The organism is Candidatus Polarisedimenticolia bacterium (assembly GCA_036004685.1).
Lineage (GTDB): Bacteria > Acidobacteriota > Polarisedimenticolia > Gp22-AA2 > AA152 > DASYRE01.
This window is the reverse complement of sequence record DASYRE010000016.1, coordinates 57,156-111,823: the sequence shown is the minus strand read 5'-3', so window position 1 is coordinate 111,823 and position 54,668 is coordinate 57,156. Positions and strand designations below refer to the sequence as shown.

Genomic DNA, 54,668 nt, shown 5'->3' with positions numbered 1-54,668 from the left:
AGGGTTGATCGGAATCAAGCTCGGGATGACCCAGGTGTTCTCCAAGGAGGGGGGGGTGATCCCGGTGACCGTCTTGAAGGCCGGGCCCTGCATAGTGGTCCAGAAGAAGAACCGCCAGACGGACGGCTACGAGTCGGTGCAGCTGGGCTTCGTCGAGCCGACCTCCGAGCGCAAGGTCAGCAAGGCGCTGCTGGGCCACTTCAAGAAAGCGGGCCTCCCGCCGACCCGCCGGATCCGGGAATTCAAGATTCTCTCGGAGGGGGAGAAGATCAACGTGGGGGATCAGGTGAGCGCCGCGATCTTCCAGGTCGACGAGAACGTTGACGTGAGCGGCATCAGCAAGGGCAAGGGGTTCGCCGGGGTGATCAAGCGCCACCACTTCCGCGGCGGCGCCGCCACCCACGGCTCGATGTTCCATCGCGCGCCGGGATCGGTCGGCGCCTCGGCGTTTCCTTCCCGCACGTTTCGCGGGATGCGCGCGGCCGGGCACCTGGGCGCGGCGCGGATCACCGTCAAGAACCTGCAGGTCGTGCAGATCGATCCGGAGAACCACCTGCTGGTCGTCCGCGGGGCGGTTCCCGGGGCGGACGGCGGCTACCTGGTGATCCGGCACTCGCCGGCCCCGCGGAAGATCCGCCAGCCGAAGGCGGCGCCTCCGGCCGCGAAGAAGGGCGCGAAGACCGCGGCCAAGAAGAAATAGGAGCCCGGAGGCACGCTTCCGGAGGAGTGGAATGGACGCGCTGAAGATCGTCAATCTGAAGAACGAGAAAGTGGGGGAGATGACCCTCGAGAAGTCGGTCTTCGAGTATCCGCTCAAGCGTCATCTCATCTTCGAGGCGGTGAACGCCTACCGCGCCGCCGGCCGATCGGGGACGCGGCAGACGAAAACCCGCGCCGAGGTCGCCGGCAGCGGGCGGAAGCTGTGGCGCCAGAAGAAGACGGGCCGCGCGCGCGTGGGCTCGATCCGCAGCTCGATCTGGCGCAAGGGAGGGACGGTGTTCGGCCCGCATCCGTTCGACTACGACATCCGCTTTCCGAAGCGCATGCGGAAGAATGCGATCCGCTCCCTGCTCTCCTCGAAGCTCCGCCAGGACAAAGTGGTCGTCGTGGAGACCCTGGAGCTCTCCGAGCCGCGCACGCGGGCGATGCAGGGGATGCTGGAGACGCTCGGATTGAAGGGCAAGGTCCTGCTCGTGGACCGGGAGCCGGCGCGCAACCTGGAGCTGGCTTCCCGCAACCTCCGCAACGTCTCCCTGGCCCGCGCCGGCGGGCTGAACGTGTTCGACCTGCTCCATCACGACACGCTGGTGCTCACGCGGCAGGCCGCGGAGACCATCGGGGAGGTCTACGCTCCATGAGCCGGCCCGCGCACCAGATCGTCCTGGCCCCCCTGATCACCGAGAAATCGACCAAGCTGAAGGATGCGCAGGAGCTCCTCTGCTTCCGGGTGGCCCGCGACGCGAACAAGATCGAGATCAAGCGATCGATCGAGGAGCTGTTCAACGTGAAAGTGGCCACGGTCCGCACGGCCCTCGTTCACGGCAAGATGAAGCGCGTCGGGCGGAACCTGGGGAAGCGCCCCGACTGGAAGAAGGCCTACGTCAGGCTGCGGCCGGGCGAGAAGAGCATCGAGTACTTCGAAGGCGTCTAAACGCCGGGGGTCCCTTACATGCCGAACAAGACCTACAAGCCGACCACCCCCGGACGCCGTTTCCAGACGGTCTCGACGTTCGAGGAAATCACCGAGACGCGACCCCTGAAGCCGCTCCTGGACAAGCACAATCGGACGGGAGGCCGGAACAACACCGGCTGGCTATCGGTGCGCCACCGCGGGGGCGGGCACAAGCGGCGGTATCGGATCATCGACTATCGCCGCGACAAGGACGGCATTCCCGGCAAGGTCGCGGCGATCGAATACGATCCCAACCGCTCGGCGCGCATCGCGCGGATCCACTACGCCGACGGAGAGAAGCGCTACATCCTCGCGCCCCAGGGGCTGTCGGTCGGGACGGGGATCGTCTCGGGGCCCGACGCCGACATCCTTCCCGGGAACTGCCTCTCGCTGAAGAGCATCCCCTTGGGGACGACGATCCACAACATCGAGCTGAAGCGCGGCCGGGGCGGCCAGATGGTGCGCAGCGCCGGCGTCGGGGCGCAGCTGCTGGCCAAGGAAGGGGCATTCGCCCAGGTCAAGCTCCCCTCCGGGGAGGTCCGGAGGGTCGACGTCGAGTGCCGCGCCACGATCGGTCAGGTCGGCAACGGCGATCACGAGAACATCTCGATCGGGAAAGCGGGACGGAATCGGTGGCTGGGATGGAGGCCCACCGTGCGGGGGGTCGCTATGAATCCGGTCGATCATCCCCTGGGGGGTGGCGAGGGGAAGAGCTCGGGAGGCCGGCACCCCTGCACGCCCTGGGGAGTCCGGGAGATTAAGACGCGGAACAACAAGCGCACCGAGAAATACATCGTCCGGCGGAGGAAGAAGTCATGAGCCGGTCCATCAAGAAAGGGCCCTACGTCGAGCCCTCTCTCAAGAAGAAGATCGAGGAGATGAACCGCAAATACGAGAAGAAGGTCCTGAAGACCTGGTCCCGGCGGAGCACCATCCTCCCGGAGATGGTCGGCCACACGCTGGCGGTGCACAACGGCAAGAAGTTCATTCCGGTCTACATCACGGAGAACATGGTCGGACACCGGCTCGGGGAGTTCTCCCCGACCCGCATCTTCCGGGGGCACTCCCGGGCGGCGGCCGCGGAAGCGGCCTCCGGGGGCGGGGCTCCGACGCCGCCTCCCGCGGGCGGCACCACGACGGCCTCCTGAGCCGGAGAAGGACGCGGTGATGGTCTCGAGAGCAACGATGCGGTACCTGGGCAGCTCGGCGCAGAAGACGCGGCTGGTCGTCGATCTGATCCGCGGAAAGCGGGTCGAGGAGGCCCTCGCGACCCTGCGCGTGACGAAGAAGGGGGTCGCGAAAGACGTCTCCAAGGTGGTGGCGTCGGCGGTGGCCAACGCCCGGGTGAAGAAGGAGGATGTCGACGTCGATCGGCTGTTCATCAGCCGGGCGACGGTCGACGGCGGGCCGTCGCTCAAACGGATCCGGCCGGCCCCGATGGGGCGCGCCTTCCGGATCCTGCGCCGCTCGTGTCACATCACCATCGAACTGGACGAAAAGGGACCGGCTCCTGCCGGGGCCGGGAGGTAGGAAGTGGGTCAGAAGGTACACCCGTTCGGCTTCCGGATCGGCGTGACGCGCACCTGGCAATCGCGCTGGTTCGACGACAAGAACTACGCCGATCTCCTGTTGGAGGACCTGCGGCTCCGGACCGAGTTGAAGCGCCGCCTATCGCACGCCGGCGTCGCGGCGATCGAGATCGAGCGCGCCGCGAACAAGCTGAAGATCAACATCCACACCTCCCGCCCGGGGATCGTCATCGGCCGGAGGGGAGCCGAGGTCGACAAGCTCCGGGACGAGATCGCCAAGCGCACCGGCCGCGAGATCTTCATCAACATCGTCGAGATCCACAAGCCCGAGATCGTCGCGCAGCTCGTCGCGGAGTCGGTGGCGCTCCAGATCGAGCGGCGCGTCGCCTTCCGAAGGGCGATGAAGAAGGCGATCGAGTCGTCCATGCGGTTCGGCGCGAAAGGCGTGCGAATCCGCTGCTCCGGCAGGCTCGGGGGTGCCGAGATCGCCCGCACCGAGTGGTATCTCGAGGGGCAGCTGCCGCTCCATACGCTGCGGGCCGACATCGACTACGGCTTCGCGGAGGCGCGGACCACTTACGGAGCTATCGGCGTGAAGATCTGGATCTACAAGGGAGAGGTGCGGGCGCGGCCGGGGGTTGGCGAGGAGCGGCCCGGCGATACCGTGGGCAGCCCGGGCCGGGCGGGGATCTGACATGCTGATGCCGAAGAAGGTCAAATACCGGAAGCAGATGAGGGGACGCCGCCGCGGCAAGGCGCAGCGGGGGAGCACCGTCAGCTTCGGGGATTACGGGCTGAAAGTGATGGAATGCGGCTGGATCACCGACAAGCAGATCGAAGCGGGCCGCGTGGCGATGACCCGTTTCGTGAAGCGCGGCGGCAAGATCTGGGTTCGCATCTTTCCCGACAAGCCGATCACCAAGAAGCCGGCCGAGACCCGCATGGGCAAGGGGAAGGGGGCGCCGGAAGGATGGGTGGCGGTGGTGCGGCCGGGGAAGGTGATCTTCGAGATGGAAGGGGTCACCGAGGAGGTGGCCCGGGAGGCGATGCGCCTGGCCTCCCACAAGCTACCGCTGAAGGCCGCCTTCGTTCACCGGGGGTTCTGACGTGAAAGCGCTCCGGGCTTCGGCCCTTCGGGAAAAGACGATGGAGGAGCTCCTCAAGGACGAGGAGGACCTTCAGACCCAGCTCTTCAAGCTCCGGTTCCAGCAATCCACCGGCCAGGCGGAGAACCCCCATCGCATCCGGGGGGTCCGGCGCGATCTGGCGCGGGTGAAGACGGTTCTGAACGAGAAGCGAACGGCGGCGCAGAGCTAGCCGCCGCACGACGGAGGATTCATGCCGGAGCCCCGGCCCGCAGCCGAGCCAGCGCCTCACCGAGGCAGGCGACTGCTCCTCGAGGGAGTGGTCGTCAGCGACAAGATGACGAAGACGATCGTGGTCCAGGTGGAGCGGGTCGTCCGGAACGAGCGCTACGGCAAGTATCTCAAGCGCTCCGCCCGGTTCATGGCCCACGACGAGAAGGGGCAGGGGAAGGTGGGAGATCGCGTGACGATCGTGGCGGATCGGCCCCGCAGCGCCCGGAAGCGATGGAGTCTCCGGTCCGTAATCACCCGGGCGGAGCGCGTCTAGACGAGAGGGGAGGGGGCGAGCCATGATCCAGATGCGCACGATGCTCGAGGTCGCCGACAACTCCGGCGCCCGGCGCATCAGCTGCATCCATCTTCGGGGGCGCTCGGTGAATCTCATCGGCCGCATCGGCGACGTGATCACCGCCTCGGTGAAGGAGGCGGTGCCCGAGGGGAACATCAAGAAGGGGCAGGTGGTCCGGGCCGTCATTGTCCGGATGAGCAAGTGCCAGCGCCGCAGCGATGGCACGTGCATCCGCTTCGACGAGAACGCGGCCGTCCTGATCAACGATGCGGGGGAGCCGATCGGCACGCGCATCTTCGGCCCCGTCGCGCGGGAGCTGCGGGAGAAGAACTTCATGAAGATCCTCTCCCTGGCCCCGGAAGTCCTGTAGGAGGTCCGATGCCCGCGTTGTTCTTGAAGAAGGAAGACAAGGTCAGGGTGCTCGCGGGAAAGGACCGGGGCAAGACCGGCCGGGTCCTGCGCGTCATCCCCGCCAAGGGGCGCGCGGTGGTGGAGGGCGTGGCGTTCGTCAAGCGTCACACCCGCCCGAATCCCTCGAAGAACGTCAAGGGGGGGATCGTGGAGCGCGAATCGAGCATCCACCTCAGCAACCTGAAGGTGGTCTGCTCGGAATGCGGCGAGCCGACTCGGGTGGGGCATACGATTCTCGAGGACGGGAAGAAAGTGCGGGTCTGCAAGAAGTGCAAGGGGATCCTGGACAAGTAGCCCGGGCGGCAGCCGCCGGGGCGAGCGGAGCGAAGATGGCGACGGCGCGACTCAAGGGACGGTACGATCAAGAGATCGTGCCCACGATGATCGAGCGGTTCGGCTACAAGAACCGGATGGCGGTTCCCCGGCTCAGCATGATCGTCCTGAACATGGGCGTCGGAGACGCCGTCCAGAACATCAAGCTCCTCGACAACGCCTCGGAGCAACTCACGCTCATCGCGGGGCAGAAGGCGGCGGTGACGCGCGCCAAGAAGTCGATCGCCAACTTCAAGATCCGCGCCGGCATGCCGATCGGCTGCCAGGTGACGCTCCGCGGCGCCCGGATGTACGAGTTCTTCGATCGGCTGGTGTCGATCGCGCTGCCCCGCGTCCGGGACTTCCGGGGAGTCTCCTCGCGATCGTTCGACGGGCGCGGCAATTACACGCTCGGCGTCAAGGACCAGCTCATCTTCCCGGAGGTGAACTACCAGAAGGTGGATCGCGTCCGGGGAGTGAACGTCTCGATCGTCACGACGGCCCGGACCGACGAAGAGGGAAAGAACCTTCTGACCCTCCTGGGACTGCCTTTTCGGAAGGACTGAGGAACGGAGGTCATCTTGGCAACCGCCGCCATGCGCGCGAAGCAGATCCGCAAGCCGAAGTTCAAGGTCCGCCGCTACAACCGCTGCCGCCATTGCGGCCGGCCGCGCGGCTTCCTGCGGAAATTCGGCCTCTGCCGAATCTGCTTCAGGAAGCTGGCTCTGGAAGGAATGGTCCCGGGCGTCGTCAAAGCGAGCTGGTAAGCTCCCGAAGCCCGGGCTGAGCCGGGCGGACGACTCCGGCGGGCGGAGCGATTTCAAGAGACGGAGCGATTTCAAGAAAGGTGCATGGAAGCCATGAGCATGACCGATCCGATCGCCGACATGCTGACCCGGATCCGAAACGGCGTCCGCGCCCGCCATCCCCGCGTCGAGATTCCGCACTCGAACCTGAAGGAGCATCTGGCGAAGATCCTCAAGAAGGAGGGCTTCGTGGAGGCGGTGGCGGTCGTGCGGCCGAAAGAAGGGTTTCCCGTGATCCGGATCGCTTTGCGCTATACCCCCGAGGGGGAGCCGGCTCTCGCCGGACTCGAGAGGGTCAGCCGTCCCGGCCGGCGCGTCTACTGCGCGAAGGACGAGATCCCCCCGGTGCTGGGCGGGCTCGGCGTGGCGATTCTCTCGACCTCGCGAGGCCTGATGTCCGGCGAGGAATGCCGCCGGGTCGGCGTCGGCGGCGAGATTCTCTGCAACATCTGGTAGGAGGAAGAGCGTGTCGCGCATCGGCCGGCAGGTGATCAAGGTCCCCAAGGGAGTGACCATCCAGGTGGACGGGAAGGGCGTTCTCGTGGGCGGCGCGAAAGCGAAGCTCCTGACGCCGCTGCCCCCGGGAATCACCGCGAGCCTCGCCGGGGAAGAGCTGCGGGTCGCCCGCGACGGCGATTCGAAGCAGAAGAAGGCCCTTCACGGCCTGATCCGCGCCCTGCTGGCGAACGCCGTCCGCGGCGTGACGGAGGGATTCACGCGCGAGCTCGACATCATCGGCATCGGGTACCGGGCGGCCGTGGCGGGGAAGAAGCTCCAGCTCAGTCTCGGCTACTCCCATCCGGTCGAGTTCGACATCCCGGAAGGGATCGAGATCCGCGTGGACAAGCAGACGCACCTGGTCGTCAGCGGGGCGGACCGCCACGTCGTGGGGCAGGTCGCGGCGAACATCCGCCGCCTCCGGCTTCCCGAGCCCTACAAGGGCAAGGGGATTCGCTACACCGACGAAGTCATCCGGAGAAAGGCCGGCAAGGTCGGCAAGACTGCGGCCGCCTGAGGCCGGGCGCCGCCAACGGGAAGGAGCCATGCAGAGGGACGCAAGAAAAAGCCAGCGCCGGGATCGACGGAGGTCGCGGATTCGCTCCCGGCTTTCCGGCACCGCCGCCAAGCCGCGCGTTTCGGTGTACAAGAGCCTGAAGCACATCTACGCGCAGGCCATCGACGATGAAAAGGGACAGACGCTCGCCCATGCCTCCAGCCTCGAGAAGGGAGGCGGCGGCAAGTCGGGCGGCAACCTCGCGGGGGCCCGGACGGTCGGCTCGCTGATCGCGGAGAGGCTCAAGGAGAAGGGTCTCGAGGAAGTCGTGTTCGACCGGGGAGGGTATCCCTATCATGGCCGGATCAAGGCCGTGGCGGACGCCGCCCGGGAGAAGGGGCTCAAGTTCTGAAGGACGCATCCAGGATGGCGAGGTGAAGATTTGGAACCGATGAAAAGCTCGGAGCTCGACTTGAAGGACCAGGTGGTCCACATCAACCGGGTCACGAAAGTCGTCAAGGGGGGCAAGAACTTCCGCTTCTCGGCGCTCGTGGTGGTCGGCGACCTGCGGGGGCACGTCGGCTTCGGCATGGGGAAAGCCCGGGAAGTTCCGGTCGCCATCGCCAAGGGAGTCGAGCGCGCCAAACGGAACTTGATCCGGGTGCCGATCAAAGACGGGACGATTCCGCACCCGATCGTCGGCCATTTCGGCGCGGGGAGGGTGATGCTCCGGCCCGCGTCCACCGGCACGGGGGTCATCGCGGGGGGCGCGGTGCGCGCCGTCATGGAATCGGCGGGCATCCAGGACATTCTGACGAAATCGCTGGGCACCACGAACCCCTACAACGTCGTACGCGCCACGTTCGCGGGGCTCCAGCAGCTCCGGGATCCCAAGGCCGTACGGCAGAGGAGTGTCGAGGTGACGGAGGACAAGAATGGCGAAGCGGACCGCCAAGCGGAAGGGCAAGACCATTGAGATCGTCCAGGTGCGCAGCGGCATCGGCGCGCCGGAGGATCAGAAGCGGACGCTGCGATCGCTGGGATTCCGTCGCCTGAACCAGACGGTGGTGCGCCCCGACAATCCGGCCGTCCGGGGAATGGTGGCGACCATTCCCCACTTGGTCCGGGTGGTGGGCGAATAGGCGTCTAAGGAGAACCTCGTGCCCCGAAAAAAGAAGGTGACGCAGAAGACGAAGGAGATCGGCCTCGAATCGCTGCGCGCCGCCGCCGGCTCGCGCCGCAAGAAATGGCGTGTCGGCCGCGGGCCGGGATCGGGGAACGGCAAGACGGCGGGCGCGGGCAACAAGGGGCAGCTCTCGCGATCCGGGTTCTCGCGGCAGCGAGGGTTTGAAGGCGGGCAGATGCCGCTGCACCGCCGGGTTCCGAAGCGCGGCTTCAAGAACCTGTTCCGGAAGGAGTTCACGGTGGTGAACCTGGATCAGATGGCCGGGTTCCAGGGAGAGGTCACCCCGGAGAGCCTGGTGGCCAGCGGCATCCTGAAGCGGGTGCGGGGCGGCGTCGTGCTCCTGGCGCGCGGCGATTGCCCGGCCGGCCTGAAGGTGAAAGTGCACCGGATCAGCAAGCAGGCGCGCGCCAAGGTCGAGGCCGCCGGCGGGACCGTCGAGATCCTCTCCGCCTGACGGCGGATCCCTTGAGGCGGCGCGGCGCCGAAGCGTGAGGGAAGGCGTGACGAGACGGAGTTCCAGGCGATGATCAACAGCATCAAGAACATCTTCAACATCCCCGACTTGAGAAGGCGGGTGTTCTATACCTTCGCGCTGCTCGCCGTCTACCGGATTGGCGGCCACGTTCCGGTCCCGGGGATCAACTTCGAGGCGCTGGACGCCTTCTTCAAGCAGCAGGCCGGCTCCCTGCTCGGCTTCCTGGATCTCTTCTCCGGCGGCAACCTCCGGAGGCTGACGATCTTCGCCCTCGGAATCATGCCGTACATCTCGGCCTCCATCATTCTCCAGCTGCTCACCGTCATCTGGCCTTACCTCGAGAAGCTCTCCAAGGAAGGGGGCGAGGCGGGCCGCCGGAAGATCACCCAGTGGACGCGCTACGGCACGGTGGTGCTCAGCGTCGTCCAGTCGTACGGCATCTCGCTGTGGCTGGAGAACTTCGCGACCTCCGGCGGGCCGCAGGTGGTGGTCCATCCGGGGATCGGGTTCGAGTTCATGACGATCCTCACGCTGACCACCGGGACCGCGTTCATCATGTGGCTCGGAGAGCAGATTTCGGAGCGCGGGATCGGCAACGGCATTTCGTTGATCATCTTCGCCGGAATCGTGGTGAACCTCCCCCACGCGGTGCTCGCCACCGTGGAAGACCTGATGACCGGGAACATCGGGATGATCACGCTCGTCGCGCTCCTCGTCATCATGGTCCTCGTCGTGGCGGCGATCGTCTTCGTCGAGCGGGCGCAGCGGCGCATTCCCGTGCAGTACGCCCGGCGGGTCGTGGGGAGGCGGACCTATGGAGGCTTGTCGACCCATCTTCCGCTGCGGCTGAACACCGGAGGGGTGATTCCCGTCATCTTCGCCTCGTCGATCCTCTCCATCTTCCAGACGCTGGGGCAGATTCCCTGGGTCCAGAAGACTCCCTGGGCGCGGGACCTCATTCACCAGTTCGACTTCTCGATGCCGCTGCACCACATGCTGTATTTCCTGTTCATCATCTTCTTCTGCTATTTCTACGTCTCGATCATCTTCAATCCGATGGACACGGCCGACAATCTCCAGAAGTTCGGCGGCTTCATTCCCGGGATCCGGCCCGGCCGGCGGACCGCGGAGTTTATCGACAACGTCCTGACGCGCCTGACCTTCGTCGGCTCGATTTACCTGGCCCTGATCGCCCTGCTTCCGACGATCCTGATCTCGGGGTTCAACGTCGGGGCGATTCCTCTCATCGGACCGGGTCTGGAGTACATTCTTCCCGACTTCCTGTCGAAGGGGCTCAACGTCAAGTTCGTGTTCGGCGGAACGTCCCTCTTGATCGTCGTGGGCGTGGCCATGGACACGGTCCAGCAGGTCGAGTCGCAGCTCATCATGCGGCACTACGAGGGGTTCCTGAAGGGAGCGCGGATCAAGGGACGGCGGGGGTAGCGGGTGAACCTGCTCCTGATGGGCCCGCCAGGAGCCGGGAAAGGGACCCAGGCGGTACGGCTCCGGGAGAGGATCGGGGTCGTCCACCTTTCCGCCGGCGACATGCTGCGGGAAGCGGTGAAGCGGGGCACGCCGCTGGGGCTCGCGGCGCGCGGTATGATGGAACGGGGGGAGCTGATCCCCGACGATCTCGTGGCGCAGATGGTGGAAGAGCGCCTGCGGGATCCGGAGTGCGCGGCGGGCTTTCTCCTGGACGGCTATCCCAGGAACCTCGCGCAGGCACGAAGGCTGTCGGAGTTCCTCGAGAAGTCGGGGAGGCGGCTCGACCGGGTCCTGGCCCTGAGGCTTCCCGAGACGGAGCTGCTGTCGCGCCTGACCGGTCGCCGCCTCTGCGGAACGTGCGGCGCCGGGTACCACGTCGCGAACAAGCCGCCGCGCCGGATAGGAATCTGCGACGTGTGCGGCAACGAGCTGATGCAGCGGGCGGATGACCGCGAGGAGATCGTCCGCGAGCGTCTCCGGGTCTATACGACCCAGACCCTGCCGCTTCTCGAGTTCTACCGGGAGAGCGGGCTGCTCTTCGAGGTCGACGCGACGGGGACTCCGGACGAGGTCTTTGGGAGAATCGCCGAGGCGCTGGAAGAGGTCCCGCGATGATTCTCCTCAAGTCGCCGGCGGAGATTGAGTCGCTGGATCGGGCCAACGCCCTGGTCCTCAAGATCCTGGACGCCCTGGAGCGCATGGTGGCTCCGGGAGTGACGACCTGGGATCTCGATCGTGTCTCGGAGGAGATGGCGTTGAAATCGGGGGCCAAGCCGGCCTTCAAGGGCTACCGGGGGTACACGCGCTCCTTGTGCGCCTCGGTGAACGAAGAGGTGATCCACGGGATCCCCTCGAAGAAGAAGGAGCTGAAGGAAGGGGACATCGTCAGCCTCGATTTCGGAGTCCTGCTGGACGGCTACTACGGCGATTCGGCCCGCACCGTGCCGGTGGGGAGCGTCCCGGAGGAGGCCCGCAGGCTCCTCGACGTGACGCGCGCGGCGCTGGCGAAGGGGATCGAGGCGGCCAGGCCCGGCGGGCACCTTTCCGACATCGGCTCCGCCATCCAGGGCCACGTCGAGTCGGCGGGATTCTCGGTCGTCCGAGAGTTCGTCGGCCACGGCATCGGAACCTCGCTGCACGAGGATCCCCAGGTGCCGAATTACGGCACCCCGGGGACGGGGCCGGTCCTGCGGGAGGGGCTGGTCCTGGCGGTCGAGCCGATGGTGAACCAGGGGACGCCCGAGGTCCGGGTCCTCCCCGACGGCTGGACCGCGGTGACGCTGGACGGCGGTCTTTCCGCCCACTTCGAGCGGTGCCTGGCCATCACGGCGCAGGGCACCCGGGTCTTGGGATCCTAGGAGATCGATTCATTGCCGCGAGACGAAGCGATTCAGGTGGAAGCCACGGTCCTGGAGCCCTTGCCGAACGCGATGTTCCGCGTTGAGATGGACAACAAGCACAAGGTGCTGGCCCACATCTCGGGAAGGATGAGGAAGAACTTTATCAGGATTCTGCCGGGGGACCGGGTGCTGGTGGAGCTGTCGCCCTACGATCTGACCCGGGGACGGATCGTCTACCGCTACAAGTGAGCGGCTGACGCGTCGAGAGGAAGGGAAGCGTGAAAGTCCGAGCGTCCGTGAAGAAGATTTGCGCGAAGTGCAAGGTCATCCGCCGCCGCGGGGTGATCCGGATTATCTGTCCGAACCCGAAGCACAAGCAGCGGCAAGGATAATTCCACCCCGCCGCCCCGAAGCCGGGCCGCGGCGGGCGAACCAGAGAAGGAGGTCGGAGCTTGGCTCGCATCGCCGGCGTGGACCTGCCCCAGAACAAGCGCGTCGAGGTCGCCCTGACCTACATCCACGGCATCGGCCGCTCGCGGTCGAACCACATCCTGGAGAAGGCGGGAGTCTCTCCCGACGTGAAGGTGAAGGATCTCTCCGAGGAAGAGGTCCGCAAGATTCGCGACGTGATCCAGGACGAAGGGCAGGTCGAGGGAGACGTGCGGAAGAACGTCTCGATGGACATCAAGCGCCTCATCGACATCGGCTGCTATCGCGGCATGCGGCACCGCCGCAACCTGCCGGTGAGAGGGCAGCGCACCCACACCAACGCGCGCACCCGCAAGGGTCCTCGCCGCACGGTCGCCGGCAAGAAGAAAGCGCCGGTCGGAAAGAAGGGATAGGAGAGCATGGCCGAGGAAAAGAGAGCGAAAGAAGTCGAAGCCAAGCCGGAATCGCCGGCGGCGGGAGAAGCGGGCGCCAAGTCCGCCGCGGCGCCGGTGAAGCGGGTCCGCGGCAAGGAGAAGAAGAACGTTCCGATGGCGGTGGCCCACATTCACGCCACGTTCAACAATACGGTGATCACGATCACCGACATGCAGGGCAACGTCCTCGCCTGGTCCTCCGCGGGCTGCCTCGCCTTCAAGGGATCCCGGAAGGGGACTCCCTTCGCCGCGCAGATGGCGGCGCAGGCGGCGGGAAACGCGGCCAAGGAGCACGGCGTGCGCTCCCTGGAGGTGAGGGTGAAGGGGCCGGGCTCGGGAAGGGAGTCGTCGATTCGGGCGCTTCAGTCCATCGGCATGGAGATCAAGGCGATCAAGGACGTCACGCCGATTCCCCACAATGGTTGCCGCCCTCCCAAGCGCCGGCGGGTGTGAGGGAAGCGGCGGGGCTCGTCGGACTTTACCAGGCGGATTTCGGAAAGGGGAGAACACTTGGCAAGAACTCGCGGTCCGGTTTGTCGATTATGCCGCCGGGAAGGGATGAAGCTCTTCCTGAAGGGCGAGCGCTGCTTCTCGGAGAAATGTGCCGTCGAGAAGAGGCGCTTCGCCCCGGGGCAGCACGGTAAGCGGCGCACCAAGGTCCAGGGGTACGGGATCCAGCTGCGCGAGAAGCAGAAGGTGAAGCGGATCTACGGGATGCTCGAGAACCAGTTCCACCTCGCCTACCAGCAGGCCGTCCGCAAGAAGGGCATCACCGGCGAGGTGCTGCTCCAGCTCCTCGAGCGCCGGCTCGACAACGTCGTGTTCCGGCTGGGGCTCGCCTCCTCGCGGTGGCAGTCCCGCCAGCTCATCAGCCACGGGCACGTCCGGGTGAACGACCGGAAGGTCGACGTCATTTCCTACCTGGTCAAGTCGGGCGACACGATCAGCCTGAAGGACCGGATCAAGAAGAACGTGTTCCTCCTGGCCTCCGTGGACCACGCCAAAGGCCGGGGGCTTCCGCCCTGGCTGGCGCTCGACTCCGACGGACTCAGGGGGACCGTGACGGCTCTGCCGACCCGCGACAGCATCACGCTGCCGATCCAGGAGCAGATGATCATCGAGCTCTATTCGAAGTGAAGCCGCCAAGACCTCTCCGGGTCCCATGCGGCGCACATCATCGGGAGACATCGGAATGCTTTGGAAAGACTTTCAACGCCCCAAGCGCCTCGAGTGCAATCGGGAGACCTTGACGGGAACCTACGGCGAGTTCTACGCGCAGCCCTTCGAGAGGGGCTTCGGGACGACGATCGGCAACGCCATGAGACGGGTGCTGCTCTCGAGCGTCGAGGGCGCCGCCATCACTGCGGTGAAGATCGATGGCGTGCTCCACGAGTTCACCTCGATCCCGGGCGTCGTGGAGGATGCGACCGACTTGATCCTGAACTTGAAGCAGGTTCCGCTGAAGATGAACGTGGATCATCCCCAGACCATCTACCTGCGCTCGGAAGGGGCCGGGGACGTCAAGGCGGGCGACATCGAGACGAACCCGAACGTGCAGATCCTCGATCCCGAGGTGCATCTCGCCACTCTCCAGGAAGAGGGGAAGCTCAACATCGAGATGCGCGTCCGGCAGGGGCGCGGCTACGTGTCCGCCGACCGGAACTTCGAGCCGGACCTGCCCCTCGGATACATCCCCATCGACTCGGTGCATTCCCCCGTGAAGAAAGTGAACTATACGGTGGAGGACGCGCGGCTGGGCCAGACGACCGACTACGACAAGCTGACGATCGAGGTCTGGACCAACGGGGCCGTCGCCCCGGTGGACGCCGTGGCGCTCGGCTCCAAGCTGATCAAGGATCACCTCGCCATCTTCATCAACTTCGAGGAGATCGAAGAGGGCGGCGAGAAGGAGATCGACAAGGAGCGGGAAAAGCTCAACGAGAACCTGAACCGCTCCGTGGAGGAGCTCGAGCTCTCGGTGCGCTCCTACAACTGTCTGAAGAACGCCGAAATCCGGACGATCCGCGACCTCGTCCAGCGCTCCGAGGGGGAGATGCTGAAGACGAAGAATTTCGGCCGGAAGTCGCTGAACGAGATCAAGGAGATCCTGGCGGAGATGGGGCTGTCGCTCGGGATGAAGCTCGACGAGCCCGCCCCGATGGCGAAGTGACGGGCCGGGGAGAGGATCGCCCATGAGGCACGGAAAGGCGCTACGCAAGCTGGGAAGGACGACCGCCCACCGGATGTCGCTCCTGCGCAACCTGTCGACCTCGCTGTTCGCCAAAGGCCGCATCGCGACGACGCTTCCGAAGGCGAAGGAGCTGCGCCCGTTCGCGGAGAAGCTCATCACCCTGGCCCGCCGCGACGATCTGCACAGCCGCCGGCTCGTCGCCCGGTCCATCCAGGACAAGGCGGTCGTCAAGACGCTGTTCGACACGCTCGGCCCCCGGTTCGCCCAGCGGAACGGCGGCTACAGCCGGATCCTGAAGCTCGGATGGCGCAGCGGCGACGGCGCGGAGATGGCGATCCTCGAGCTGCTCGGCTCGGAGCCCGTCTTCGACAAGGGCGGCAAGAAGGGCAGGAAGGGGCGGAAAGCGAAGAAAGCGGCCGCCCCGGATGCTGCCGCAGCGACACAGACGGAGGAGGGCCACGCCGAGGGGCACGATCACGACCACGACCACGCCCACGAGGAGCCGAAGCCGAAGAGCGCGAAGAAAAAGGCGGCGGGCGCCGGGAAGCAGAAGGAGAAAGCGGCTCCGAAGGGTGCCCGGGGGAAGAAGAAGCCGGCCCGGTAGCTTCGACGCGGCATTCGCTGGACCCGGGGGAGCGTCACGCTCCCCTTTTTTTTCACCGTTCCCTCCGAGGGATCCTTGCCCCGTCGCGACGATCTCCACACCATCCTGATCCTCGGATCCGGCCCGATCGTCATCGGCCAGGCCTGCGAGTTCGATTACTCGGGAACCCAGGCCTGCAAGGCGCTCAAGGAGGAGGGTTTCCGGGTCGTCCTGGTGAACTCCAATCCCGCCACGATCATGACCGACCCGGAGATGGCCGACGCCACCTACGTCGAGCCGCTCACCGCCGAGACGGTGGCGCGCATCATCGAGCGGGAGCGTCCCGACGCCCTCCTCCCGACGGTGGGGGGGCAGACCGCGCTGAATCTGGCGATCGAGCTGGGGCGGGGGGGAATCCTGGAACGTCACGGCGTGGAGCTGATCGGGGCCAAGCTCCGGGCGATTGAGGTCTCCGAGGACCGCAAGCTGTTCAAGGAGGCGATGACGCGCATCGGCTTGGAAGTGCCGGCGAGCGGCTACGCCGGATCGCTTCCGGAGGCGGAGGAGGTCCTGGCGCGCATTGGCTATCCGGCCGTCATCCGCCCCTCCTTCACGCTGGGAGGGTCCGGAGGCGGCGTGGCGTACAACGTGGAGGAATTCCATGAGATCGTCGGGCGCGGCCTGGCGCTGAGCCCGGTGGGCCAGGTCCTGATCGAGGAATCGGTCGTCGGCTGGAAGGAGTTCGAGCTGGAGGTGATGCGGGACCTGGCGGACAACGTGGTGATCATCTGCTCGATCGAGAACCTCGACCCGATGGGAGTGCACACCGGAGACTCGATCACGGTGGCGCCGGCGCTGACGCTGACCGACGTCGAATACCAGCGGATGAGGACCGCCGCCATCCGGATCATCCGTGAAGTCGGCGTGGAGACCGGAGGGTCGAACATCCAGTTCGCGGTCGACCCCGCGACCGGGCGCCAGCTGGTGATCGAGATGAACCCGCGGGTGTCGCGATCCTCGGCTCTCGCCTCGAAGGCGACCGGGTTTCCGATCGCGCGGATCGCCGCCAAGCTCGCGGTCGGATACACTCTGGACGAAATCCCCAACGACATCACGCGCGAGACGCCCGCCTCGTTCGAACCCACGATCGACTACGTCGTCGTCAAGATCCCTCGCTTCGCGTTCGAGAAGTTCCCGCGCGCCGATCGCACCCTCACGACCCAGATGAAATCGGTGGGCGAGGCGATGGCGATCGGCCGGACGTTCAAAGAGGCGCTCCAGAAAGGGCTCCGATCCCTGGAGATGGGAGAGGACGAATGGGGATGGGAAGGGTCGGAGATCCGCGATCCGCTGCTCCTGCGCGAGAGACTGATCACCCCGACGCGCGACCGGCTCGCGGCCGTGCGGACGGCGCTGCTCGCCGGGATGAGGGTCGGGGAGATCGCCGCCCTGACGCGGATCGATCCCTGGTTTCTGGAGAAGATCCGGGAGATCGTGGCGCGGGAAGCGGAGATCAAGGGGAGAGCGCTGGCGACCCTTCCGCGGGACCTGCTCCGGCAGGCCAAGCGCGACGGCTTCTCCGATCGGCGCCTGGCCCGGCTCATGGGTGAGTCCGAGGAGAACGTGCGGGCGCGGCGCATCGGCGACGGCATTGTCCCCGCGTACAAACGGGTCGACTCCTGCGGCGCCGAGTTCGAGGCGAAGACCCCGTACCTCTACTCGACCTACGAGGAGGAATGCGAGTCGGACCCCTCGTCCCGGCGCAAGGTGATGATCCTGGGGAGCGGGCCGAACCGGATCGGCCAGGGAATCGAGTTCGACTACTGCTGCTGCCAGGCCGCCTTCGCCCTAAGGGAGGAGGGGTTCGAGACGATCATGGTGAACTGCAATCCGGAGACGGTCTCCACCGACTACGACACGTCCGACCGGCTCTATTTCGAGCCGCTCACCTTCGAGGACGTGAAGAACATCGTGGAGCGGGAAAGACCGGAGGGGGTCATCGTCCAGTTCGGGGGCCAGACACCGCTGAATCTCGCTCTGGCGCTGCAGCGCTCGGGCGTCCCCATCCTGGGGACTTCCCCGGAGTCGATCGACCTGGCGGAGGATCGTAAGCGCTTCGCGTCGCTGGCGCGGGAGCTGGAGATCACCGTTCCGGCGTGGGGGACGGCGCACGACATGGACGAGGCGCTGGCGGTGGCGGCGCAGATCGGCTATCCGGTCCTGATCCGGCCTTCCTACGTCCTCGGGGGGCGCGCCATGATGGTGGCTTACGACGAGACGCAGCTGCTCTCCTACGCCTCCCAGGCCGCGCGGGTCTCGCCGGGGCATCCCGTGTTCATCGATCGCTTCCTGGAGGACGCCTTCGAGGTGGACGTCGACGCGATCGGGGACGGGAGCCGCGTCGTGATCGGGGGAATCCTCCAGCACATCGAGGAGGCGGGGATCCACTCCGGCGACTCCTTCTGCGTCCTGCCGACGTACAAGATCACGCCGGAGCACCTGGCGCAGATCCGGGATCAGACGGTTCGCATGGGGCTGGCGCTCTCAGTCAGGGGCCTGATGAACGTCCAGTTCGCCGTCAAGGACGGAGTCCTTTATGTGCTGGAGGTGAACCCCCGGGCGTCCCGGACGGTCCCCTTCGTGAGCAAGGCCACCGGCGTCCCCCTGGCGCGCCACGCGGCCAGGATCATGGCCGGCCGCACGCTTCGGGATCTGGGGTTCACCGAGGAGCCCGTTCCGCCGGCCGTCTTCGTCAAGGGAGTCGTCTTCCCCTTCATCCGGTTTCCCGGCGAGGATCCGATCCTGGGGCCCGAGATGAAGTCGACCGGAGAGGTGATGGGGATCTCCCCTGCGTTCGGCCAGGCCTTCGCCAAGGCGCAGATGGCCTGCGGGATGAGGCTTCCCACCGAGGGGAAAGTCTTCATCTCGGTGAACGACTACGACAAGGAGGCGGTGATTCCGATCGGGCGCGGGCTGGCGGAGATGGGATTCCGGCTGACCGCCAGCGCCGGGACCGCCCACCGGCTGGCGGAAGCGGGCCTCGCGGTGGAGATGATCTACAAGGTGAACGAGGGCCGCCCCAATATCGTGGACCGGATTCTGAACGGCGACATCCAGCTCATCCTGAACACGCCGCTGGGACGCGAGTCGCACTTCGACGAGGAGTCGATCCGGCGGACCGCCACCTCGCGGGGCGTTCCGTGCATCACGACGCTTTCGGGAGGGGCAGCGGCGGTCGAGGGGATTCGGGCTCTCCGGCAGGGAGGCCTCGACGTGGCCCCGCTGCAGGCCTACCATCGAGCCGCCCCGCGCCCCTGAGCGCCGGTGGCGAGCCGAGCGGCAGTCTCATTCTCCTCGCGAGAACTGTCTCACGATTGCCGCGATCAAGTCGCGCGTGGCGTGCTCCTTCGGATCCCCGACGATCCGAATCCTCCCTCCCGCCTTCAGGACCGCCTCCCGCTCGGGGACGCTCTCGGCGCGGTAATCGGTGCCTTTGCAATGCACGTCGGGCGCAATCCTGACGATCAGGGCGGCCGCGGTCTCCTCGTCGAAGACCGTCACGTAGTCGACGCAGGCCAGGGCCGCGAGGATCTCGGCGCGCTCGGCTTCGGGGATGAGAGGGCGTCCGGGGCCCTTGAGGGCGCGCGCCGAGCGGTCGCTGTTGAGCGCCACGACGAGCACGTCGGCCTCCCGGCGGGCGGCTTCGAGGTAGCGCACGTGCCCGACGTGGAGAAGGTCGAAGATGCCGTTCGCCAGGGCAATCCGTTTCCCGGCGGCGCGCTGGCGCGCCAGGAGTGCGGCCAGATCCTCCCTTGCCGCGATCTTCCCCGATCGGTCGGCGATCATGGCCGCGGGAGGCCCGCCATGGCCCTCCGCATCTCGTCCGGAGACACGGTCGCCGTACCGCGCTTCAGGACCACCAGGCCCGCGGCGATGTTCGCGAGCGTCGCCGCCTCGAGGAAGCTTCCGCCAGAGAGCCGCGCCAGCGTGAACGCGGCCGCCACCGTGTCCCCGGCGCCGGTGACGTCGGCCACTTCGTCCGTCCCGAAGACGGGAATATGGATCGCCGCGCTCGCCTCGGCGAAGAGCGCGAGACCGCGGCTTCCCAGCGTGACCATCACCGCCTCGGCCTCGATCATCTCCTTGAGGCGCCATCCGGCCCGCTCCAGGGCGCCGGTGTCGTTGCCCACCGCGATGCCGGTCGCCTTCTCGGCCTCCTCGAGGTTCGGCGCGGCCGCGGCGACGCCCCGGAAGATCGAAATCTGACTTCGCGAGTCGACGACCACCGGCAGCCGCAGGCCGCGCGCCAGGGACAGGATCGGCGTAACGTTCCCGGGATGCACCAAGCCGTACCCGTAGTCCGAGACGAGGAGGCCGGCGGCTCCGGCGGCTCCCGCCTTGAGGTTCTTCAACAGGAGATCTTCCTCGCTCGCCGTGAGCGCCACGGGCTCTCCCTGATCGATGCGCACCACCTGCTGCTTCACGGAGTGGGCGCCGCCCGCGAGAATGCGCGTCTTGGTGGGGGTGTGGTAGCTCTCGTGGCTCCAGATGAGCGACGTCGCGATGCCGCGCCGCGCGAACGTCGACAGGAGCGCCTCCCCCGACACGTCGTCCCCCAGGCGCCCCACGGTCACGGGACGAGCTCCGAGCGCCTTGAGGTTGGCCACCGCGTTGGCGCCCCCTCCGGGGAGGAGGTCGGTCCGCCGGTGGTTCAGGATGAGGACCGGCGCCTCGCGCGAGATACGGGAGCTCTCGCCGTACCGGAACTCGTCCTGCACAAGATCCGCGAGCACCAGAACGGTCACGCCGGAGAATCTTTCCAGGAGCTCGCTCAACCGAGCGGGATCGGGGGCGCGCGGACTTGGGCTCATCGGGACCCTCGCTCCCGCTCCAGGATCCAATCGACGGCGGCGCCGAGATCCTCGGCGACGTGGTCGGGCTGCACCGTCCAGAGGTGGCGCCGGTGCTCGAAGTGACCCCGGCCGTAACCGGTGAGCACCAGGATGGTGGTGGTTCCCGCGGCGCGGCCCGCCCCCACGTCGACGACGCCGTCGCCCACCATATACGAGCGCGCCAGATCGATCCCCAGCTCGCGGGAGGCGCGCAGCAGCATTCCCGGCAGAGGCTTGCGGCAATCGCAGTCCTGGCGATAGGGGGGGATCCCCTCGCGGGGGTGGTGCGGGCAGTAATAGACGGCGTCGACCGACGTCCCCTCGGCCGCCAGGAGCCCCCGGAGCCTTTCGTGGGCCTGATGCACGATCGCCTCCTCGAAGTAGTCGCGCGCCACCCCGGATTGGTTGGTGACCACGACGGACAGGAGTCCCGCCTCGCGGATGCGCCGCAGCGCCGCGGCTGAGCCGGGAAGGAGCCGCAGCCGCGACGCATGGTTCACGTAGCCGACCTCCTCGGCGAGGGTCCCGTCGCGATCCAGGAACACCGCGCGGGCGGCCGCGGCCGGACTCATGCCCGCGCCTGCCGCTGCCGGATGGCGGCCGCTTCCTCGGGAGGGCGGGTCCGCCAGCGGCGGTGCATCCAGACCCAGAATTCCGGCTCGCGCCGCACCTGATCTTCGATGATGCGGGTGCAAATCTGCGTCAGCTCGAGAATGTCCCTTTTCGTGTCGCCCGATTTCTGGAAGCGCACTTCGGGAAGGTAGCGGACGCGATACCGCCCGTCGGGTAGCGGGATGCCGAAGACCGGAATGATGGGAGCCTCGGTCTTGAGCGCCAGCGTCGCCAGGGCGGGAGTGGTGGAGGCCGGGGAGCCGAAGAAATCGACGAAGATCCCGTCTTCGCCGCGGACATTCTGATCGATGACGATGGCCACTCCCCAGCCTTCCCGGATGGCCCGCAGGATCTCGCGCGCCGCCCCTCGCTTGTGAATCACGCGGTTCCCCGAGAGGGTGCGGTAGCGGTGGAGCTGGCGCTCGAGAAACGGGTTGTCGAGGGGGCGCGTCACCATCGCCAGGGGAAGGCCGAGGTAACCCTGGAGGAGCGCGACCATCTCCCAGTTGCCGTAATGGCCCGAGAAGACGAACACGCCCTTCCTTTGCGCGTAGGCTTCCCGCACGTGCTCCAGCCCTTCGAACACCGCGATCTCCGACACGCGCTCCGGATCGACCTGCGGGAAGGCGAGGCTGTCGCACAGGAGGAGCCCGAGATGGGCGAAGGAGGCCCGGGCGATCCGCTGCTTCTCCAAGGGGGAAAGACCGTCCCCGAAGGCCCGCTCCAGGTTGGCGTGGGCCATGCGCCGGTGGCGCGGCGAGAGCCGGTACAGACCCAGGCCGAGGCCCTTCCCCGCGAGCAGCCGGACACGGCGCGGCAGGACCCTGAGGACCGCGAAGATCAGCTGGACCAGGGCCCCCTCGACCCAGTTACGCAGCGCTCGATTCCGTCTGGGCATTCAGAAAACCGGAGAGCCGGCGCCGGCCGGCGAAGAGGAGATCCGATCCGAGAGGAATCTCCAAAGCTCCTCCTCCCGGGAGGGCGCCAGTCGGATGCGAAGCGTATAAAGAGGAGGACCGAGCCGGGCGGTCCCCAGGCGCATCCGGTCCTTTTCGGTCGTCACGATCAAGTCGGCTCCCGCCTCCCGGGCCGCGGCGCGAATGCGCTCCAGATGGACCGGAGCGAAGCGCTGGTGGTCCCGGAAGCGAAGCGCGCCCGCCAAGCTCAGCCCCGAAGCCCGGAGGTCCGATTCGAACGAGCGCGGCTGGGCGATTCCGGAGAACGCCAGGACTCTCATTCCCTTCAGGACCCCGGCGTCGACGGGTTCTTCGGTCTCGGCGCGCAGGAAACCCGCCACCACCCGCTCGCAGGTGAAGAGAGGAGTCTCGAGGCCGAGACGGCGCATCACTCCGCGGATCCGGTCGGTGCCGGCCCGGAGATCTTCCGCGGCCCCCGTGACGACGATCGCGTGGGCCCTCCTCATCTCCCCGGCCGGCTCGCGGAGCGGGCCGAGCGGCAACATTCTACCATTGCCGATTCCCTCGAAGGCGTCGATCAGGAGAAGGTCGGCGTCGCGGTGCAGGCGCCGGTGCTGGAACCCGTCGTCGAGCAGAATGATTTGCGAGCCGAGCCGGTCGCGGGCGAACAGGGCCGCCGCGGCCCGATCCCGGCAGACGATCACGGCGGCGCCGCGGGCCAGCTCGGAGAGCAGCACCGGCTCGTCGCCGGCCTCCTCGGCCGTCGCCAACGCGCCGGCGCCTTCGGAGACGACGATCGGCGCGTCGTGCCGGCGGCCGCCGTAGCCTCGGCTGGCGATCGCGATCCGGCGTCCCTCGGCGTGCATCCGAGCGGCGAGATAGGCCACGAAAGGGGTCTTCCCCGACCCTCCCAACGTCAGGTTCCCCACGCTGATCACCGGAACGCCCGCGTGGACGGAGCGCAGGACTCCCCGTTCGTAAAGAAGATTGCGCAGGGCGACCGCTCCCCGATAGAGAAGCCCCGGCGGGGCCAGCAGCCAGCGGAGGGGGCCGGGAGAGACGGTCATCGATCGCCCCGAGCGAGGATCCCGGCAATCGCCTCGGCGCTGCGGCGCGCCGCGCCGCGGTTTTGCGCGACGACGGCGAGGGCCCGCTCTCCGGCCCGCTGGCAGGCGGCGGGGTCGCGAAGCAGGCGGCCGACCTCGCGCTCCAGGGAATCGGCGCCGTCGACGCGAAATCCCGCTCCCGCCTCGAGGAGGGCCTCGGCCGCGGCCGCGAAATTCTCGGTCCGCGGGCCGAACAGGACGGGGCGTCCGGCGGCCGCGGGCTCCATCAGGTTCTGGCCTCCGCGCGGCACCAGGCTGCCCCCGACGAAACAGATCGTCGCCGCGGCATAAAGCGGCGCCAGCTCACCGATGGTATCGAGCAGGAGGACGGGAGCCTCGCGCGCCTCCCCGGCGCTGCGTCGCGCGAAAGGAATCGCCTTCCCCGCGAGCAGTGTCGCGACCCGCTCGAAGCGGTGGGGATGCCGGGGAGCGAGGAGGAATCGCAGCTCCGGAAACTCGGATCGCAGCCTCGTCCAGGCTGGGAGAAGAATCTCCTCTTCTCCTTCCGACGTGCTGCCCGCCACGAGAACGGGCGCCTCGGCGGGCCAGCCGAGGCGGCGCCGCGCTTCGGCGGCCGAAGCGCGTCCCGCGGCGAGGTCCCATTTCACGTTTCCGAGGACGCGCGTCCGCCCAGGCGGCGCGCCGAGCGCCTGGATCCGCCCGGCGTCGCGCTCGGTCTGCATGGCGAAGAGCTCGACGCGCGCCAGCGCGGACTCAATCAGCGGCCGGATCCTCCGATAGCGCGGGAAGCTGCGCTCGGAGATCCTTCCGTTCACCAGGATCACCGGAATCCGCGCGCGCCGGCACTCCCGCAGGAGATTCGGCCAGATTTCCGTTTCGATCAAGACGAGCGCCCGGGGGCGGAGTCTTCCAAGACTCCGTCGCATGACGAACCCGAGATCGAGCGGGAAGAATGCGGCCCGGGAGCCTGCGTCCACCGATTTCGCGGCGTGGCGCCGCCCGGCGGGAGTGGTGGAGGAGAGGAGGATCGGGATGCCCGGTGAGATCTCCTCCAGCTCCTGGAGGATTCGGCGGCCCGCCACCACTTCGCCGACCGACGCCGCATGGACCCAGAGGGGCCGGCGCCCGGGCGGGAAGAGGGGGAGGCCTCCCAGCCTCTCTCCCCAATGCCGGCGGAGATCGGCGTCGCGGAGGCTGAAAACCAGCAGAAAGGGGAGGGAGGCGGCGGCGGCAAGAGCGAGCAGGGCGGAGTAGATCCAGACCATCCAGCCTCCCCTCCCGCAGCCCCGGGGGCGGGAGCGGGGCCGCGAGTATAGCTCCCGGGTCGGGAAAGATCAACGAAGTCCGGCGCCGCCCGCCGGCCTATAAACCATTGATAGGCGTAAGGTTCCAGCCTGACGGAAGGCGCGCGACGGGGGATTGACTCCACCAGGCGCCGCGCGGAGCTTGCTGAGAGCGCCTCTCCATCCCTATATTTCCGGGGGACGAACCGCCTCCCGGGGAAACCCTTGAGTCAAGGCACGATCGTTCTGGTCGACGACAACTCCGATTCCCTGGAATCTCTGCACGGCGCGGTGGGCGAGGCCCTCGGCCGGGAGCAGGAGATCCTGGTGGCCCATTCCTCGGAGGAGGGGCTCGGCCTGCTGTACCGCATTCGGAGCGATGGGAAGTACCTGGAGATGGTGATCACCAAGCAGGGGCTGCCGGGAATCCCCGGCACCCGTTTTCTCGAAATCGTCCACAGCCAGTTCCCGGGCGTGATCAAGATCCTGGTCTCGGACCGGCCCAGCCTGGAGGAGGCGGTGTACGCCTTCAATAACGCCGGCCTCGACCGCTACATCGCCAGGCCGTGGGAGCCGGAGGATCTGAAGTTCACCGTCACCTCGCTGATCCGCCAGGCGGCAATGCGCCGGACCAACGAGCGCCTGCTCGTCGACCTTCAAAAGAAGAACGCCGAGCTGCGGGACGCGCTGCGGGAGCTGAAGGAAGCGAAGCAGGAGGTGGAAAACAGCTACCTGAGCGCCATCCAGTCACTCGCGGTGGCGCTGGAGGCCAAGGACCGGTACACCGCCGGCCACTCCCAGCGGGTCTCGCGGTTCGCCATGATGATCGCCCGCGGCCTCGACCTCCCGGCGGCGGAGGTCCGCACCATCGGCCAGATCGGCCTGCTTCACGACATCGGGAAGATCGGGATGGACGACAAGGTCCTGAACAAGCCCGGAAAGCTGACCAAGGAGGAATTCGACCTGATCAAGCAGCATCCGGTGATCGGCGCCCAGATTCTGACGCCCGTGCGCTCCCTGGAGAACCACATCTCCGGAATCCGGCATCATCACGAAAGCTGGGACGGCACCGGATACCCCGACGGACTGAAGGGGGAGGCGATTCCGCAGACGGCGCGGATCGTCTGCCTCGCCGACTCGTTCGACGCGATGACGTCCACCCGGCCCTACCGTCCGGGTCGCACGCTGCAGGAGGCGATCCAGGAGATGCGCCGGTGCGCGGGCATCCAGTTCGACGGGCGCTGCGTCGACGCCTTCATCTCCATCCTGGGACATGAGGCGGAGCCCGATCCCGCCGAATCGACCGAACCGACGGCCGCGACCGGCTGATCCGGCCATTCGTTGACACTCCCGGAACGATTCCCTATAATCCCGCCCCGCCGCGAGCGGCCGGCCTACGAGACGACCTCGCACCCTGCGGGAGGACGCCCAGGGATGCCACCCGAAAGCAGGGCGCCGTTGCCCGGGGATCTGGAGCGAGGCGGGCCCCGCATCCGCATCCTCTACACCCTCCTCATCGTCCTGCTCATCACCGGCCTGCTCCCGTTGAGCCTCGCCGCGTACAAACAGATCGCCATCTCGCGGGAGTCGCTGATCACCTCGACGCAGGAGAACCAGCTCCTGGTGGCGGCTTCGATCGCGCGCTCGCTGAGCAGCAGCCTCGAAGAGATCAAGATCCAGCTGATGAAGCAGGCGGACCTCTTCGAAGCGGTCATGCGCAAGGGAGGGCCCGAGGCGATCCGGGAAGTCCTGGCGGATCGCTCCGCCATGACGCGCTATCTGGGGAACGACCTCATCCTGCTGCGCTACCTCCCGGCGGAAGGGGGGCGTTTCGACGCCGTGCGAACGGGGTCGCGCTTTCCGGCGGAAGTGGAGGAGATGCTGGCGCGCGGCGCGGTGCGGGCGCGCGGCGGCGGAACGACGTTTTCCGATCCGTTTCCTCTCGGCGCCCAGGGGGCGCGCAGCTTCGCCGTGGCGTTCTCGACGCCCGTCGGCGGCCGGCAGGGAGGGGAAGTCCATGCGGTGCTCCAGAGCCTGATCGACGTCACGACGCTGTGGGATCGGGCCGTCGGGCCGCGGCTGCTCGGATACACCGTCTACGCCCTCGACTCCAAGGGGAACCTGTTCGCGGCGCTCGACGAGGAGGGGATCCTGGGCCGGACCGATTACCGGAAGTTCGGGATCGTGAGGAAGTTCCTGGAGAACCCGACCAAGAGCAAGGAAACCTCCGACTTCGCCCTGACGCTCGACGGCGTGCAGCGCGAGTTCCTCGCCAGCGTCGATCTCACCGAGCTGGGCTGGGGGATCTTCGTCCAGGTGGAGAGGCGCCTCGCTTATTCCTCGGTTCGGGCGATGATCCAGAGTACGATCACCTGGGCGGGAGTCGCCCTCGGCCTCGCCCTGGTCTTCTCGGTCTGGCTGGCGGCTTCGATCGCGCGGCCGATCAACCAGCTCGCGGAGACGGCGCGCGCCTTCGCGCGGGGCGATTTCGAGGTGCGCGCCAGCGTCCGCTCGCGCAACGAGATCGGCGAGCTGGCGGAGACCTACAACCGGATGTCGGATCAGATCCAGGATCACATTCAGAAGCTGCACGCGGCGGCGCAGGAGAACCAGGAGCTGTTCATGAGCACGATCAAGGCCCTCGCCGCCGCCATCGACGAGAAGGATCCCTACACGCGCGGGCACTCGGAGCGCGTCAGCAAGCTGTCGGTGCTCATCGCGCGGTCGCTGGGCCTCGGGGCGCGGGAGGTGCGCAACGTCCAGATCGGCTCGCTCCTCCACGACGTGGGGAAGATCGGCATCGACGATCGGATCCTCCGGAAGCCGAGCGTCCTCACCGACGACGAGTACCGCTACATGAAGCAGCATCCGGAGAAAGGGGCGTCGATGCTCGCCCCGATCAAGAACATGAAGGAGATCAATCCCGCCGTCCGCCATCACCACGAGCGGTGGGACGGCGGGGGCTATCCCGCCGGCCTGCGCGCCGAGGAGATTCCGCTGATCGCGCGGATCGTGAACGTCGCGGACACGTTCGACGCCATGACGACCAACCGCCCGTACCAGAAGGCGATGTCGGTCGAGCGGGCCGTGGCGCGGCTGAAGGAGCTCGCCGGCTCGGCCCACGATCCGCAGCTGGTCAACGTCGTGGTCGATCTCCACCGCCGCGGGGATCTGAAGGAATAGCCCTCCGGCGCCGTCCCCGGGAACCCCGATGACCTCGACGCCCCCCTTCCTCGCCGTCCTTTTCGATCTCGACGGCACCCTGACCACCGTCCCCAGCTTCTGGCAGCATCTGCACGAGGTCCTGGCGCTGTGGGCGGGCGACGCCGAAGTCTACCAGGAGCGGCTCCGCAGCGGCGCCATCGATTACTCCATGTTCTGCCTTCTCGACGCGGCGCGCTGGAAGGGAAAGCGCGTGCGGGAGCTCAAGAGAATCGCCGACGCGGTGACCCTGAGGCCGGGTGCCCGGGAGATTCGCGCCATTCTGAGGGATCGGGGGATGAAAGTCGGGGTGATCTCGACGGGGCTGACGCTTCTCGCGGAACGGATCCACCGGGAGCTGGACCTGGATTTCACGATCGCCAACCGGCTCGTCACGCGGCAGGGGTGCTTCACGGGAGAGGTCAAGATCAACGTGGAGCACGGCCGGAAGGACGACGCGGTCGAGCTGTTCTGCAACCAGTTCGGGATTCCGCCCGCTCGCGTCATCGCCGTAGGCGACTCGGCCGGCGACGTCTCGATGTTCCGCGCCGTCGGGTTCTCGGTGGCGTTGAATCCGGCCGATGAAGAGGCGGAGCGGGCGGCGAGCGCCGTGTGCCGCGGCGACGATTTGCGGGATCTCCTCCGCCACTTTCCGATGGATCCCGAATCGGACGGGAAGGAGGAAGTCCATTAAGGGGCGGGCCGGGAATCGGGAGGATGCGCGAAACGCGCCCGGAGCTGCACCTGGTAGCGATCCCGGGTCCGGGAGAAGAAGGAATGCACCAGGTGCGTCCGGAAATCGGGGTAGGTCCACGGCAGGTTCCGGAGAGCCCCGCGATGGTAGCGGAGGAGTAGCTCGGCATACACTCCCTGTCCGAGATAGATGTGATGCGCGTAGTTCCGCGTCGACGCCAGGACCACTTTCGAGAGGGTGACGTAGCCGGGATCGATGTTGACCAGCCGGCGGCTCCGATCGATGAGGTGCTCCCGGTACTCCCATTCCAGATCGTTGGCGAACAGCTTCACCTCCGGGAATTTCTCCACCGGGAGGAGCTCCGCGAAGGAGATCACGCGCTTGCTGAGGTTCTCCCCCATCTCCAGGTCGAATCGGTGAGCGTGGGTGAACAGGAACACCTCGCTGCGCTCCTCCACCGGGCCGTAGGCTTTCTCGATGCGGTTCTCGATCTCGGCCAGGAGGGCGAGATCACGGCCCAGGAGGGCGGTCACGAGCTTGACGGGGGGATGCGCGTGGACGGTTCCCAAGAGCAGCTCTCCTTGACGCGCCGCGTATTATCTCCGCGAGGCGGGAGCGGTTCAAGCGGACCCGCTTCCCCGGGGAGGCGGTGTTATAATGCGGCGCCCCGCGCGGCGAGCCGGCCGCGCTCAAGCACAGGAGGCCCACCATGGAGCGGTTGAGGCCAGGCGACATGATCTACAGCCCCCGGTTCGGCCGGGGAGAGGTCCTCGAGGTCGAGGGCTTCGGCGACGGCGAGAAGGTCAAGGTGCGCTTCGAGGGAGGGGAGGTGCGCCATCTCCACCCCGAGCAGTTCCAGCTCCAGAGGATCGAAGCAGAGGTCGCCGCCGGAATCCCGGTGAGCCGCGAAGCGAACGGAGCCGAGCCCGGGCCGGCGGATTCGGAGGATGAGATGATTCACGAGGAAATCAAGGGCGCGGTTCGCGAGGCGCTGAAGGAGCTGATGGGCCTGGGAGACACCGAGCTGGGCGGCCGGTGGGCGGGAGGGACCTTGATCCTCCGGCCGGGACGCGAAGGGACCAAAGAGAAGGAGATCCCCCTGGATGTCTTCTTCCACAAGATCGTGATGGTCCGCGACCAGCTGCGCGTGCTCGAGCAGAAGATCAACTCCCATCCCACGCTGACCGACGAGGAGAAGGTGGGCCTGGAGCACTACATCACGCGCTGTTACGGCAGCCTCACCACGTTCAACGTGCTCTTCGGGTCCGACGAGCCGAAGTTCGGAGCGGAAAAAGAGTAGCACGCCACGCGCCCCTCGCGCCGGGGACATTCGTTGACTTTCGCTCTGCTTTCGCCTAGCGTGAAGGCATGTCTCTCACGCGCCGGCAGCGGGACATCCTCTCCTTCATCAGCCGTTTTCTGGAAAAGCGCGGCTATGCGCCGAGTCTCAAGGAAATCGGCGCCGAATTCGGTCTCTCCTCGGCCGCGACCGTCCACAAGCACCTCGCCGCGCTGGAAGCGCGCGGCCGGATCCGGCGCAGCCGGGGACGGCGCCGTTTCGTGGAGGTGATCCCCGAGCCGGCCCCGTCGCAAGGCTTGGACCTTCCGCTGCGCGGCACGCTCGCCGCGGGCCGCGCCATCGAGGCGAGCGAAACGGCCGAGACGCTGACCGTCCCGGCGGCGATGGTGCGCCGCCGCGACGCCTACGTGCTTCGCGTGGCCGGGAATTCGATGCTCGACGAGCAGATCCGGGACGGCGACTACCTGGTGGTGGAAGCGCGCCACGAAGCCACCGACGGAGAGACGGTCGTCGCGCTCCTCGACGGCAAGGCGACCCTGAAGCGATTCTATGGGGACAAGGGGAGAGTCCGGCTGCAATCGACGCACGCGACGGGCGCGTCTCTCCTCCTCGATTCCCGCGCCGTGAGCATCGAAGGCGTCGTCACGGGGCTCCTCCGGCACCTGTGAGGGGATGAAGCGTCTCGCCGGCGGGGCAGGTTTCAGGGCTCCGATCCCGAAAAAAGGCCTAGACGCCGGACGACCCCAATCCGTTTGTGAGGATGAGCTGCCTCTCCCTTCCGGAGGGGTGGCGCCACCCGGGCGACAACCCGCGCTGAACAGGCGAGAAGGAGGGAGCAGGCGATGCGACCGGAGAAGGGCTTCACCCTGATCGAGCTTCTCATCGTCGTGGCGATCATCGGAATCATCGCCGCGATCGCCGTACCGAACCTGATCAACGCCGTCGACAAGGGAAAGCAGACCAAGACGATGGCGGACATGAAGGCGATCGCCGGCGCCATCGAGGTCTACGCGGTGGACAACAACACCTACCCGAGAGTCGCCAGCTTCACCGCCCTCGCCCAGTTCCTCCAGCCCAACTACATCAAGCTCGCGCCCGTCTCCGACGGCTGGAACCACGCCTGGGTGTTCGAGGGGGACACGACCGGCGGTCTCGGCTACACCCTGATCAGCCTCGGCAAGGACGGCGTCACCAGCGTCACGAACGGCGGCCAGACGCACGACTTCGATTGCGACATCATCTACGCCAACGGCCAGTTCTTCCAGTGGCCCGCGGGCGCCCAGACCTGAGATCCTCGGCCCTCAACTCCCCACGGCGCGTCGGCGCGGTAGGGCTCCCGCCGCGAGCCCGACTCGCCCCCGGAACTCGCCGGTAGGGATGACCTGCTGGACACAGTTCGCGTGGCCGTTGAGCGGGTACGCCGCGGCTACCCCACGAAGAGCGTTTTGGTGGTGGGGCTCCGAGGTGTGGGCAAAACGGTGTTATTGGATCGAATGAGGGAAGATGCCGAAAATGTCAACCTTCACGCTTTACGAATAGAAGCACCAGAAAACCGCTCCCTGCCCTCGATTTTGGCCCCAGAGTTGCGCCAGTCCCTATTGAGACTCTCTCGAAACCAGAAAGCCAAAGACCTTGCGCAACGGGCGCTCCGTGCTCTGGCAGGATTCGCCAGAGCCTTGAAAGTGAAGTATCAGGACATTGAGGTTGGGATTGACTTTGAGCCAGAACCCGGCCTCGCCGACAACGGTGACCTGGAGCATGACTTGCAAGCTTTACTGGAGTCCGCAGGAGTGGCCGCACAAAAGGCGGAAACCGTCTTGACGAGCTTCGTTGACGAACTGCAATACGTAGAAGAGGAGGAGCTCGCGGCTCTCATCACCGCGCTTCACCGCAATGCACAGCGACGTCTTCCGGTCATTATGATAGGCGCTGATCTGCCCCAGCTAAGAGGAAGAACAGGTCGCGCGAAATCCTATGCAGAAAGGCTGTTCGATTTTCCTGAGGTCGGTCCGCTTCGTGATGAATCGGCCAGACGCGCAATCGTCAAGCCCGCGAAGGACCAGGGTGTCGAAGTCACCACTGAGGCGTTGGACCTGATAGTGAAAGAGACTCGGGGTTATCCCTACTTCGTGCAGGAGTGGGGGAAGCATTCCTGGGATGCGGCGGATGGGTCTCGGATCACGCTGGAAGACGTTAAGAACGCATCAGAGTTGGCCATCGCCGCCCTAGACGAGAGTTTCTTTCGTGTGAGATTTGACCGATTGACCCCGGTCGGGAAGAAATACCTCCGAGCGATGGCCGAACTGGGCCCCGGCCCGCATCGGTCAGGGGACATTGCTGAAGTGTTGGGCCGCCAGGTTACCTCCCTCGGGCCAACAAGGAGCCAGTTGATCGCGAAAGGTATGATCTGGAGTCCCCACCAGGGCGATACTGCTTTCACAGTGCCCCTGTTCGACGAGTTCACGCGCCGAATCATGCCCAATGAGGACTGGAAGAAAGGCTAATCATCCAACGATTGCAGGAAGATCAAGGCGCTTTATCCTCTTTTGCAGTCGCCCAGAGGCAGTTCCAGCACCTTCGGACAATAGTGAGCCAGGAACCCCTCGGCTTTAAGACCGAGAGGTTCTTGGCGCGCTCCTTGCCTCGAGCGGCTGCCAAGACTTCGCTTAGTTGGAAGATGCTCGGTCGCGAAGGGAAAATCATTTCAATAGCCCTAACCTTCTCCCACTGGCCTGAGTAACGCTTCCGGACATCGGAATCAAACACTTCTCGAATCTCTCGCAACGGGCGGTCGAGCCTTTCCAGCTCATCTCTGGCCATATTGAGCAAAGAGCCTAGTTTCCACCACCCGTCGCAGTTTTTGCAGCGGGTTACCTTTACCTTCCAGTCGGGACTTCCAACCTCGACAGGCCCTTCCCTCACAATTCCCGCACAATTCTCAAGTATTGACGGTGCCGGAGACCGCCTTTTCTATTTCCTCGAATTCTTGGGCTTGAATACGTGGTGCCCCCGGCCGGAATTGAACCAGCGACGCATGGATTTTCAGTCCATCGCTCTACCGACTGAGCTACAGGGGCACGACGGGTAGGAAGGGATCGCCTGGCGCGAAGGGACGCATCCTAGCAGACCCTCCGAAGAGGAGTCAAGGAAAGCGGAGAGAGGGCACCGGGCCTGAGCCCGCTGCCGCGGCGACGACTTCCGTTTAGGCCCGTGCGGAGGGAGGCCGCGCCGGGCGCTCGGCAGGTCCGCGGCCGCGCCGGTCGTCGTCCTTCTCCGGCTTCGCCGCGGGGTGCATCGCCGGGGGAGAGGCCGCCTTGGCCTCGTCGCGGAGAATCCCGAGCCGCTTGCGGATCTTGATCTCGATCTCGCGGGTGAGATCGGGGTTGTCCTTCAAGAGCTGGCGGGCCGCCTCGCGTCCCTGGCCCAGGCGCGTCTCGCCGTAGGAAAGCCAGGACCCCGATTTCTCGAGAATCCCCTGCGCGACGCCGAGATCGAGGATGTCTCCTTCGCGTGAGATGCCGTGGCCGTAAAGAATGTCGAATTCGGCGATCTTGAAAGGGGGAGCCATCTTGTTCTTGACCACCTTGACGCGGGTCCGGCTGCCGATGTCGGACTCGCCTTCCTTGATGGAGCCGATCCGGCGGATGTCGATCCGAACCGAAGCGTAGAACTTCAGGGCCCGCCCTCCCGTCGTCGTCTCGGGATTCCCGAACATCACGCCGATCTTCTCGCGAATCTGGTTGATGAAGATCATCGTGGTCCGCGTCTTGGCCACCACCCCCGTGAGCTTCCGCAGCGCCTGCGACATCAGGCGCGCCTGCAGCCCGACGTGCGAATCGCCCATCTCGCCTTCCAGCTCGGCACGCGGCACGAGGGCCGCCACCGAGTCGATGACCAGCACGTCGAGGGCCCCGGAGCGCACCAGGACCTCGGCGATCTCCAGCGCCTGCTCGCCGGAGTCGGGCTGGGAGATCAGCAGGTTGTCGGTGTCGACGCCGAGCTTCTTGGCGTACTCGGGATCGATGGCGTGCTCCGCGTCGATGAAGGCGGCCATCCCCCCGGCGCGCTGGGCTTCCGCGACGACGTGCAGCGCCAGCGTGGTCTTTCCCGACGACTCCGGTCCGTAGATCTCCACGACGCGCCCGCGCGGCACCCCTCCGACGCCGAGCGCGGCGTCGACCGACAGGGAGGTGGTCGACAGGGTCGCCACGTTGGACAGGACCTCCTTCGAGCCGAGCCGCATGATGGAGCCCTTCCCGAACTGCTTCTCGATCTGGGTCAGCGCCATGTCGATGGCGCGGCCGCGTTCTTTCTGGTCCTGTGACATCGACTGATCCTTTTGGATGGAAGATTCCGTTTCGACGGGAGCAAAGGGCATCTTAAGGGGCACCTGAAGAAACTGTCAAGGCTCGCCGAGAGAGGTCGGCGGTCCGGTTCGGCCGTTGCCCGGGCGACTCGCCGCCGGGACCGGCCGGGCGCGCCGGAAGAGGGCGAACGTTCAAAGTTCGCGCCAAGGCCGGCGCGCAGGCGCGACGCGGCGCCGGAGCTTCCGATTTTCCCTACGGTAGCCTGCCCCGGCAGGTCTTTTCCGGCGAGACCCCCGTCGGGTAAAACGGCCCCAAGGAGTGTCCATCGTTGGACAGATCTGAACACTTGCGGTCGAAGCCGCCGTGGTCGCAGGAGCCTAAGAATCATGGGGATAGCGCGGAAAGAATTCTTGACTTTGCGGGAGTCGGCTCATATATTGAGCGAGTCAGCCGGATCGTTTCACCAAGAGAGGGTCCCCTAACCTATGCCACCTCAAAGACTTTCTGCCGCCGCCATTTTTCTGCTCCTCACCTCCCTTGCTTGCGCCTCCGCCCCGGTCAAATCGACCCTGAACCAATCCCCGGCGACCCCCTCCAAGGCCCCGGTAGCCCGGGCTGACGAAGTGGGCGAACCCGAAGCCAAGGATTCCGAGAAGGCGGCCTCCCCCCTTCCTTCTCCGACGGAGGAGTCGGCGGTCGAGGTCGGCGTGGAGATGGCCACTCCCGGTGTGGCGAAGTCCCAGAAGGTCATCGAGACGATGCAGGAGCTCTATACCTCCGGCCTCGATGCCCACAAAGCGGGGCGCTACGATGAGGCGCGGGACTATTTCGACAAGGCGGTGGAGACGGCGCTGAATTCCGACGTCGAGATCGACACCGATGCCGCCCTGAAGTCGGCCTACGAGGACCTGCTCGAGAACATCGACTCCCTCGAGGGCGACGTCTACCAGGACGGGACCGACAAGGGGGAGGAGCCGCCGAAGGAAGAGCTGCGCGACATCACCACCTACCTCTCTCCGGAGGAAGCGGAGAAGGAGCGGCAGAAAGTGCAGACTGCGGCCGAGGCGGTCTCCTACAACATCCCGCTGGAGCTGAACGACAAGGTTCTCACCTTCATCGAGGCGTTCCAGACCCGCATGCGCGCTCCCTTCGAAGGGGGGCTGCGCCGCTCGGGCCTCTACCTGCGGATGATCAAGAAGATATTCCAGGAAGAAGGCGTGCCGACCGATCTCGCCTACATGGCTCACCAGGAGAGCGCCTTCAAGACGAGCGCCTACTCGCGGGCGAAAGCCAAGGGGCTCTGGCAGTTCATCGCCCCCACCGCCCGCAAGTACGGGCTTAAGCGGGACGAGTGGGTCGACGAGCGCTCCGATCCGGAGAAGGCGACCCGGGCGGCCGCGGCGTATCTGAAGGACCTCTACGCCCTGTTCGGGGACTGGCACCTTGCGATGGCGGCCTACAACGCCGGCGAAGGGAAGATCATGCGCACCATGAAGCGCACCGGCACGGACAATTTCTGGTCGCTGGCGCAGCACCGGCGCGCCCTGCGGACCGAGACGAAGAACTACGTTCCCGCCATCCTCGCCTCGATGGTCATCGACAAGGCTCCGGAGGAGTACGGCTTCTTCGTGGAGCCCGAGGACGAGCTGTCCTATGACTGGGTCACCGTCGATTCGCCGACCGACCTGAAGGTCGTCGCCGAATGCGCGGGCGCCCCGGTCGAGACGATCCGGATGCTCAATCCGGAGCTGCGGACGATGGCGACGCCGCCCTACGCGGCGGGCTACTCGCTGCGGGTTCCGACCGGGACGTCCAATGATTTCATCGCCAAGTACGCCGCGGTGCCCCGGGAGGACCGGCTGCGTTGGACGCAGCACACGGTGCGGCGCGGCGAGACGGTGTCGATCATCGCGCGGCGCTACGGCGTGACCGTCGGCTCCATCCTGACGGCCAATTCGCTGCGCAGCGGGCATCGCGTGAAGGTGGGCCGGAGCTTGATCATTCCGACCTCGGGTTACGCTCCGGCGCAGGTCTCGCGCGTCGAGATGGACGAGCAGGCTCCGACGTACGACCGCGGCGAGAAGGTGATCCACCGGGTCCGCCGCGGGGAGACGCTGCAGAAGATCGCCGTGAAGTACCGCACGACGATCGGCAGCGTCCGGCAGTGGAACCGGCTCCCGGGCTCGACGATCCGTCCGGGGCAGCGTCTGGCCGTCTTTTACGCGACGCGGGCCGACGCCGCCGCCTCCGATTCGGGATCCTCCGATTCCTCCGGCTCCTCCGCCGCCGGCGCCGAGGCCACGGGAGTATACCGGGTGCGGTCGGGTGACACGCTCTACAGCATCGCCCAGCGCTTCAACATGACGGTGCAGCAGCTTCGCTCGGTCAACAATCTGGCGCGAAAAAGAGTCATCAAGCCGGGCGATCGCCTGCGGGTGGTGGCGCCGGATCGCCCCGAGACGGCCACCTCGGAGGCCGGGGGGCAGTCCTCCAGCAGCGCCATCCGCTATCGGGTCGTCCCGGGCGACACGCTGGAGCGCATCGCCACGCGGCATCAGGTCAGAATCGACGATCTGGTGCGCCTGAACAATCTCGGGTCGGCGAACGATCTCGTCGCGGGCATGGTCCTGACGATTCGATCCGAATAGCGCCGAGCCAAGGCGCGGGGTGGGCGCTTCCGGCGCTCCGTCGCGCTTGACAAGCGGGCCGCCGGAAAGCTAGGATGCGCGCGACTTCCCCCCAAGGGAGCGCGCTGGAGAGCCGCGGGAACCGCCCACGGCTCTCCTTTTTTTTGCCCGGGCGGGCGGAGCGGCGATGCTGGCCCGGATCCTGGCGGCGGCGATTCACGGGATCGAGGCGATCCCGATCTCGGTCGAAGTCGACATGGCGGGCGGCCTTCCGGCGCTCAACGTCGTGGGCCTGCCGGACGCCGCCGTCCGCGAGAGCCGTGACCGGGTGCGCTCGGCCATCCAGAACAGCGGCTTCTCCTTCCCCGCCCGCCGCATTACCGTCAACCTCGCTCCCGGTCACCTCAAGAAGCAGGGAACGGGCCTCGACCTTCCCGTCGCGGTCGGCATCCTGATCACCTCCGGAGTCGTTCCGGCCGGCGCCGCGGAGGGGCTCCTGCTGGCCGGGGAGCTGTCGCTCGACGGCCTCCTGCGCGGGGTCCACGGCGCCCTGTCGCTGGCCATCGCGGCGCGGAATCACGGCTGCCGCGGGGTGGTGCTGCCGCAGGCGAGCGCCATCGAGGCTTCGGCGGTCGACGGAATCGGCGTGTTCCCCGGGAGAAGCCTCCTCGAGGTCGTGTCGTTTCTGCGCGGTGAGGCCGATATCGCCGCGCTGCCCCCCTTGCCCGAAGAGCCGCCCGCGGCGGGAGCGGGGGAGACCGACGATTTTTCGGAGGTCTCGGGTCAGGCTGCGGCGCGGCGGGCCCTCGAGATCGCCGCCGCCGGCGGTCACAACGTCCTGCTGGTGGGGCCTCCCGGAGCCGGGAAGACGATGCTCGCGCGCCGCATCCCCGGCATCCTTCCGCCGCTCGATCGCGAGGAGGCGGTCGAAATCACCCGGATCTACAGCGCCGCGGGTCTCGGCGCGCCCGAAGGCTTGATCCGCCGGCGCCCCTTCCGCGCGCCGCACCACTCGATCAGCGGGGTGGGGCTGGCGGGCGGCGGCATGACGCCGCGGCCCGGGGAAGTCTCCCTGGCCCACCGGGGGGTGCTGTTCCTGGACGAGCTGCCGGAGTTCCGCCGCGGAACGCTCGAAGTGCTCCGCCAGCCGATGGAAGAAGGGCGCGTCGTGATCATGCGCTCGATGCAGGCCATGATCTTTCCCGCCCGCTTCGTCCTGGTCGCCGCGATGAACCCGTGCCCCTGCGGCCAGCTGGGGAATCCCGGCCGCGACTGTGCCTGCACCCCCATCGCGGTGCGTAACTACGCCGCCCGGATCTCCGGGCCGCTGCTCGATCGCTTCGACATCCATCTGGAAGTGCCGCGGGTGCCCGTCAAGGATCTGGAAGCGGAGGCGGAAGGGGAACGCTCCGAGGCCATTCGGGCACGCGTCGAAGCAGCTCGCCTTCGCCAGCACCATCGGCTGCGGCGCCACGGCATCAGGACGAACGCCGAGATAAGCCCCGCGCTCCTGCGCGAGACCTGCCGTCCGGACGGCGCCGGCCGGCAGCTTCTGTCGGCGGCGACCGAGCGGCTCCGCCTCTCGGTGAGGGCGCACCATCGGATTCTCAAAGTGGCGCGGACCCTGGCCGACCTGCAAGGGGAGGAGCGCATTCTGGTCGCCCATCTCGCCGAGGCGATCCAGTATCGATCGCTTGATCCCCCTTCTTCGCTTCCCGACGTCGCTTCTGGCGAGGAAGGCGCGGGTCGTCGCGGCGGATCCTGAACCGTGCCCAAGAGGTTATGAACCCCGGCCGAGGCAAATCATCCTGTGTTTTCCCCGAGCCGGCTCTCGAGCTCCGCAAGGAACGGGGCTTGCCCGGGATGGATCCTCCGCTTCGCTTCGTCGAGGCTGAAGAAGGCCGCACGGTCGATCTCGGGAAACTCCGCCTGCTTTCCGGAATGGGGCGGCCATTCGATCGAGAAGGTGTTGCTCCGGACCGCTTCGGGATCGAGGTCGCCCTCGAGAAGCCAGGCGAGGACGACCTTGCCGCTCTTCAGCTTCACCGGCGCAAGGGCTACGAATTCCCCCTGGATGACAACCCCGGTTTCCTCCTCGAACTCCCTCCGGGCCGCCCGCAGAGGGTCCGACTCATCGCTCTCCTCCACCTCCCCCTTGGGGATGCTCCAGGCGCCGAGATCCTTCTTCGCCCAGAACGGCCCTCCGGGGTGGACCAGGAAGACCTCGATTCCGTCCCCGCGATAGCGGTAAAGAAGGATCCCGGCGCTTTTCCTGGGCTTGCGTGCCATGGTTAAACCCTAGCATCACTCCGTTACGATTCCCGCCATCGTAATTTCCCCGGCCCCGCTCGCCTTCCTCAGTTTCCCGCCACGACGTGGGCGATTCCGCCGGCGATGAAGGTGAGAAGAGCCGTCCCGCGTTGCGCTCCTGTCGTAAGCCGCATACCGCCTCACTGAAGAAGATGGCTCGATTCGTCGCTTGAGACCTTTCATGGGATGAAAAAGCGCTTCGGACTTGAATGTTCCTGGATTATTTGAGCCGGCGATGACGGAAGAGCAAGCCGGGAGATGGGTCTCAGGAGGGTGGAGCGCGGGCGCGGGTCGCGCGTAGTAGAATCCCGCTTCCGAAAGGAGGCGGGAGGAGGCTTGGCGGAGACGAGGACCTGGAGAAGAAGGCTAGGGACTCTCGCCGAGATTCTCCTGGCGCTCGGGCTTCCGACCGATTACCTCGCCGCCTCGATCCTGCCCCCTTTTCCGTCCGTCCCTAATCAGCAGCCCTCGGTGAAAGCTCTGGCCGCCTTCTTGACGCTGTCTTCGCTGCTGTTTCTCGCGCTGCTCGCCATCCTCCAGCGCATCCAGGGGGAGTCTCTCTTCGGCTTCCTCGGGCCGGGCTCCCGGCTGGGCCGCGAAGCGCTGCGAGGATTGCTTTGTGTCCCGGCGATCTTTGCCGCCGCTTATCTTCTGAAGTCTTTCTTCCGGCACGCCACGCCCATGCTCTACAGCGGCGAGAAGAACGTCCTGGAAGAGATGATGCGCGGGCCCGGCGATCTGGCCCTCTTTCTCTTCGCCAGCCTCTTGGCGGGGGGGATCAAGGAGGAGTTCCAGCGCGCCTTCGTGATCCGGCGGTTCGAGGCGGGATGGGGGCCGGCCTGGGTCGGGGCGCTCCTGTACGCCGCCTGGTTCGGCTACGGCCACCTGCTGCAGGGAATCGATGAGGCGATCATCGCCGGCCTCGTCGGACTGGCGTGGGGACTGCTCTTCATCGCCCGAAAGAGCGTTGCGGCGCCTGTCGTGAGCCACGGCTTGTACGATGCCTTGGAGCTGATCCGGTATTACTTTCTCGGACCGCTGCGATACTTCTGAAGGGTCGCGTCCCGGAGAATGGCGCCGGCCTCGGAGCTTCGGGACCTCGGATGCCGGGCTGGTGGCCGAGGCGTTCGGGAATCCGGACGCCACGGCGAGAGGCGGGCGACGCGGTTGCCGGCCGGCTCGACGCGCAGGAGGAGGAAGCGCCCTGCCGGCGTGACCGGCCCGAGGCTGCGGCCGGCGCCCGCGGGCGAGCGGTGAATCAGGAGCGCCTCCAGCCACAGGGGCCAGTCGATCACCGCCTCGATTCCTTCTTCCCGGATGTAATCGGCCATCCTCGCCTCCCGCAGCGCGCGCGACGCGTCCCGATTCACCACTCCGTCGAGATTGATCACCGGATGCCGGGCGAAATAGCCGATCGTCCCGGACTGGAACGCGCCGCCCCGGCTACCGGCCGGGAGCGCTCGATCGAGGACCTGCGCCGCCTGGAGATACGACGAGACGTTCTCATAGGGCCGGTGCTTGAAGAAATGATCGGGGGCCTGATGGGCGAAGAGCAGAAGATGGACCCCCGCGGCGAGCCACGCGAGACGCGTCGCGCCGATCCGTCCGAACGGCGAAGAAGCGAGGCGTGCGAGCGCCAGGCCCGAGGCGACGGCCATCAGGAGGAACAGAGGGAAGAAATAGCGGGTGAACCACCATTGCCCGAGAACCCCCCACGCATAGGCGGGAACCCAGAAGGCGGCGCAGATCGTTCCGACGCGCAGCAGGCTACGGGCCTCGCCCTTCGAGCGGGCGAGCGGCAAGAGGTTGAGGGCGAGCAGGGCGCCGCCGCCGAAGACCAGGAGAAGGGCGCGCGGGTTGAAGAGCCGCGCGATCGAAGCGAGGTAAAGAGGCAGCGAAGCGGGGAAGAGGAGCGGCTCGGAAATCAGGATCTGGACGGCTTTGCGAAGGCTGCCGGCGTAGTAGGCCCAGGGCACCTGCTCGGGCGGGAAGAAATAGGCGGCACGCGGCCCCAGGACGAACAGGGTGCCATAACATAAAGAGAGGAAGCGCACCGCCGCGCCCGATTCCGGAAGGAGAACGCCGAAGCGGAGCCACAGGAAGAGAAGGTAAGGGGAGACGGTCACCAGGGCGATCGCGGCGGTCAGCGCCACTCGGGGGATCGTCCTTCTCAGGGCCCGGCCCACAAGCAGCTGATCGATGGCCACGGCGGCGGCGAAGAGAACGCCGTCGACCCGTGCCAGGATCGTCACTCCGAGGAGGAGTCCGAGAAGGCACAGGTCGGCCCGGCGCGGATCCTCGCGAGCCCGGCGGAGGTAGAAATCGAGAGTTGCTGCGAGCGCGAGTCCGAACAGGCCGGTCTCCAGGCCGTTTTGACCCTGCGAAAGGAAATAGGGGGCGAACGTCCAGAGGAACAGCGAGAAGAGCGCGGCGCTCACCCCGGCGCTTCGCCAGACGATCCGAAAGAGGAACACTCCGGTGGCGGCGCCCGCGACGGAGAGCAGCGTCAGGGCGAGATGGATGGGGAGGATCGCGTCGCCGCGGGTGAGAAGGTAGAAGGGGACGAGCAGGAAGGTGTACAGAGGCTGGAATCCCGAGGTGGGATGAATCCCGTCGGCGGTGGGCCCATGTCCCGCCGCGACGTGGCGCGCGATGCTGAAGCTGTAGAAGGCGTCATCGACGAGCGCGCCGCGCGAGGCGAGGTACGAGATGGGGGCCCAGGCGAGAAAAAGACGCAGAAGAAATCCGAGCGCCAGCAGGGCAAACAGGGCTCCTCGGGCGCGGCGGCTCAAGCCTGTCTCCATGACTCCTCCGAAAAAACGCGGCGCCGCATCCTATCGCGATCCGGCTGCCTCAGGGCCCCCGATCGTCCTCCGCATTCCTGGGTGTTCTCCGCCGCGGCGCTTGGCCCCCAGGCCGCCCGGAGGCCTCAGGGTGTTCCCGGCGCCGGAAGGCTCGCCGACTCGATGCATCCCGCCAGGATCCGGGCCGCCTCCCGGTTTCCCTCCGGGCTGAGATGGATGCCGTCCTCCAGAAAGTAGCGCTCCGCCGGGGGCGGAAGAAGGCGAAACGCCCAGGCCACGTCGCAAAGGGTCGCGCCCGCTTGGCGCGCCACCCGGCGGGTCGCCTCGACGTAGCTCTGATGCAGCGGGACGAGGTCGGAGAGCTTCCGGAGGTGCCGCTCGGCGAGATAGCGTGGCTCGAAGCCGGGGCGATGGCCCGAGGGAGCGGTGATCAGGATCGGCTGGGTCCCCGCCTCCCGGGAGAGACGGACCATCGATTCGAGATTGGCGACGTAGCGCGGCAGATCGACCCGGTTGGGATGCTCCTCTCCACGCGATGAAAACGCCATCCAGGCCTTGACGAGCAGCTGGGCGAGGCGCGAACGCTTGGAGAGACGCCGGAGCAGCCGGGCGCGGTGAATCTCCGCGTCGGGGGGCCCGAGCGCAATCCAATGGTCGTTCCATCCGAAGTAGATCGTCACGACCCGGGGGCGCCAGGGGAGGACGTCCCGCCGGAGCTGCGCCAGTCCCTGTTCGGTCGTCCAGCCTCCGACTCCCATTTTGACGCCGGTCGCGAGCTCGGGGCGCCGGGAGGAGAGGATTTCCAATGTCCACTTCGGGTAGCCGCCGAACTCGGTGCACGAGTCGCCCAGGAAGGCGATCGCGGGCCGTTTCCGGCGCGCCGACTCGACCACGCGGGAGTAGTCGCGAGGCACCCAGAGAAGATCGGGATCCGGGACGTACAGGTTGGCCATCGTGGCGGGGTCGGGCCAGCCGAATTGGAGTTTCGGCAGCGGCTGGTACTCGAAGCCGGCGACCCGGAGAACGGCCTCGCCGGCGAGGAGCGCCACCGCCGTTCCGGCCGCGAGCAGCGCCGGCCGAACGAGCATCGCCTTCCAGCGCTTCGTCACGGCCTTCCTCCCGGGAGATCGGCGGCGGGCGGAGCCGGTGCCGATCTCCCGGGGCTCGCGATCCGAACGAGGTAGAAGGGACCGACCTGCCGCACCTCCCCGAGGCGCCGCGCCTCGCCCGCCGGGGAGCGCCGGACGAGGAGCGCCTGGAGGATCAGGGGATAGTCGATGACCGCCTGTATCCCGGCGCCGCGGACGTACTCCGCCATCCGCTTCTCTTCGAGCGCCCGGAGCGCCGCGCCATTGACGACACCGTCCAGGTTGATGACGGTTCGATCGGAGAAATAGGAGAGCGTTCCCGATTGGAACGCCCCCGCCGTCGCTTCCGGCGGGATCGCCTCGTCGAGGATCGAGCGCATCCTCAGGAACGAGGAGACGTTGAGGTTCGGACGGTGGGTGAAGAGAGCTCCGGGGACCTGCCAGGCGAAGAGCAGGAGCTGCAGGCCGAAGGCGAGCGCGGCGTAGGAAGCGGGCCGCATCCCTCGGAACAGCGTGAGCCGTTCGCCGATCCGGCGAAAGGCGAGACCGGAGAGCGGCAGCATCAGCAGGAACAAGGGGAAGAAGTAGCGCGAGAACCACCACTGACCGAGGGCCACAAAGGCATAGGCGGGAATCCAGAGCAAAGTCGTGGGCAGGGCGATCCGCCCGTACTCCCGCAAGGGACTTTCGAGGGGAGTCGAGCGGGCGCCGAGAAAGATCAGGAGGAGGTTGGCCAGAAGGGCCAGGAAGCCGGCGGCGCCAACCGCCGCCGGCCACGTTTCGGAAATCGGGCCGAGCAGCGCGACGGGGAGGGAAGCCGGGAAGAGAAGAGGCTCGGAGGCGAGCGTCCCGGCCGCCTTCCCGAGGCTTGCGGCGTAATAGCTCCAGGGCGCCTGATCGGGAGGGAAGTAGGACAGAACCTGGGGGTTCGCTACGAACAGGGTTCCGTAGCACAGCGAGATGAACCGGGTGGCGGCGCCCGACTCCGGCAGAAACGATCCGAAGCGCGCCCGCAGGAAGACGAAATAGGGAAGCGCGAGCAGCGACGTGATCGACAGCACCGTCGCGGCGCGGGCGAAACGGCGGCGGAACGAGGAGCCCTCCCGGAGGAGATCGAGGAGCAGGACGACGGCAAGGATGATGCCGTCGACCCGCGCCAGAACCAGGCCTGCCAGGACGACTCCCAGCAGAACCAGCGGGCGGGCGCTCGCGGGGTTCCGCGCCGCGCCGAGGTGAAGGTCGAGGGCCGCGGCGAAGAACAGCCCGAAGAGGCCCGTCTCGAGCCCGTTCATCCCCTGGGTGAGAAAGTAAGGAGAGAAGCTCCAGAGGGCCAGCGAGAAGAGCGCGGCCCCGGCGCCCGCCAGGCGCCGGGTGATCCTGAAGAGAAACCATCCGGTCGCGGTCCCGGCCAGCGCTAGGAGCGTCAACGCGGAGCGCATGGGAAGGATGGGGTCGCTCTTGGAGAGGAGGTAGAAGGGCACCAGAAGGAAGGTGTATAGAGGTTGAAAGCCGGAGGTCTGATGCACGCCGTCGGCCGTGAGGCCGTGGCCGCCGGCCAGGTTACGGGCGATTCCCAGGGAATAGAAGGCGTCGTCGATGAGAGGCCCGCGGGCGGCGAGATAGGAGAAGGGGGCCCAGGCGATGAGCAGCCGGAGAAGAAGGCCCGCCCCCAGGAGCGCCGGAAGGAGGCGGTCCGTTCCCGGAGTCGGCTTCGTCGGGAGATCTTCGCCCATGCGGCCTTTCGTCGACGGAAATCCGGCGGGGGAGAATAGCACCCTGGCGGCCGGCCCACAAGGCTCTGCGGCAGGCAGAAATCGGCGTCCGTTCGAGGAAATCGGCCGGCGTGCGTGCTAGCAATCGATTCGCAGAAAGTCGACGTCCCGATCCATTTCAGCGTCGCGGCGGGGGGACAGACCGCGGTGACGCTCGACTTCGACGCCGGGGCTTCGGTCCAGGTCAAGGAGACGGCGAATGGAACGCTGATCCTCAGGCCCTGGTGACGCCCGTCTCGGTGTGCCCGCCGGCCTGAGCGGATCGGCCGCGGCGGCCTCATTGACTCACCCCACCCTTTCGGATACGATGGCCCGCCTCGTGGCGGCGAGGGGGTGCAGCAACCGGCGCCGGACACGGGTCCATCCCCCTAATTCCGAGTCGCCGTGAAGACCAGCCCGCGGGAAATTCGGGTCCAAATCGAAAGCCGCCTGGAATTCCTTGATCTGGTGCAGCGGATGGCGGAGGGAGTCTGCCGGGTATCGGGATTCCGGCGTGATACCATGCTGAACGTCGGCTTGGCGGTGCGCGAAGCCGTCGTTAACGCCATCAAGCACGGGAATCGCCAGGAAGTTCGAAAGCGGGTCGAGGTGATCTTCCGGATGAGCCCCCGCAAGCTGGTGGTGGCGGTCCGGGATCAGGGGGCCGGCTTCAACCCCGAGGAGCTCCGGAATCCCTTGGAGGACCGGAACCTTTTCCGGGCCAACGGCCGAGGGATTTTTTTCATCAAGAGCTTCGTGGACGACGTGGCCTTCAACCGCCTCGATCGCGGCGGATTGGAAGTCCGGATGGAAAAACGGGTGGAGCACCGGAGGGCGCGCGCCCAGACCGGCCGAGCCGCACGGATCAAAGGAGGAGAGGCGGGATGAAGACGAAGGTTCGAAACATCGGCAAGGTGGCGGTTCTGGATCTTTCGGGGAAGATCACCATCGGCGAGGGAGATGTGCTCCTCCGCGAAGAGGTCAACAAGCTCCTGGAGTCGGATCGCAAGAGCATCCTGCTGAACCTGGACAAGGTGACGTACATGGATTCCGCCGGAATCGGCGAGTTGGTGGCGTGCTTCAAGCGAGCCAGTGAAGCGGGGGCCAAGCTGAAGCTTTTGAATCCGTCGGGACGGGTCTCCGACCTCCTCTCCTTGACGAAGCTCCAGCAGGTTTTCGAGATATTCGCCCACGAGAAGGAAGCCCTGGTCAGCTTTTAGACTCCTCCGCCTTACGCTTCAGCTCCGCCAGCAGGTTCAACGCCTGGAGCGGCGTCACCTCTTCCAACTGGCAGGATCTCAAGGCTTCGCGAATCGGGTCGTCCGGCTTCGCGAAGAGCATGATCTGGCGTGCCTCCCCGATCGGGGAGGTCCCTTCCCCGGCCGGCCTCGGTACCCCCTCTCGATCGAGCTCGTGGACCTCCAGGTTGTTGAGGACCTCCCGGGCACGCTTGAGCACCTTCGCCGGCAGGCCAGCGAGGCGGGCCACCTGGATGCCGTAGGAGCGATCGGCGCTCCCTTCGAGGACGCGGTAGAGAAAACGGATCTCGTCGTTCCATTCGCGGGCGGCGATGTGGCAGTTGTGGACCCGTGGCAGCGTCAGCGCCAGCTCCGTCAGCTCGTGGTAATGGGTGGCGAACAGCGTCTTGGCGCGCGCCCGTTCCTCGTCGTGGAGATACTCCGCGACCGCCCAGGCCAGCGACAGGCCGTCGAACGTCGCGGTGCCGCGCCCGATCTCGTCCAGGATCACGAGGCTGCGGGAGGTGGCGTGGTGGAGAATGTTGGCCGTCTCCTGCATCTCCACCATGAAGGTGCTCTGGCCTCGCGCCAGATTGTCGGAGGCCCCCACCCGGCAGAAGATCCGATCGACCATGCCGATTTCCGCCTCCGAGGCCGGCACGAACGAGCCGGCCTGCGCCATGAGGACGATGAGCGCCACCTGCCGCAGGTAGGTGGACTTCCCGCCCATGTTCGGGCCGGTGATGATCAGGAGCTGGCGGTTCTCGTCGTCGAGATCGGTGTCGTTCGGGATGAAGCGCTGATCGGAGCTCAAGCGCTCGACGACCGGATGCCGGCCCTCCCGGATGCGGATCGGGCCGCCGTCCCGCAGGACCGGCCGCGAATAGCCGTGCCGGACGGCGACCTCGGCGAGGCCGGCGAGGAGGTCGGTCTCCGCCAGCGCCACGGCCGTGGCCTTGATCCGGACCGCCTCCCGCGCCACCTGGTCGCGCACTCCTTCCAGAAGCCGGCTTTCCAGCTCCTCGATCAGCTCCTGCGCCGAGACCACCTGCTCTTCATACGATTTCAGCTCGGGCGTGATGAAGCGCTCCGCCCCCACGAGCGTCTGCTTGCGCTGGTAATCCGCGGGGACGGAGCCGAGAGAAGCCTTCGAGACCTCCAGGTAATAGCCGAAGACCCTGTTGTAGCGGACCTTGAGGGAGGCGATCCCGGTGCGGGCGCGCTCGCGGGCCTCGAGAGCCGCGAGAAAGCCCTTCCCGTCGCGGCGGATCGACCGGAGGCGATCCAGCTCGGGATGGAACCCGTCCTTGAGGTAGCCGCCGTCCCGCATCAACGCCGGGGGATCGTCCGCGATCGCGGAGGCGACGAGAACGGCGACGTCCGTGAGCGGATCGATCCGCCCCTCCAGATCGCGAAGCAGCGCCGGGGGCTCTGGCAAGGCGCGCAGCGCCTGCTTGACCTCCGGCAGGGCCGCCAGAGAGTCCTTCAGGGCCAGGTATTCGCGGGGCGAAGCGGTCTTGAGGGTCACGCGCGAGAGAAGCCGCTCGAGATCCCTGACTCGGGCGAGATCGCGCCGCAGGCGGCCCCTGGCTTCGCCGTTTCGGGTCCACGCCTCAACCGCGTCGAGGCGCGGCTCGACGTCCTCCCGGCGCCCGAACGGCCGCAGCAGGAGATCCTTGAGCGCCCGGGATCCCATCGGCGTGCAGGTCTGGTCCAGCAGATCCAGCAGGGAGCCGGCCCGCTTCGCCTCGAGCAGGTTGTCGGTGATCTCGAGGTTGCGGCGCGTCGTGGCGTCGAGAATCAGGCGATCCGCGGGAGTGTAGAGGGAGATTCGATGGAGGTGCTTCAGGTCCGAGCGCTGCGTCTGACGCAGATAGTGAACCGCCCCGCCGGCGGCGCAGACCGCCAGGATCCGATCCTCCACCCCGAACCCCGAGAGCGACGCCGCCCCGGTGAGCTCGAGCAGGGCGCGGACCGACGATTCCCTCGAGAAGGCCCAGTCCTCCACCGCATTCACCAGGACGCGGGACCGGAGATCGGCAGGGATCCGGTCGGCGGCGCGGGAATCCCGGGGCACCAGGATCTCCCGCGGGGCGAAGAGCTCGATCTGGTCCCACAGCTCGTCCCAACGGTCCCCCTCGACCTGGGCGAGGGTGAGGTCCCCGGTCGAGAGATCGAGGTAGGCGGCGCCGATCCCCTGCCGATCGGGAAAGAGGCTGGCCAGGAAGTTGTGATCGCCGCCGGCGAGCTGCTCGGGATCGGCGAAGGTGCCCGGCGTCACGACGCGGATCACTTCGCGCTGCACCAGCCCCCGGGCTTTCGCGGGGTCCTCGGTCTGATCGCACAGGGCGACCTTGTGCCCCTTGCGGATCAGCCGGGCCACGTAACCGTCGACGGCATGATAGGGAACCCCGCACATCGGGGCGGCGTTCGGCGTCCCCTTCCCGCGGGCCGTGAGCGTGATGTCGAGATCCCGCGAAGCCGCCACCGCGTCGTCGAAGAACATCTCGTAGAAATCACCCATCCGGAACATCAGGATGGCGTCCTGATGGGCCTTCTTGAGCCGGTGGTACTGGCGCAGCATCGGGGTCAATTCATCCAGAAGGCACCCCCGCGCGAAAAAGCGGCGACGGAGGGAGAGTCTAGCATGGCCGGCCGGCGCGCCGGTCGCCGGGCGAGGGACGCGCGGAGCGCGCCGTTGACAGCCCTCGGCCTCTCATCTATAAAGGCCGGAGGAGGTGGGCATGGAGGAAAGGCCCTTTGCCGAGAGCGAGGAGGAGCCGGCGGACGACCCCTCGCCGCTCGAGGCCGTCGAGGACGACGATGACGAGATCGAGGAGATGGGGCGGGCGGAGGCGGCGGAGCTTCCCCTGACCGATCAGGATCGAATCCTCCTGGCGCTGGCCTATCTGGGGATCCTGGCGCTGGTGCCCTACCTGACGGCCCGCAAGGAATTCGTCCTGTGGCACGCGCGCCAAGGCCTGCTGCTGTTCGGCGTGTCACTGATCTCGCTGTTCGGGATGATCCTCGCGAACGTGGTCCTCTGGCACTTTTCCTGGGTGCTGGGATTGCTCTTTCTCATCCTCCTGATGACCTCGGCCTTCGGAGTGCTCGCGTTGGTCGTGGCCTGCATCCTGAAGGCGTTCGAAGGGGAGAAGTGGCGCATTCCCTTCCTGGGCGACTTCGTGGAACGTCTCTGAAGGCTCGCCGCCGTTGGAAGACTGGATTCGTATCTTCGATCTGGGACGACCCGCGGCCGGCCTCGCCGTCATCGCCATCGCCGCCGCGCTGGAGTATCTCTTCCCTCCGGTGCCCGGCGACACGGTGATCCTGCTGGGGTTTTTCCTGGCAGGGAGCGGCCGCCTTCCCTGGGCCGGAGTGGTGGCCGCCGCGCTGATCGGCTCTCTCGTGGGGGCCGAGGCGGCCTACCGGATCGGAGCGCGCCTCGGGAAATCGTATTTCTTCCTGAGACGGTCCCGGGTCGCCGCCTCGCAGCTGCCGGTGCTCGAGCGTTACTTGGGGCGCTACGGGGGGCGGCTGCTTCTGGTGAACCGGTTCCTCCCGGTGCTGCGCGGGCTCTTTCTGTACGCCGCCGGGACGGCCCGGATGCCATGGGCCAGCACGTTTTTCTGCGCCAACGCGAGCAACCTAGCCTGGGTGCTCCTCTTGGCCTGGGTCGTGCATCGATTCGGCGCGTCCTGGGAGCGTCTCGAGGAAGTTTTCAAGGCCTACAGCTCGATTCTCGGAGTCCTCTGTTTGAGCTATCTGGCGTTCACGATCCTGCGCTACAGCCTCCGGGCCCGGATGAAGGAATCATCCTGAGCCCGGAATAGGGAGGAACCTGAAATGACCGGCGAAGTGAAGGCTGCCGCCGCGCTCCGGCGGTTCATCGGCGAGCTGCGGGACTGTCTCGGATCCGGCGTCCCGCTCGATGCGCAGATCGCGTCGGTGAAGGAGAGCCTGGCGCGCCTTCTCGCGCAGCCCGGCTGGCTCCCTGAGCCGGCGCGCGCCCCCGATCGGGACGGCTACGCGCGCCACCTCCTCTACCGCGAGGCCGGCGACGGCTTCGTGCTGGTCGCCATGGTGTGGGGACCCGGGCAGGCGACGGCGATTCACGACCATGCCGGGGTCTGGTGCGTGGAGGGAGTCTATGAAGGGCTCGTCGAGGTCACCCGCTACGAGCTGCGGGAGGAATCGGGGGATCGGGTTCGCATGACGCCCGGGGAGGTGATTCACGCCGGGGTGGGTTCGTGCGGCGTCCTCATTCCGCCGGTCGAGCATCATCAAATCGCCAACGCGACGCGCGACGTAGCCATCAGCCTTCACGTCTATGGCAGGAACCTGGAGACCTGCCACGTCTTCCAGCCGCTGGGCGGCGATTTCTACCGGCGGGGGATCCGGAGCCTGTCCTACCACAGCCTGATTCCGCTTTCTCTTTGAGACGCTTCGGCGGGAAGGGGCGGAGGCGGCCTGGGCTCAGCGCGAGCTGCGGCGCGGCGGGGAGCCCCCCTTGGCGCGGAGCTGCGAGAGCAGCTTCTGCTGCTCCGGCTGGGCGGGCTGCAGCCTGAGGGAACGCTCCAGGGCGGCGATTGCCTTGGCTGACTGTCCCGCCTCCTGATAGACGCGCGCCAGGGCGTTGAGCAGCCCCACCGAGACCGGCCCGGTCTGCTCGGCGCGCTCGAGGAAGGGAACGGCTTCCGCCGGCTTGCCGGACATCGCCAGAGCGACGCCCAGATTGTACAGGGCGAGGCCGAAGTCGGGCTTCAGGCGGATCGCTTCCTTGAGCGCTTGCTCGGCCCGCGCCGGTTCGCCTTTCGCGAGATAGAGCGCCCCGAGCCCGGCTCGATAGCTGGCATTCTTCGGATCGAGCTGGATCGCTTTCTGGATGGCCTGCTCGGCCTCGTCGTATTTCGCTTCGAGCTGCAGGGTGATTCCCAGCCAGTTGTAGTGGGGTGCGGAGGCGGCGTTCTTCTCCAGCGCGGCGTCCAGCAGCCGGCGCGCCCGATCGAATTCCCGGCGCTTCAAGAGCGCGCCGATCAGCCGGCCCATCGGCTCGCGGGCGGCGGGGTCCAGGAGGAGCGCCTGGATGTACTCCTCTTCCGCTTCGGCCGTCCTCCCTTGATATTCGTAGATGCGCCCCAGGCCGTAGTGGACCCCCGCCTCTTTCGGGAAGCGCTGGACTCCGAGCTTGGCGATCTGCAGCGCGGCGTTCGGCAGCCGCCGCTGCTCGTACACGAGCGCCGTGTTCACCATCACCCGCGGCTCCACCGGGGTGATCTGGATGTCCTCGATCTTCAATCCGCGCTCCTTGGACGGGGGGACCAGCGCCGCGGCCCAGCGCTCGCGGGGAGCGGTTCCGAGGATCTCGTCGGCGCGCAGCAAGGAGGAGGCGCCGCGGACCGTCTCGTCGGACAGCTGCTGCACCACCGCCGACAGAGGACGCCCCGCGCGCCGCGCGTGCAGCGCCAGCAAGGCGTCCGGATCGACCGCCGCCTTCAGGCTGTAGAGCACCCGGAAGTTGAGGTTGTCGCGGGTCTCCACCTTCACTTTGCCCTCGACCTTGCGGGGCTCGAGGTCGTAGTGGGTCACCCGGCTGAGGAAAGGGGCGTGGAAGTGGAAGCCTCGGGCAAGGACCACCGGATTCCCGAAACGGGGATCCAGCACGGCGGCTTCGCCGCTCCCGACGTAGCTGATCGCCGAGATAGCCGCCAGCAGAAGGAGTAGGGCCAGCGCGGCCGCTGCGATGCGCTTCTTCAACGCGGTTCGACCCGTCGAGCGGCCGAGCCGGGAAGCGGAAATCCCGGGAAAGTGGCGCGGATCGGGCTTCGGCCGTGGTTTCTCACAAGAGCGCCATGTTAATCGCCGGGCCCCGGCCTGTCAAACGTCCGAAAGCCTCACGGATAGAGATCGGGGGCGGGGAGAGCCTCCACGACCCAGAAATCGACCTTCCACTCGCCGGAGGCGGGATCGAGGATGGCGCCCAGGCGGGCCGGATCGTACGGGAGGCCCGAGCCGGGATCGACGTGCGGCGGCTCCAGGTATTGAAGGAAGAACGAGGCGGATTGCGCGCGGGCGATGACCTTGGGATCGGCGAACCCCCGAAGGAAGGCGGTGCGGAAACGCTCCGGATCGTCCAGGTAAAACGCCCTGGACCTCTTCGAGATGAGCTGCCATGCGCCCTGCCAGTCCCGGCGGAGGATGGCCCGCCGGAACAGCTCCAGCGCGGCGACGCGATTGGCGGCGCGCGCGAGCGGCAAGGCGGTGCGGGCGTAGAGCAGGGTGAGATTCGTCGTGGCCCCCGGGTGCAAGGGCTGGATCTCCAGGACCTTTTCGTACTCGCGAATCGCCTCGCCCTCGTGCCCATCCTCGGTCAGCAGGACCGCCAAGCCGAAATGGGCGTCGGCGAAATCGGGGCGAAGCCGCAGGGCCTCCCGGAACTCCCGCAGCGCCTCCTGCGGCTGGCCGGCGTAGAAATAGGCTGTCCCCAGGCGCTCCCTGGCTTCCGGGAAATCGCTCCTCAAGTCGAGCGCGCGGCGCAACTCGCGGATCGCCTCGCCGGTCTTGCGGACCGACGTGTAGAGCGCCCCGAGATTGAACGCGACCTCGGGATCGGACGGGGCGCGCCGGGCCGCTTGCCGGAGGGCTTCTTCGGCGCGCGCCGCCTGGCCGAGGGTGAGGAGGGCCGCGCCGAGATTGATGCGGGCCGCGGTGAGATCGGGATCGACGGCAAGAGCGCGCTCGAACCAATCGACCGCTTCTTTCGGACGCCCTCCGGCGAGCAGGGTGCTTCCGAGGTTGTAAGGCGCCGGCGCGTAGGAGGGGAAGCGCCGCGCGGCATCGGTCCAAAGACGGATCGCCTCCGCCGATCTTCCTTTTTGGAAATAGAGCGACGCCAGATGATCGTAGGGCCCCGGCTCGCCGGGAAATCTCTTGAGGGTTTCGAGGAACTCCTTCTCCGCTTCGTCGTCCTTTCCCAAGGATCGCAGCGATAGGCCGATCAGATCGTGGATCTCGCCCGACTCCCGGCCCTCGCGGGTCAGGCCGCGCAGCATCTCCAGCGCCGAGCCAGCGTTGCCCGCGTCGAGGGCGCGGCGGGCTTCGGCGACCCGCGGGTCGTGGCGCTGCGGACGGCAGCCCGCGAGGCACGCCAGGATCATGCAGAGGAGGACGCAGGAGGCAGATTTCACGTGAGGATCTCCGCGCGCGGCGCGGTCATTCTCGACGCCGCTGCCCGGAGTGTCAAGCCGCGTCCCGCGAGGCGGAGGGGGTTGGCGTAGAATAAGATGCTGTCGGAATTGGAACCCGTAGGTGGCATCCATGGCAGAGTCGAATCCCCGATCCGTCGCGCGCCGCCGCTTCCTTCTTGCCGCCGCGCGCGGCCTGGCGGTGGCCGCCTCGCTGCCGCTCGCCCGGCCGTGGGCCGCCCAGGCCAGGGGACTGAGCGTGCCGACCGGCTCGGCCGGCCAGAAGGTCCGCGCCTTCCCGTTCGACCAGCTCGATTCCTTCCTGGTCCCGAATGAGAGTTTCTACCTGCGCAGTCACATGGAGATCCCGCGGATCGATCCCGCAGCCTACCGGCTCAAGCTCGCGGGCTGGGTGGAGCGTCCCTTCAGCCTGACGCTCTCCGAGATCGGGCGGCTTCCCGCGGTCCGCCGTATAGTGACCTTCGAGTGCACGGGCTCGAGCGTCGGAGGGGGGATGGTGGGCACCGCCGAATGGTCCGGACCGCTCCTGGCCCCGCTGCTCGAACGGGCGCGGCCGAAAGGGGGGGCGCTCGAGCTGGTCATGGAAGGTTCCGACGCCGGGTTGGACGAATTCCTGCCGATTCCCCTGCAGTTCGCCCGCAGCATTCCTCTGCCCCTGGTCGGCGAGGTCCAGCCGATCCTGGCGCTTCGCATGAACGGCAAGCCTCTTCCGCCGGAGCACGGTTTTCCGATCCGCGTCGTCCTGCCGGGACTCTACGGGGTCCTCCAGGTCAAATGGCTCGCCCGGCTCACGGTCGTGCGCGAACCCTTCCGCGGTTTCTACCAGACCCAGCGCTACGTCGCGATGCAGCGGACGGAGGCCGGGGCTCAGGTCCGCGAGGTCCTGCGGCAGCGCGTGAAATCGCAGATTGCCCGGGTCGAGCCCCTCCCGGAGAAGGGCAAGGGAGCCTATCGCGTCTTTGGAGCGGCCTGGTCGGGCGGGTCGGGGATCGCCAAGGTCGAAGTGAGCGTCGACGGGGGAGCGAGGTGGGAGCTCGCCAGGCTCGAATCCCGGGATCCGTGCGCCTGGGCCCTCTTCACCCACGACTGGACTCCTTCCCCGGGAAAACACGAAATCGTCGCCCGGGCCACCGACGGAAAGGGGAGAAGCCAGCCCTTGGAGCGGGATCCCTCCGCGCTCACCGGCTACGTCAACAACTGGTGCCATCACAAGACGATCATCGTCCCGGCTTGACGGGAACGGCGCGCCCGCTCCCCTCCACGATCTCGACCGTCCGATCGACCGCGGGGGGAGGGATCCGGTCGATCTTCCCGGAAGGCCACTTCACCTCCAGCCGATCGATCCGCGCCGCCTCCCCCAGCCCGAAGTGAACTCCCGACTCCGACTGCGAGGCGAATCCGGAGGAAGCGTGGGCCTCGCGCGACTGGCTCCGCCCCCCCGCCTGCAGAACGACCCGCGCGCCAAAACCGCTGCGATTCGAGACTCGCCCCGACAACAGGAGGTCAAGATGATGGCGGCCGGCCATCCCGCGGTTGCGGAAGAGCCGCGCCTCGTCCCCCATCGTCGACATGACGAGATCGACGTTGCCGTCGCCGTCGAAGTCGAGAAAGGCCGATCCGCGGCCGACGCGCGGCACGGCGAGATCGGGCCCGGCCGTCCGGGTCACCTCCTCGAAGGTGCCGTTTCCGCGGTTCCGAAAGAGCTGGGAAGGCTCCTTGAACGTGACGTTGTCGTAATACAGCTCGACGTTGTCGAGCATGTTGCCGTTCGCCTGGAAGAGGTCCGGCCAGCCGTCGTTGTCGAAATCGAAGAATCCCGCGCCGTAGCCGGTCATGAGATGGGTCGGCCCCGCCAGGCCCGAGGGAAAGCTC

General features: G+C 67.0%; 63 protein-coding genes, 1 tRNA gene and 1 pseudogene (2 of these 65 cut by a window edge). 48 read left to right on the top strand and 17 right to left on the bottom strand.

Going from position 1 to position 54,668, the window contains the following annotated elements; all coding sequences use genetic code 11:
- From rplC to carB, 31 genes are all read left to right on the top strand, one after another.
- On the top strand, window positions 1-700 hold the 3' portion of the coding sequence (gene rplC, locus VGR67_04140) for a 50S ribosomal protein L3 (protein ID HEV8335586.1). It extends 8 nt beyond the left edge of the window; the window shows 700 of its 708 coding nt (coding positions 9-708); the start codon falls outside the window, past its left edge; the stop codon is at window positions 698-700.
- Between the two features lie 31 nt (window positions 701-731).
- The gene (rplD, locus tag VGR67_04135; GenBank protein HEV8335585.1) at window positions 732-1,358 is read left to right on the top strand and encodes a 50S ribosomal protein L4; all 627 of its coding nucleotides are present in this window, start codon (window positions 732-734) and stop codon (window positions 1,356-1,358) included.
- Window positions 1,355-1,651 carry a 50S ribosomal protein L23 gene (locus VGR67_04130; protein HEV8335584.1) on the top strand — a complete coding sequence of 99 codons (297 nt, stop codon included), beginning with the start codon at window positions 1,355-1,357 and terminating at the stop codon, window positions 1,649-1,651. Before rplD ends, VGR67_04130 begins: the two co-directional genes overlap by 4 nt.
- An 18-nt stretch (window positions 1,652-1,669) precedes the next feature.
- Window positions 1,670-2,491 carry a 50S ribosomal protein L2 gene (rplB, locus tag VGR67_04125; GenBank protein ID HEV8335583.1) on the top strand — a complete coding sequence of 274 codons (822 nt, stop codon included), beginning with the start codon at window positions 1,670-1,672 and terminating at the stop codon, window positions 2,489-2,491.
- The gene (gene rpsS, locus VGR67_04120; protein ID HEV8335582.1) at window positions 2,488-2,820 is read left to right on the top strand and encodes a 30S ribosomal protein S19; all 333 of its coding nucleotides are present in this window, start codon (window positions 2,488-2,490) and stop codon (window positions 2,818-2,820) included. The genes rplB and rpsS overlap by 4 nt, the downstream gene beginning before the upstream one ends.
- Window positions 2,821-2,839: 19 nt before the next feature.
- Window positions 2,840-3,202 (top strand): 50S ribosomal protein L22, encoded by a 363-nt coding sequence (gene rplV / locus VGR67_04115; GenBank protein ID HEV8335581.1) that lies wholly within the window; start codon window positions 2,840-2,842, stop codon window positions 3,200-3,202.
- Window positions 3,203-3,205: 3 nt separating this feature from the next.
- Window positions 3,206-3,895: a 30S ribosomal protein S3 gene (gene rpsC / locus VGR67_04110; protein HEV8335580.1), complete on the top strand. Its 690-nt coding sequence runs from the start codon at window positions 3,206-3,208 to the stop codon at window positions 3,893-3,895.
- Between the two features lies 1 nt (window position 3,896).
- A complete protein-coding gene (gene rplP / locus VGR67_04105; protein ID HEV8335579.1) occupies window positions 3,897-4,307 on the top strand; it encodes a 50S ribosomal protein L16 in 411 nt (136 codons plus the stop codon).
- Between the two features lies 1 nt (window position 4,308).
- Window positions 4,309-4,518: a 50S ribosomal protein L29 gene (rpmC, locus tag VGR67_04100; GenBank protein HEV8335578.1), complete on the top strand. Its 210-nt coding sequence runs from the start codon at window positions 4,309-4,311 to the stop codon at window positions 4,516-4,518.
- A 21-nt stretch (window positions 4,519-4,539) separates the two neighbouring features.
- The gene (gene rpsQ, locus VGR67_04095) at window positions 4,540-4,833 is read left to right on the top strand and encodes a 30S ribosomal protein S17 (GenBank protein HEV8335577.1); all 294 of its coding nucleotides are present in this window, start codon (window positions 4,540-4,542) and stop codon (window positions 4,831-4,833) included.
- Window positions 4,834-4,855: 22 nt separating this feature from the next.
- Complete coding sequence (gene rplN / locus VGR67_04090; protein HEV8335576.1) at window positions 4,856-5,224, top strand: 50S ribosomal protein L14; 369 nt, start codon at window positions 4,856-4,858, stop codon at window positions 5,222-5,224.
- A gap of 8 nt (window positions 5,225-5,232) precedes the next feature.
- Complete coding sequence (gene rplX / locus VGR67_04085; protein ID HEV8335575.1) at window positions 5,233-5,559, top strand: 50S ribosomal protein L24; 327 nt, start codon at window positions 5,233-5,235, stop codon at window positions 5,557-5,559.
- 35 nt (window positions 5,560-5,594) lie between these two features.
- Complete coding sequence (gene rplE, locus VGR67_04080) at window positions 5,595-6,143, top strand: 50S ribosomal protein L5 (GenBank protein HEV8335574.1); 549 nt, start codon at window positions 5,595-5,597, stop codon at window positions 6,141-6,143.
- Between the two features lie 15 nt (window positions 6,144-6,158).
- Entirely contained in the window at window positions 6,159-6,344 is a 186-nt protein-coding gene (locus VGR67_04075) for a type Z 30S ribosomal protein S14 (protein HEV8335573.1), read from the top strand.
- A gap of 93 nt (window positions 6,345-6,437) precedes the next feature.
- Entirely contained in the window at window positions 6,438-6,839 is a 402-nt protein-coding gene (rpsH, locus tag VGR67_04070; protein HEV8335572.1) for a 30S ribosomal protein S8, read from the top strand.
- A gap of 10 nt (window positions 6,840-6,849) precedes the next feature.
- The gene (gene rplF, locus VGR67_04065; protein HEV8335571.1) at window positions 6,850-7,398 is read left to right on the top strand and encodes a 50S ribosomal protein L6; all 549 of its coding nucleotides are present in this window, start codon (window positions 6,850-6,852) and stop codon (window positions 7,396-7,398) included.
- 28 nt (window positions 7,399-7,426) lie between these two features.
- On the top strand, window positions 7,427-7,789 hold the full coding sequence (gene rplR, locus VGR67_04060) for a 50S ribosomal protein L18 (GenBank protein ID HEV8335570.1): 363 nt from the start codon (window positions 7,427-7,429) through the stop codon (window positions 7,787-7,789).
- A gap of 39 nt (window positions 7,790-7,828) precedes the next feature.
- On the top strand, window positions 7,829-8,353 hold the full coding sequence (rpsE, locus tag VGR67_04055) for a 30S ribosomal protein S5 (GenBank protein ID HEV8335569.1): 525 nt from the start codon (window positions 7,829-7,831) through the stop codon (window positions 8,351-8,353).
- A complete protein-coding gene (rpmD, locus tag VGR67_04050) occupies window positions 8,313-8,519 on the top strand; it encodes a 50S ribosomal protein L30 (protein ID HEV8335568.1) in 207 nt (68 codons plus the stop codon). The genes rpsE and rpmD overlap by 41 nt, the downstream gene beginning before the upstream one ends.
- A 57-nt stretch (window positions 8,520-8,576) precedes the next feature.
- On the top strand, window positions 8,577-9,017 hold the full coding sequence (gene rplO, locus VGR67_04045) for a 50S ribosomal protein L15 (protein ID HEV8335567.1): 441 nt from the start codon (window positions 8,577-8,579) through the stop codon (window positions 9,015-9,017).
- A gap of 69 nt (window positions 9,018-9,086) precedes the next feature.
- Complete coding sequence (secY, locus tag VGR67_04040) at window positions 9,087-10,481, top strand: preprotein translocase subunit SecY (GenBank protein HEV8335566.1); 1,395 nt, start codon at window positions 9,087-9,089, stop codon at window positions 10,479-10,481.
- A gap of 3 nt (window positions 10,482-10,484) precedes the next feature.
- Window positions 10,485-11,138 carry an adenylate kinase gene (locus VGR67_04035; protein HEV8335565.1) on the top strand — a complete coding sequence of 218 codons (654 nt, stop codon included), beginning with the start codon at window positions 10,485-10,487 and terminating at the stop codon, window positions 11,136-11,138.
- Window positions 11,135-11,881 carry a type I methionyl aminopeptidase gene (map, locus tag VGR67_04030; protein ID HEV8335564.1) on the top strand — a complete coding sequence of 249 codons (747 nt, stop codon included), beginning with the start codon at window positions 11,135-11,137 and terminating at the stop codon, window positions 11,879-11,881. Before VGR67_04035 ends, map begins: the two co-directional genes overlap by 4 nt.
- Before the next feature lie 12 nt (window positions 11,882-11,893).
- On the top strand, window positions 11,894-12,112 hold the full coding sequence (gene infA, locus VGR67_04025) for a translation initiation factor IF-1 (protein ID HEV8335563.1): 219 nt from the start codon (window positions 11,894-11,896) through the stop codon (window positions 12,110-12,112).
- Between the two features lie 29 nt (window positions 12,113-12,141).
- Complete coding sequence (gene rpmJ / locus VGR67_04020; protein ID HEV8335562.1) at window positions 12,142-12,255, top strand: 50S ribosomal protein L36; 114 nt, start codon at window positions 12,142-12,144, stop codon at window positions 12,253-12,255.
- Between the two features lie 60 nt (window positions 12,256-12,315).
- On the top strand, window positions 12,316-12,705 hold the full coding sequence (gene rpsM, locus VGR67_04015) for a 30S ribosomal protein S13 (protein HEV8335561.1): 390 nt from the start codon (window positions 12,316-12,318) through the stop codon (window positions 12,703-12,705).
- Between the two features lie 6 nt (window positions 12,706-12,711).
- Window positions 12,712-13,179 (top strand): 30S ribosomal protein S11, encoded by a 468-nt coding sequence (gene rpsK, locus VGR67_04010; protein ID HEV8335560.1) that lies wholly within the window; start codon window positions 12,712-12,714, stop codon window positions 13,177-13,179.
- A gap of 57 nt (window positions 13,180-13,236) precedes the next feature.
- On the top strand, window positions 13,237-13,863 hold the full coding sequence (gene rpsD, locus VGR67_04005; protein HEV8335559.1) for a 30S ribosomal protein S4: 627 nt from the start codon (window positions 13,237-13,239) through the stop codon (window positions 13,861-13,863).
- A 55-nt stretch (window positions 13,864-13,918) separates the two neighbouring features.
- Entirely contained in the window at window positions 13,919-14,896 is a 978-nt protein-coding gene (locus VGR67_04000; GenBank protein ID HEV8335558.1) for a DNA-directed RNA polymerase subunit alpha, read from the top strand.
- Between the two features lie 22 nt (window positions 14,897-14,918).
- Window positions 14,919-15,521, top strand: coding sequence for a 50S ribosomal protein L17 (rplQ, locus tag VGR67_03995; protein HEV8335557.1), 603 nt, complete (start codon window positions 14,919-14,921; stop codon window positions 15,519-15,521).
- A 75-nt stretch (window positions 15,522-15,596) separates the two neighbouring features.
- Window positions 15,597-18,818, top strand: a complete 3,222-nt coding sequence (gene carB, locus VGR67_03990) for a carbamoyl-phosphate synthase large subunit (GenBank protein ID HEV8335556.1) — start codon at window positions 15,597-15,599, stop codon at window positions 18,816-18,818.
- A gap of 27 nt (window positions 18,819-18,845) precedes the next feature.
- Here carB and VGR67_03985 read toward each other — a convergent pair whose 3' ends face one another.
- From VGR67_03985 to VGR67_03960, 6 genes are read right to left on the bottom strand one after another with little or no spacing between them, the layout of a single operon-like run.
- A complete protein-coding gene (locus VGR67_03985) occupies window positions 18,846-19,346 on the bottom strand; it encodes an adenylyltransferase/cytidyltransferase family protein (GenBank protein HEV8335555.1) in 501 nt (166 codons plus the stop codon).
- Window positions 19,343-20,371 carry a PfkB family carbohydrate kinase gene (locus VGR67_03980; GenBank protein HEV8335554.1) on the bottom strand — a complete coding sequence of 343 codons (1,029 nt, stop codon included), beginning with the start codon at window positions 20,369-20,371 and terminating at the stop codon, window positions 19,343-19,345. Before VGR67_03980 ends, VGR67_03985 begins: the two co-directional genes overlap by 4 nt.
- Window positions 20,368-20,964, bottom strand: a complete 597-nt coding sequence (locus tag VGR67_03975) for an HAD family hydrolase (GenBank protein ID HEV8335553.1) — start codon at window positions 20,962-20,964, stop codon at window positions 20,368-20,370. The genes VGR67_03980 and VGR67_03975 overlap by 4 nt, the downstream gene beginning before the upstream one ends.
- Window positions 20,961-21,902, bottom strand: coding sequence for a lysophospholipid acyltransferase family protein (locus tag VGR67_03970; protein ID HEV8335552.1), 942 nt, complete (start codon window positions 21,900-21,902; stop codon window positions 20,961-20,963). Before VGR67_03970 ends, VGR67_03975 begins: the two co-directional genes overlap by 4 nt.
- Window positions 21,903-22,988, bottom strand: a complete 1,086-nt coding sequence (gene lpxK, locus VGR67_03965; GenBank protein ID HEV8335551.1) for a tetraacyldisaccharide 4'-kinase — start codon at window positions 22,986-22,988, stop codon at window positions 21,903-21,905.
- A complete protein-coding gene (locus VGR67_03960) occupies window positions 22,985-24,253 on the bottom strand; it encodes a 3-deoxy-D-manno-octulosonic acid transferase (GenBank protein ID HEV8335550.1) in 1,269 nt (422 codons plus the stop codon). The genes lpxK and VGR67_03960 overlap by 4 nt, the downstream gene beginning before the upstream one ends.
- Before the next feature lie 243 nt (window positions 24,254-24,496).
- Between VGR67_03960 and VGR67_03955 the strand changes: the two genes are divergently transcribed.
- The 3 genes from VGR67_03955 (at window position 24,497) to VGR67_03945 (ending at window position 28,166) form a co-directional block, all read left to right on the top strand.
- Window positions 24,497-25,600 (top strand): HD domain-containing phosphohydrolase, encoded by a 1,104-nt coding sequence (locus tag VGR67_03955; protein ID HEV8335549.1) that lies wholly within the window; start codon window positions 24,497-24,499, stop codon window positions 25,598-25,600.
- A gap of 105 nt (window positions 25,601-25,705) precedes the next feature.
- Window positions 25,706-27,454, top strand: a complete 1,749-nt coding sequence (locus tag VGR67_03950; GenBank protein ID HEV8335548.1) for an HD domain-containing phosphohydrolase — start codon at window positions 25,706-25,708, stop codon at window positions 27,452-27,454.
- A 28-nt stretch (window positions 27,455-27,482) separates the two neighbouring features.
- On the top strand, window positions 27,483-28,166 hold the full coding sequence (locus VGR67_03945; GenBank protein HEV8335547.1) for an HAD family phosphatase: 684 nt from the start codon (window positions 27,483-27,485) through the stop codon (window positions 28,164-28,166).
- Here VGR67_03945 and VGR67_03940 read toward each other — a convergent pair.
- Window positions 28,163-28,735 carry a DUF4416 family protein gene (locus VGR67_03940; GenBank protein HEV8335546.1) on the bottom strand — a complete coding sequence of 191 codons (573 nt, stop codon included), beginning with the start codon at window positions 28,733-28,735 and terminating at the stop codon, window positions 28,163-28,165. The two genes, VGR67_03945 and VGR67_03940, sit on opposite strands and share 4 nt — an antisense overlap.
- 140 nt (window positions 28,736-28,875) lie before the next feature.
- Between VGR67_03940 and VGR67_03935 the strand changes: the two genes are divergently transcribed.
- The 4 genes and pseudogenes from VGR67_03935 to VGR67_03920 all read left to right on the top strand — a co-directional run bounded on the left by VGR67_03935 (window position 28,876) and on the right by VGR67_03920 (window position 31,970).
- Entirely contained in the window at window positions 28,876-29,466 is a 591-nt protein-coding gene (locus VGR67_03935) for a hypothetical protein (protein HEV8335545.1), read from the top strand.
- A gap of 68 nt (window positions 29,467-29,534) precedes the next feature.
- On the top strand, window positions 29,535-30,134 hold the full coding sequence (gene lexA, locus VGR67_03930) for a transcriptional repressor LexA (protein HEV8335544.1): 600 nt from the start codon (window positions 29,535-29,537) through the stop codon (window positions 30,132-30,134).
- A gap of 174 nt (window positions 30,135-30,308) precedes the next feature.
- The gene (locus VGR67_03925) at window positions 30,309-30,755 is read left to right on the top strand and encodes a type II secretion system protein GspG (GenBank protein ID HEV8335543.1); all 447 of its coding nucleotides are present in this window, start codon (window positions 30,309-30,311) and stop codon (window positions 30,753-30,755) included.
- Between the two features lie 66 nt (window positions 30,756-30,821).
- A pseudogene (locus VGR67_03920) lies at window positions 30,822-31,970 on the top strand (ATP-binding protein).
- A 497-nt stretch (window positions 31,971-32,467) separates the two neighbouring features.
- Here the strand turns inward: VGR67_03920 and VGR67_03915 are convergent.
- Both VGR67_03915 and recA read right to left on the bottom strand, forming a co-directional pair.
- Window positions 32,468-32,543: transfer RNA gene (locus VGR67_03915), tRNA-Phe, on the bottom strand.
- Window positions 32,544-32,668: 125 nt separating this feature from the next.
- On the bottom strand, window positions 32,669-33,793 hold the full coding sequence (gene recA, locus VGR67_03910) for a recombinase RecA (GenBank protein HEV8335542.1): 1,125 nt from the start codon (window positions 33,791-33,793) through the stop codon (window positions 32,669-32,671).
- 603 nt (window positions 33,794-34,396) lie between these two features.
- Between recA and VGR67_03905 the strand changes: the two genes are divergently transcribed.
- Window positions 34,397-36,421: a LysM peptidoglycan-binding domain-containing protein gene (locus VGR67_03905; protein ID HEV8335541.1), complete on the top strand. Its 2,025-nt coding sequence runs from the start codon at window positions 34,397-34,399 to the stop codon at window positions 36,419-36,421.
- A gap of 166 nt (window positions 36,422-36,587) precedes the next feature.
- Window positions 36,588-38,165, top strand: coding sequence for a YifB family Mg chelatase-like AAA ATPase (locus VGR67_03900; protein ID HEV8335540.1), 1,578 nt, complete (start codon window positions 36,588-36,590; stop codon window positions 38,163-38,165).
- A gap of 38 nt (window positions 38,166-38,203) precedes the next feature.
- On the opposite strand, the gene VGR67_03895 is transcribed toward VGR67_03900, so the two are convergent.
- Window positions 38,204-38,689 carry an NUDIX domain-containing protein gene (locus VGR67_03895; protein ID HEV8335539.1) on the bottom strand — a complete coding sequence of 162 codons (486 nt, stop codon included), beginning with the start codon at window positions 38,687-38,689 and terminating at the stop codon, window positions 38,204-38,206.
- Between the two features lie 357 nt (window positions 38,690-39,046).
- Here VGR67_03895 and VGR67_03890 point away from each other — a divergent pair, with 357 nt between their 5' ends.
- Entirely contained in the window at window positions 39,047-39,763 is a 717-nt protein-coding gene (locus VGR67_03890) for a CPBP family intramembrane glutamic endopeptidase (GenBank protein HEV8335538.1), read from the top strand.
- Here the strand turns inward: VGR67_03890 and VGR67_03885 are convergent.
- The 3 genes from VGR67_03885 to VGR67_03875 all read right to left on the bottom strand — a co-directional run bounded on the left by VGR67_03885 (window position 39,733) and on the right by VGR67_03875 (window position 44,335).
- Complete coding sequence (locus VGR67_03885; GenBank protein HEV8335537.1) at window positions 39,733-41,514, bottom strand: glycosyltransferase family 39 protein; 1,782 nt, start codon at window positions 41,512-41,514, stop codon at window positions 39,733-39,735. The genes VGR67_03890 and VGR67_03885 overlap by 31 nt on opposite strands.
- A gap of 125 nt (window positions 41,515-41,639) precedes the next feature.
- On the bottom strand, window positions 41,640-42,623 hold the full coding sequence (locus VGR67_03880) for a GDSL-type esterase/lipase family protein (GenBank protein ID HEV8335536.1): 984 nt from the start codon (window positions 42,621-42,623) through the stop codon (window positions 41,640-41,642).
- On the bottom strand, window positions 42,620-44,335 hold the full coding sequence (locus VGR67_03875; GenBank protein HEV8335535.1) for a glycosyltransferase family 39 protein: 1,716 nt from the start codon (window positions 44,333-44,335) through the stop codon (window positions 42,620-42,622). Before VGR67_03875 ends, VGR67_03880 begins: the two co-directional genes overlap by 4 nt.
- Window positions 44,336-44,449: 114 nt before the next feature.
- Here VGR67_03875 and VGR67_03870 point away from each other — a divergent pair, with 114 nt between their 5' ends.
- The 3 genes from VGR67_03870 to VGR67_03860 all read left to right on the top strand — a co-directional run bounded on the left by VGR67_03870 (window position 44,450) and on the right by VGR67_03860 (window position 45,573).
- The gene (locus VGR67_03870) at window positions 44,450-44,602 is read left to right on the top strand and encodes a DUF4382 domain-containing protein (GenBank protein HEV8335534.1); all 153 of its coding nucleotides are present in this window, start codon (window positions 44,450-44,452) and stop codon (window positions 44,600-44,602) included.
- A 156-nt stretch (window positions 44,603-44,758) separates the two neighbouring features.
- A complete protein-coding gene (locus VGR67_03865; GenBank protein ID HEV8335533.1) occupies window positions 44,759-45,241 on the top strand; it encodes an ATP-binding protein in 483 nt (160 codons plus the stop codon).
- On the top strand, window positions 45,238-45,573 hold the full coding sequence (locus VGR67_03860; GenBank protein ID HEV8335532.1) for an STAS domain-containing protein: 336 nt from the start codon (window positions 45,238-45,240) through the stop codon (window positions 45,571-45,573). The genes VGR67_03865 and VGR67_03860 overlap by 4 nt, the downstream gene beginning before the upstream one ends.
- Here the strand turns inward: VGR67_03860 and mutS are convergent.
- Entirely contained in the window at window positions 45,563-48,193 is a 2,631-nt protein-coding gene (mutS, locus tag VGR67_03855; GenBank protein ID HEV8335531.1) for a DNA mismatch repair protein MutS, read from the bottom strand. The two genes, VGR67_03860 and mutS, sit on opposite strands and share 11 nt — an antisense overlap.
- A gap of 142 nt (window positions 48,194-48,335) precedes the next feature.
- Between mutS and VGR67_03850 the strand changes: the two genes are divergently transcribed.
- The 3 genes from VGR67_03850 to VGR67_03840 are packed head-to-tail and all read left to right on the top strand — an operon-like array spanning window position 48,336 to window position 50,031.
- The gene (locus VGR67_03850; protein HEV8335530.1) at window positions 48,336-48,791 is read left to right on the top strand and encodes a hypothetical protein; all 456 of its coding nucleotides are present in this window, start codon (window positions 48,336-48,338) and stop codon (window positions 48,789-48,791) included.
- Between the two features lie 13 nt (window positions 48,792-48,804).
- Entirely contained in the window at window positions 48,805-49,413 is a 609-nt protein-coding gene (locus tag VGR67_03845; GenBank protein ID HEV8335529.1) for a DedA family protein, read from the top strand.
- Between the two features lie 24 nt (window positions 49,414-49,437).
- Window positions 49,438-50,031, top strand: coding sequence for a cysteine dioxygenase family protein (locus VGR67_03840; GenBank protein ID HEV8335528.1), 594 nt, complete (start codon window positions 49,438-49,440; stop codon window positions 50,029-50,031).
- Between the two features lie 36 nt (window positions 50,032-50,067).
- On the opposite strand, the gene VGR67_03835 is transcribed toward VGR67_03840, so the two are convergent.
- Complete coding sequence (locus tag VGR67_03835; protein ID HEV8335527.1) at window positions 50,068-51,348, bottom strand: tetratricopeptide repeat protein; 1,281 nt, start codon at window positions 51,346-51,348, stop codon at window positions 50,068-50,070.
- Window positions 51,349-51,485: 137 nt separating this feature from the next.
- The gene (locus VGR67_03830) at window positions 51,486-52,778 is read right to left on the bottom strand and encodes a tetratricopeptide repeat protein (GenBank protein ID HEV8335526.1); all 1,293 of its coding nucleotides are present in this window, start codon (window positions 52,776-52,778) and stop codon (window positions 51,486-51,488) included.
- Window positions 52,779-52,908: 130 nt separating this feature from the next.
- Here VGR67_03830 and VGR67_03825 point away from each other — a divergent pair, with 130 nt between their 5' ends.
- Window positions 52,909-54,030, top strand: a complete 1,122-nt coding sequence (locus tag VGR67_03825) for a molybdopterin-dependent oxidoreductase (protein ID HEV8335525.1) — start codon at window positions 52,909-52,911, stop codon at window positions 54,028-54,030.
- Here the strand turns inward: VGR67_03825 and VGR67_03820 are convergent.
- On the bottom strand, window positions 54,014-54,668 hold the 3' portion of the coding sequence (locus VGR67_03820; protein HEV8335524.1) for a CRTAC1 family protein. It continues 1,073 nt past the right edge of the window; only the last 655 of its 1,728 coding nucleotides appear in the window; its start codon lies beyond the right edge, outside the window; the stop codon is at window positions 54,014-54,016. The two genes, VGR67_03825 and VGR67_03820, sit on opposite strands and share 17 nt — an antisense overlap.

Bases quoted from the DNA above. Each gene is read 5' to 3' on its own strand.
- rplV (HEV8335581.1), top strand. From the start codon at position 2,840: ATGGTCTCGAGAGCAACGATGCGGTACCTGGGCAGCTCGGCGCAGAAG.
- VGR67_03985 (HEV8335555.1), bottom strand. From the start codon at position 19,346: ATGATCGCCGACCGATCGGGGAAGATCGCGGCAAGGGAGGATCTGGCC.
- rpsK (HEV8335560.1), top strand. From the start codon at position 12,712: ATGGCCGAGGAAAAGAGAGCGAAAGAAGTCGAAGCCAAGCCGGAATCG.
- VGR67_03970 (HEV8335552.1), bottom strand. From the start codon at position 21,902: ATGCCCAGACGGAATCGAGCGCTGCGTAACTGGGTCGAGGGGGCCCTG.
- map (HEV8335564.1), top strand. From the start codon at position 11,135: ATGATTCTCCTCAAGTCGCCGGCGGAGATTGAGTCGCTGGATCGGGCC.
- VGR67_03860 (HEV8335532.1), top strand. From the start codon at position 45,238: ATGAAGACGAAGGTTCGAAACATCGGCAAGGTGGCGGTTCTGGATCTT.
- VGR67_04130 (HEV8335584.1), top strand. From the start codon at position 1,355: ATGAGCCGGCCCGCGCACCAGATCGTCCTGGCCCCCCTGATCACCGAG.
- rplX (HEV8335575.1), top strand. From the start codon at position 5,233: ATGCCCGCGTTGTTCTTGAAGAAGGAAGACAAGGTCAGGGTGCTCGCG.
- VGR67_03885 (HEV8335537.1), bottom strand. From the start codon at position 41,514: ATGGAGACAGGCTTGAGCCGCCGCGCCCGAGGAGCCCTGTTTGCCCTG.
- lpxK (HEV8335551.1), bottom strand. From the start codon at position 22,988: ATGACCGTCTCTCCCGGCCCCCTCCGCTGGCTGCTGGCCCCGCCGGGG.
- VGR67_03900 (HEV8335540.1), top strand. From the start codon at position 36,588: ATGCTGGCCCGGATCCTGGCGGCGGCGATTCACGGGATCGAGGCGATC.
- rplN (HEV8335576.1), top strand. From the start codon at position 4,856: ATGATCCAGATGCGCACGATGCTCGAGGTCGCCGACAACTCCGGCGCC.
- rplP (HEV8335579.1), top strand. From the start codon at position 3,897: ATGCTGATGCCGAAGAAGGTCAAATACCGGAAGCAGATGAGGGGACGC.
- VGR67_04000 (HEV8335558.1), top strand. From the start codon at position 13,919: ATGCTTTGGAAAGACTTTCAACGCCCCAAGCGCCTCGAGTGCAATCGG.
- VGR67_03925 (HEV8335543.1), top strand. From the start codon at position 30,309: ATGCGACCGGAGAAGGGCTTCACCCTGATCGAGCTTCTCATCGTCGTG.
- VGR67_03960 (HEV8335550.1), bottom strand. From the start codon at position 24,253: ATGGTCTGGATCTACTCCGCCCTGCTCGCTCTTGCCGCCGCCGCCTCC.
- rpsQ (HEV8335577.1), top strand. From the start codon at position 4,540: ATGCCGGAGCCCCGGCCCGCAGCCGAGCCAGCGCCTCACCGAGGCAGG.
- rpsE (HEV8335569.1), top strand. From the start codon at position 7,829: ATGAAAAGCTCGGAGCTCGACTTGAAGGACCAGGTGGTCCACATCAAC.
- VGR67_03895 (HEV8335539.1), bottom strand. From the start codon at position 38,689: ATGGCACGCAAGCCCAGGAAAAGCGCCGGGATCCTTCTTTACCGCTAT.
- VGR67_03950 (HEV8335548.1), top strand. From the start codon at position 25,706: ATGCCACCCGAAAGCAGGGCGCCGTTGCCCGGGGATCTGGAGCGAGGC.
- VGR67_03825 (HEV8335525.1), top strand. From the start codon at position 52,909: ATGGCAGAGTCGAATCCCCGATCCGTCGCGCGCCGCCGCTTCCTTCTT.
- VGR67_03980 (HEV8335554.1), bottom strand. From the start codon at position 20,371: ATGAGCCCAAGTCCGCGCGCCCCCGATCCCGCTCGGTTGAGCGAGCTC.
- VGR67_03935 (HEV8335545.1), top strand. From the start codon at position 28,876: ATGGAGCGGTTGAGGCCAGGCGACATGATCTACAGCCCCCGGTTCGGC.
- VGR67_03850 (HEV8335530.1), top strand. From the start codon at position 48,336: ATGGAGGAAAGGCCCTTTGCCGAGAGCGAGGAGGAGCCGGCGGACGAC.
- rplE (HEV8335574.1), top strand. From the start codon at position 5,595: ATGGCGACGGCGCGACTCAAGGGACGGTACGATCAAGAGATCGTGCCC.
- rplR (HEV8335570.1), top strand. From the start codon at position 7,427: ATGCAGAGGGACGCAAGAAAAAGCCAGCGCCGGGATCGACGGAGGTCG.
- VGR67_03975 (HEV8335553.1), bottom strand. From the start codon at position 20,964: ATGAGTCCGGCCGCGGCCGCCCGCGCGGTGTTCCTGGATCGCGACGGG.
- recA (HEV8335542.1), bottom strand. From the start codon at position 33,793: ATGTCACAGGACCAGAAAGAACGCGGCCGCGCCATCGACATGGCGCTG.
- rpsS (HEV8335582.1), top strand. From the start codon at position 2,488: ATGAGCCGGTCCATCAAGAAAGGGCCCTACGTCGAGCCCTCTCTCAAG.
- lexA (HEV8335544.1), top strand. From the start codon at position 29,535: ATGTCTCTCACGCGCCGGCAGCGGGACATCCTCTCCTTCATCAGCCGT.
- rplD (HEV8335585.1), top strand. From the start codon at position 732: ATGGACGCGCTGAAGATCGTCAATCTGAAGAACGAGAAAGTGGGGGAG.
- VGR67_03875 (HEV8335535.1), bottom strand. From the start codon at position 44,335: ATGGGCGAAGATCTCCCGACGAAGCCGACTCCGGGAACGGACCGCCTC.
- VGR67_03945 (HEV8335547.1), top strand. From the start codon at position 27,483: ATGACCTCGACGCCCCCCTTCCTCGCCGTCCTTTTCGATCTCGACGGC.
- rplQ (HEV8335557.1), top strand. From the start codon at position 14,919: ATGAGGCACGGAAAGGCGCTACGCAAGCTGGGAAGGACGACCGCCCAC.
- rpmD (HEV8335568.1), top strand. From the start codon at position 8,313: ATGGCGAAGCGGACCGCCAAGCGGAAGGGCAAGACCATTGAGATCGTC.
- rplB (HEV8335583.1), top strand. From the start codon at position 1,670: ATGCCGAACAAGACCTACAAGCCGACCACCCCCGGACGCCGTTTCCAG.
- rpsH (HEV8335572.1), top strand. From the start codon at position 6,438: ATGAGCATGACCGATCCGATCGCCGACATGCTGACCCGGATCCGAAAC.
- secY (HEV8335566.1), top strand. From the start codon at position 9,087: ATGATCAACAGCATCAAGAACATCTTCAACATCCCCGACTTGAGAAGG.
- VGR67_03840 (HEV8335528.1), top strand. From the start codon at position 49,438: ATGACCGGCGAAGTGAAGGCTGCCGCCGCGCTCCGGCGGTTCATCGGC.